Source organism: Lysobacter sp. M15 (assembly GCF_022662515.1).
Lineage (GTDB): Bacteria > Pseudomonadota > Gammaproteobacteria > Xanthomonadales > Xanthomonadaceae > JAKPBU01.
Window position 1 is genome coordinate 397,662 of the sequence record NZ_JAKPBV010000014.1, and the last position, 55,469, is coordinate 453,130.

Consider the following 55,469-nt stretch of genomic DNA (forward strand, 5'->3'; position numbering starts at 1 on the left):
GCTGCTCGCGCGAGATGGCCGGCCGCGTGCTGAAGAAGCTCCAGGTCGACGGCAAGCTGCATGCCCGCGGCAAGACGGTCGTGCTGTACGGCACACGATGACCGTCCGCCGCGCCGCGCATGAGGAGGTGGACGCGGATCTGCGCAGCGCCTCGCTCATGGATGCGGACGACGTGGCCGGGTTGCTGACCGAACTCGGCTACCCATGCGAGCGCAGCGAGGCGCTCGAGCGCATCTCCTCGATCATCGACAACGACCGCCAGGTGCTGGTGGTTGCGCGCCTGGGCGGCGTGGTCTCGGGCCTGATCGCGCTCGACTTCATGTATTACCTTCCCCTGGGCACCTATACCTGCCGCGTCACTGCACTGGTGGTCACGCCCGAGGCGCAGGGCCGCGGCCTGGGCCGCCAGCTGCTGCGCGAGGCCGAACGCCGCGCACGGGCCGGCGGCGCGGCCCGGATCGAACTCACCAGCGGTTCGCAGCGCGCCGATGCGCACGCGTTCTACAAGGCCTGCGGCTACAGCGACGGGACCTTGCGTTTCATCAAGCGGCTCGGCGACGCGTAGGGCGGGTTCGGACATCGCGAGACCGCGACGGCGGGTCAAGACCCGCCCTAGGTGGGCTCCGACAGGACTCCCACGCCCGACGACACCACCTCGCCCGCACGCCCTTCGCAGCCCCAGTTGAGGATCGGCGTGCCCGGCGGCAGGTCGCGCCGGAACGCCGCAACCGCGTCCTCCTTCGGATTGACCACCACCGGACGCCGCGCCGCCTGCAACAACGGCAGGTCCGCGCGGCTGTCCGAATAGGCGATCGCGATGTCCACGTAGCCCCGCTCGCACAGCATCCGCACCTTCTCCCGATGGTGGCAATGGCGCTTGGCGCCGACCGCACCGAATTTCGGCCCGACGAGGGTGCCGATCACCGGCACATCCTCGTGCGCGACGAAGGCCAGGATCGCGCGCGCGAGCTCCGGCGGCGCGCCGGTGGCGATCACCACCAGGTCGCCCGCGCTGCGGTGGCGGTGCAGCACCTCCAACGCGACCGGCAGCAGCCGCGAGCGGATCTCGTCGACATGCCCGGCGACGTAACGGTCGATCAGCGCGTCCAGGTCGCGGCGGCGGTGCAGGCCGACGGTCCCGACCCAGACGAAGGTCGAGATGCCCGCCCGCCGGGTCGGCAGCCAGGCGATCATCGGTCCGGCGACTGGAGCGACCAGCAGCGCAAGCAGGCGCCGCCACCAGGCGCGTTCGACCAACCAGCGGAACAGATGCCCGCCCGAATCGCCGTCGTACAGTGTGTGGTCGAAGTCGAACACCACCAGCGGCGCGCCAGGCTCGGCGGAAGGAAAGCGCGCGCTCATGGGGTGGCGAACAGCTCGGCCAGTGCGGCGCCCGGATCGGGCGCCCGCATGAACGTTTCGCCGACCAGGAACGCGTCCACGCCGGCGCCGCGCATGCGCGCGACGTCCCCGGAGGTGGCGATGCCGCTTTCGGTGACCAGCAGCCGATCGCCGGGCACGCGCGCGCGCAGCGCCAGGGTGGTGTCCAGCGACACCTCGAACGAACGCAGGTCGCGGTTGTTGACGCCCAGCAGCGGCGCCCGTCCGGCCTCCGTGTCGACCGCCAACGCACGCTCCAGTTCGTCGGCATCGTGCGCCTCGATCAGTACGTCCATGCCCAGCTGCATCGCCTGGGCTGCCAGCGCCTGCATCTGGGCGTCCTCCAGCGCGGCGACGATCAGCAGGACGCAATCGGCCCCCAGCGCGCGTGCCTCGAACACCTGGTAGGGGTCGATCACGAAATCCTTGCGCAGTACCGGCAGTGAACAGGCGGCGCGGGCCGCCTGCAGATGGCGATCGTCCCCCTGGAAAAAGTCCACGTCGGTCAGCACCGACAGGCAGGCCGCGCCGCCGGCCTGGTAGCTGCGGGCGATCGCAGCCGGGTCGAAGTCCGGGCGGATCACGCCACGCGACGGACTGGCCTTCTTGATCTCGGCGATGACCGCGGGGCGACCACGCGCGAGCTTCGCGCGCATGGCATCAGCGAAGCCGCGCGCCGGCGCTGCGGCGCGCGCACGCGCCTGCAATTCCGCCTGCGGGACCTCGCCCCGCCGCTGCTCCACTTCCTCTCGTTTGCGCTGCAGGATCCGCTGCAGGATGTCGCTCATGCGCTGGTTCCGTTCCGCTCCGGCAGCGGATCTCCCGGACGCCATTGTCGCGCACGCATGGCATCCAGCGCCGCGACCACCGCGTCGCGGGCCGCGGTCTCGTGGATCGGCAACACCACCAGGTCGCCATCGCGCATGTCCTGCAGCAGCAGGCGCGCAGCGGCGACTTCATCCAGATGGGTCTGGATGCGCTCGTCGGCGAGGCCGGCTTCGCGCAGCGCCTGGCGCATGATCGCGGCGATCTCGCCCGGCTGGCGGCCGCGCTCGTAGCCGGCGATGTCCTTCAGGATCACCCGCTCGGGCCGGTAGCCGGCGACCGTGGTGGCCACCGCGCGCAGATCGTCGTCCTCGCGGTTGCCGGCATGGCCGAGCATCACGCCCATGCGTCCCTGCCGGGCATCCGCGCCGATCGCGTGCAGCAGGCCGCGCAGTCCGTCTGGGTTGTGCGCGTAGTCGACCACCACCCGGGCCTGTCCGAACCGCCAGGCCTGCAAGCGACCCGGATTGTCGTCCGGCGAGGCGCCGAACCCGGCCAGGACCCCGACGATGGTTTGCGCAGGCACGTCCATGGCCGACGCGGCCAGCGCTGCCGCGGCGATGTTGCCGATGTTGTAGGCGGCGCGACCTTCCAGCGTCAGCGGCATGGCGGCGACGGCGCCGAGCGTCGCCCCATCGTGGGCGCCAGAGAGCCAGAGCTCCCCTGCCCGCACCCCGCAGGTCGCGCCGCCGCGCGCGCGATGCGCCGCAAGCAGCGGAAGGTCGTAATCCGCAGCGAACCATCCGATCGCGCAAGCCAGCATCGCGGACTGGCGAAGCAGGATCGGATCATCGGCATTGAGCACCAGCAATCCGTCCGACCCGATCGCGCGCGCGACCACGAGCTTGGCCGCGGCCAGGTCACCGAGATCGTGCACGCCGTATTCGCCGAAATGATCGGCGCTGATATTGGTGACCACAGCCACGTCCGCGTCGCACAGCGCCAGCCCGCGCCGCAGGATGCCGCCGCGCGCGGTTTCCAGCACCGCCGCCTGGGCTTCAGCGTGGCGCAGTGCGGTGCGCGCGCCGCCGGGTCCGGAGAAGTCGCCGCCCTCGATCAGCGCGTTGTCGAAGTACACGCCCTCGGTGCAGCTGTGCGCGGTGTGCAGGCCGTGCGCGCGCAGGATCGCCGCCAGCAGGCGCACGGTGGTGGTCTTGCCGTTGGAGCCGGTGACCAGCGCCGCCGGGATCGCATGCAGCTGCGACCATGGGACATCGTCGACCACGGGCAACGCCTGGATCGGCCAGCTGCGAGCGCCCGTGCCCGCACCGATGGACACGACATCGTCGTCGGCCAGGAACGGCAGCCCGCGCGCGGTGGCCTGTGCCCGCAGCGCCACCAGCGCCGGCCTGGCTTCGCCGGCCGCGAGCCCCTGCAGCCGCCGCAGGGCCTCGTCGCGGGGGAAGGTCGCCGCATGCGGGCGCGAGGCACCCTCGTCATCGACGACCGGCTCGGTGGCCTGCAGTCCGAGCGCGTCGTACCAGGCCCATTCGGCGACTTCGGTGGCCGCGTACAGCTGGTCGAACGGCGCGGCGAAGGCCAGCGAGGCTCCGCTCCGGTGACGCCGCACATGCACCTCGCCTGCCGGCCACCCGAGCGTATCCCGCGCGGCGGCGATGTTGTCCGCCCATCGGGCCAACGTCGCATCGTCGAAGGCCAGGCCGGGCGCGGTCTCCAGCGCCGCACCGGTCGCGTCGAAATACAGGTTGCAGCCGGTCAGCCGGCGCGAATCCACGAATGGTTCGGGCATCAGGGCTAGTCGTCCCATGCGGAGTGGGTCGCGCCGGTCCTGAGGCCGTGCAAGGCAAGGAAGAGCGAGGGCGCGTATGTCGATACGCAACCGAGCGATGACGCTGCATTGCGCGGCGTCAGGGCCGGCCCATTGGGTTGCTTTTCGATGGCCGTCATGCGGCGACGCACTGCTTGACCTGGCGGCCAGCTAGACACTGCGCCGCGCAACACCATCTTGCGGCCATTGAAAAGCAACGCGATCTGCTTCGCATGGGATGACAAGCCCTAGTCGTCGGTTTCGCGCTCGAAGCGCAGGCCGCGCTCGTCGCGGACCACGCCCTGCATGGCGGCGACCACGGCCTCGTCGGCGCTGGATTGCGGCATCGGCTGGGGCCCGGCGGCGCCCGGCGATGGGCGCGGGCTGCTGCCGTCGGACTTGAACTTGATGATCTGCTTCCACGACCGCGCCAGCGCATCGGCGAACACCAGGATCAGATCGCCCGGCAGGCCCATGCGCAGCGCCGCATCGATCGCCTGCTGTTCGTCGGGAATGATGCTGATCGCCTCGCCGGACACGTCCGCGTCCCGCAGGGCCTGGGCGATGATCCGCGGGACTTCGTCGCCGTCGCGCCCGCGCAGCGAGTCGTCGCGGCGCGCGATGTAATGGTCGAACTTGCCCGCGGCCGCCGCCGCGATCGCGCGCAGATCCTCGTCGCGGCGGTCGCCGGGCCCGGCCAGGACCACGATCCTGCGCCCGGTGACGTCGAGCCGCTGCACCAGCCCGGCCATCATCTCCACCGCGTGCGCGTTGTGGCCGTAGTCCATGACCACCTTGAACGGGTGCTCGGCGAACACGTTCATCCGCCCCGGCGCCTGGAAGAAGCTGGAATCGAAGGTGCGCAGGCCTTGGCGGATCGCATCGAGCTTGATCCCGAGCGAAAAGGCCATCGCCGCGGCGACCATCGCGTTCTGCACGTTGTGGGTGGCGCGTCCCTCGAGCGTGGCCGGGACCAGGTGGGTCCACATCAGCGGGATGTGGCTGCCCTTGTCGTATAGGGTGATCATGTGCCCGTTGACCCCGGCCTCGAGCGCACAGGCACGGCCGCCAGCGCGGATGTGCTCGCGCACCAGCGCATGCGACGGATTCATCGTCACGTAACAGATGACCTTGGCGTCGGTATAGCCGGACATCTTCAGCACGTTGTCGTCGTCGGCGTTGAGCACCGCGCATTCGCGCGCGATCTCGACCACGATGCGCTTGATCTCGGCCAGTTGTTCCAGGGTGTCGATGCCCTTGAGGCCCAGGTGGTCGGACTGCACGTTGAGCACCGCGCCCACGTCCACCTCGGGCACGCCCATGCCGGCCCGCACCAGTCCGCCGCGCGCGGTCTCGAGCACCGCCAGGTCGACGTGCGGATCGCGCAGCACCATGCGCGCCGACACCGGCCCGGTCATATCGCCCGCCACGGTGCGCTGGCCGTCGATGTAGACACCGTCCGTGGTCGTCAGCCCCGGCGCGTAGCCGGCCATCTTCGCGATATGCGCGAGCATGCGCGCCGTGGTGGTCTTGCCGTTGGTGCCAGTCACCGCCGCGATCGGCACCCGCGACGGGGTGCCGGGCGGGAACAGCATGTCGATCACCGGGCCCGCCGCGTCGCGCGGCGTGCCTTCGCTGGGCGCCACGTGCATGCGGAATCCGGGCGCGGCGTTGACCTCGCAGATCGCGCCGCCGATGTCCTTGTAGCTCTCCGCGATGTTGGGCGTGATGAAGTCCACGCCGCCCACGTCCAGGCCGATCGCGCGTACCGCTCGCACCGCCATGTCGCGGTTGTCCGGATGGATGACGTCGGTGACGTCGGTGGCGGTGCCGCCGGTGGACAGGTTGGCGGTGGAGCGCAGGTAGACGACCTCGCCATCGGCCGGGACCGAGTCGGCGTTATAGCCGGCCCGCTCCATCATCAGCTTCGCCTGTGCGTCGAGTTCCAGGCGGGTGAGCACCTTCTCGTGGCCGACGCCGCGGCGGGGATCCTGGTTCACGGCTTCGACCAGCTCGGCGATCGTGTGGCTGCCGTCGCCGACGACGTGCCCGGGCGTGCGCCGGGTCGCCGCGATCAGTTCGCCGTTGACCACCAGCAGGCGATGGTCGTCGCCTGGCTGGAAGGTTTCCACGATCACCGAACGCGAATGCTCGCGCGCGGCGTTGAACGCGTCGCGGATCTCGTCGTCGCCGCTGATGTTGATGGTGATGCCGCGTCCGTGGTTGCCGTTGTAGGGCTTGAGCACGACCGGGCCGCCGAGCTTGCGTGCGGCCTTGAGCGCATCGCTCTGGCTGGCCACCAGCTCCTGGCGCGGCACCGGCAGCCCCAGCGAGGCCAGGATCTTGTTGGTCTCCTCCTTGTCGCTGGCCAGTTCCACCGCGATGTGCGGGGTCTTGCCGGTGACCGTGGCCTGGATGCGCTGCTGGTACTTGCCGTGGCCGAACTGCACCAGCGACTGCTCGTTCAGCCGCAGCCACGGGATGCCGCGCTCTTCGGCGGCGCGCACCAGCGAAGCGGTCGACGGACCCAGCGCGCGGCGCTGCGCATAGCGGATGAAGTCGTCGCGCGCCGCATCCCAGTTCCAGTCCTCGCCCGGCGCACCGGAATCGCGCAGCTGCGCCGGCAGCAGCGAATCGATCAGCTTGATCGCCAGCTCACCGGCGGCGATGCCCTCCTCCTTCTGCGCATATTCGTAGACCACCGAATAGACGCCCGGCCGGTCGTCGGAGAGACTGCGGGTCTTGCCGAAGGTCACGTCCTCGCCGGCGACGTTCTGCAGCTCCAGCGCCACGTGTTCCATTACATGCCCGAGCCAGGTGCCTTCGCCCTCGCGCATGCGGCGGATGAAGCCGCCCGGTTCGCGATACGAGCAGCCGTGCTCGGCGAGGCCCGGCAGCGCCGCCACCAGGCCGTCGATGAAATCGTTGCCGAGCTTCGCGGTGGGCCAGTCCTCCAGCACGCCCAGGTCGAGCTCGATCCGGATCACCGGAAAGTGCGCGTACTGCGAAGGCCCGACGTAGACGTTGCGGTTGAGGATGCGCATCGAGCCCTCGCTCAGCTCTTTTCGGTCAGGAGCCTGCCGGGCGATGCCTGGCGGGTATGCAGGTTATACGTAGCGCCGGCCGTGAGGATGTGCACGGTCAGGCCGAGCAGGCAGACCGCCTCGGTCTGGCGTACCTCGGCCATGGAGGAAAACTGCAGGCCGCTGGCGTCCACCACGGTGATCCCGCCGCTGCCCTCCACTTCCATCGTGTTGTCCGGCCCGATGAAGGCCGCGGTGTCCTCGTCCAGGCCGATGCCGATGGCGAACGGATTGAACGCCAGCGCCGCGGTCAGCCGGCCCAGCCGGTCGCGCTGGCGGAAGTGCTGGTCGATGATGAAACGGTTGGTCAACCCCAGCCCCGGCGCGAGGCGCACGCTGCCCGCCCGCGGCGAGCTGCCTTCCTTGCCGAACGCGATCATGTGCTCGCTGAGGATGCTGGCACCGGCGCTGGTGCCGGCCACGTGCACGCCACTGGCATTGCGCGCGCGGATCAGCTTGGCCGCCGAGGTGCCGCCGACGATCGTGGAAATGCGCAGCTGGTTGCCGCCGGTGAAGAACACACCGGTGGCGTCCTCGAGCGCGCGCAGATATTCCTCGCGCTCGCCGTCCTCGCGCACCTGGAAATCGATCGAACGCGCGCTGCCGGCTTCCAGCCGCGCGAACAGTTCCTCGTAACGCGTGCCGGTGTCGGCCAGGCGACTGGCGGTCGGAATGACGACGATGCGCGCATCGCGGCCCCCGCACAGCTGCACGAAACGCTTCAGGATGCGGCGCCTGCTCTCCTTGTCCTCCGCACCGCCGATGGGAATGATCCAGCCCCGTTCCTCGCCTTCGGCGACCCTGCTAGGACACATGCAGCCGCAAACCCCGCTTTCGATGAGACAGGCGGGGCAACATAGCACGGGCTCCGGCTGTTCCTGGAGTCGGCCGCAGCCGCACCCGGCTCGGGCTCCGCACCTGCAAATGCTCGTGCAGGCACCTGCTCCGCGTTCGTGCCTCGCCGCGTGCCCTCACGGATTCATGCACGCTTGTCCGCGGCGCGGCGCGTGGCCGCGACGAAGGCGTCCAGGCGCGCGCGCGCGGCGCCGGAGCCGATGGCATCGCGCGCAAGGCCAATGCCGGTATCGATCGACTCCGCCACGCCGGCGACGTACAGGGCGGCGCCTGCGTTCAGGGTCACGATGTCGCGCGCCAGACCCGGCTCGTTGTCCAGCACTCCGAGCAGCATCGCCTTCGACTGCGCTGCGTCTTCCACCCGGAAGTTGCGGCTGGCGGCCATGGCGATGCCGAAGTCCTCGGGGTGGATCTCGTACTCGCGCACCGCGCCGTCGCGCAGTTCGCCGACCAGGGTGGCGGCGCCGAGCGAGATCTCGTCCATGCCGTCGCGGCCCCAGACCACCAGCGCGCGTTCGACGCCGAGTCTCTGCAGCACGCGCACCTGGATCCCGACCAGGTCCGGATGGAACACGCCCATGAGCACGCTCGGCGCGCTGGCGGGATTGGTCAGCGGACCGAGGATATTGAACAGCGTGCGTACGCCCATCTCGCGGCGGACGGGCGCGACCACCTTCATCGCAGGGTGATGCAGGGGCGCGAACATGAAACCGATGCCGCAGGCGTCGATGCACCGCGCGACCCGTGCAGGCGCGAGCTCGATGTCCGCACCGAGCGCCTCGAGCACGTCCGCGCTGCCCGACTTGGACGACACGCTGCGGTTGCCGTGCTTGGCCACGCGCGCGCCTGCGGCGGCGGCCACGAACATCGATGCGGTGGAGATATTGAAGCTGTGCGCGCCGTCGCCGCCGGTGCCGACGATATCGACCAGATGTCGGCGGTCGGCCACGACAACCGGCAGGGCCAGTTCGCGCATCACCTGGGCCGCGCCGGCGATTTCGCCCACGGTCTCCTTCTTCACCCGCAGACCGGTCAGGATCGCCGCGGTCATCACCGGCGAGACCTCGCCGCGCATGACCTGGCGCATCAGGTCCACCATCTCGTCGTGGAAGATCTCGCGATGCTCGATGGTGCGCTGCAGGGCTTCTTGCGGGGTCATGGGCATGGCGTGGGTCCGTAGGGCCGTCATCCGTCGAGGAAATTCTTCAGCAACGCATGTCCATGCTCGGTCAGGATCGATTCGGGATGGAACTGCACGCCCTGCACGGGAAATTCGCGATGGCGCAGGCCCATGATTTCCTCGACCGATCCGTCGTCGTTCTCGGTCCATGCCGTCATTTCCAGGCATGCCGGCAACGTGGCCTTGTCGACCACCAGCGAGTGGTAGCGCGTGGCCTCGTAGCGATCGGGCAGCCCCGCAAACACACCCTTGCCCTGGTGGTGGATACGCGAGGTCTTGCCGTGCATGATCCGGCCGGCGCGCACCACGTCGCCGCCATAGGCCTGGCCGATGCTCTGATGTCCCAGGCAGACGCCGAGGATCGGAACCCGTGCGCCGAGCGATTCGATCACCCCCACCGAGACGCCCGCCTCGTTGGGCGTGCAGGGTCCTGGCGAGATCACGATGCGTTCCGGCGCCAGCGCGTCGATCGCCTCCAGCGACAGTTCGTCATTGCGCACCACCTTGACCTCGGCGCCGAGCGCCTGCAGGTACTGGACGAGGTTCCAGGTGAAACTGTCGTAGTTGTCGATCATCAGCAGCATCACAGCCCCCTCGCCGCTTCGGCCACCGCACGGAACAGGGCGCGGCCCTTGTTCATGGTCTCTTCCCACTCCGCCTGCGGGTCGGAGTCGTGGACCACGCCGCCGCCGGCCTGGACGTAGAGGCGCCCGTCCTGGATGACCGCGGTGCGGATGGCGATGGCGGTGTCGGCGTCGCCGTGCCAGCCGATGTAGCCGACGGCGCCGGAATACACGTTGCGCTTGACCGGTTCGAGCTCGCGGATGATCTCCAGCGCGCGGATCTTCGGCGCACCGCTGACGGTCCCGGCGGGAAATGTCGCGCGCAGCACGTCGGCGTAGGTCAGCCCGGCTTTCAGGCGCCCCGTCACCTCGCTCACGATGTGCATGACGTGGCTGTAGCGCTCGATCACGAACTGCTCGCCCACCTCCACGCTGCCCTGCTCGGCTATCCGGCCCACGTCGTTGCGACCCAGATCGATCAGCATCAGGTGCTCGGCGCGCTCCTTGGGGTCCGCGAGCAGTTCGGCCTCCAGCGCGCTGTCCAGTTCGGGCGTGGCGCCGCGCGGACGCGTGCCGGCGATCGGACGCACGGTCACGACGCCCTCGCCGTTCGCGTTGTACTGCAGCCGGGCCAGGATTTCCGGCGACGAGCCGACCACCTGGGTCGATCCGGTGTCGATGAAATACATGTAGGGCGAGGGATTGAGCGCACGCAGCGCGCGGTACACGTCCACCGGGCGCGCCTGGAACGGCACGCTCAGGCGCTGCGACGGCACCACCTGGAAGATGTCGCCGGCGCGGATGTAGTCCTGGGCCTTGCGCACCACCTCGTGGTACTGCTCGCGGGTGAAGGATGAGCGGAAGTCGGCCTCGTCGATCGCTTCGGGCACCAGCGTTTCCGGATAGCCCGCGCCGGCATGGCGCAGGCGGTGGGTCAGCGCGTCGAGCCGGCGCGCGGCGCGCGCGTAGGCCTGCGGTTCGCGCGGATCGGCGTGCACGATCAGGTACAGCCTGCCCTTGAGGTTGTCGAACACCGCCAGCTCGTCGCTGAGCATCAACAGGATGTCGGGCGTGCCCAGCTCGTCCGGTTTGCCGCCATCGGCGAGCCGCCGCTCGATGTATTCGATGCACTCGAAGCCGAACCAGCCGACCAGCCCCCCGGTGAATCCCGGCAGGCCCTCGATCCGCGGAACCGCATGCGCCGCGCGCAGGTGCTCGACTTCGGCGAATGGATCGGCCACTTCCCTGCGTTCGACCACCTCGCCGAGTTCGCTGGTTTCCAGGGTATGACCTCGGAATGAAAACACCCGCCGCGCGGGCAGGCCGATGATCGAATAGCGGCCGAAGCGCTCGCCGCCCTCGACCGACTCGAACAGGTAGGTATACGGGCCGTCGGCCAGCTTGAGGTAGACCGACAGCGGCGTGTCGAGATCCGACAGGACCTCGCGCACCACCGGGATCAGCGTGTGGCCGTCAGCGGCGAGCTGCTGGAACTGCGCTTGGGTGAGCGGGACGTGCGACATGACGCTGGTTTTCCTTCGGGGACGGGCAGGCGGAATGCGCCTTCGGTTTGGCAACAGCGGCGTGCGGCCACCATCGCCAGCCGGTGCCGGCCCTGAGGGAATGCGGGGTCGCCTGGTGCGTCATGCAAGCTAATGTACCCAATCCACCTCTGTGGTTGTAGCCACGAAGCGCCGTGGGCCGCATCCGCCGGGGTTTGACTATCGATTTAGAAGCAGTGGGCAGTCCGGCGGCAGATGCATGCGCACGCGTCCGGGCACGCAGTCGATGCGGAAATGGCCCGATTCCACCGGTTCGCCATCCAGGTTGAGCACGATCGGTTCCACCGCGTCGATTTCCAGCCACGACAGCTGACGACGGGTGGCGATGCGATCCAAAGCGGCGTGCCTGCCGTCGGTCAACATGGTGGCGAGCGTCGCCGCCACCTCGCCTTCGAGCTCGGGCACGATCGTCACGTCCAGCAGCCCGTCGTCGATCCGCGCATCCGGGCACAGCGCCTGCCCGCCGCCCGCCTGCCGGCCGTTGCCCACGCCCAGCGCGATGAACCCGCCTTCCCATTCGAACCTGGGCCCATGGATCCGCGCCCGCAGCGGCTCGATCCGCCCGAGCTTCGACATGCCGGTCACCAGGTAGGCCAGGCCGCCAAGCAGCTTCTTCATGCCATCGGGCGTGTCCACCGTGACCTGGGTTCCGAAGCCTCCGCTGGCCAGGTTGGCGGCCCAGTGCACGGAACCATTGGCCACCAGCTTGAGCAGGTCGATCGGTCGCGCAGGTTGGGATTGGATCAGATCGAACGCATCGGCGACGGGTTCGGGGATCTGCGCGGCATCGGCGAAGTCGTTGGCCGTGCCCATCGGCACCAGGCCGAGCGTGGGCAGCGCATCGGCGCCCTCGTCGCGGTGCGCGAGCGCAGTGGCCACTGCGCTGAGCGTCCCGTCGCCTCCGGCTGCGATAACGGTGTCGATGCCGTCAGCGATCGCTTCGGCCACGTAGCGTTCGGCGTCGCCGGCTTCCCAGGTCACCTGCACGCTCAGCGCTATGGCGCGTGCACGCATCGCGGCCACCGCGGCGCGCAGTGGCTCGTCGCCTGCCGACTTGCCGTTGAGGATCAGGCGCCAGCGCTTCGGGGAGTCGCCCATGCGCGCAGGCTAGCGCAGCGGCGCGTGCGCGCAGGTGAACGCGTACGCCTGCCTATTCGCGCCGCGCTGGCAAGGCAAGTGCCGCGGAATACAACGCGCCGCAGCGCGCAATGAACCCGCCGCTGTCGCCTACACGTCACAATTCCGGCGTAGTGTTGAAGGTCATAGCCGCGCCGCGTTGGCATCGCAAGCGCATGAAAGTGACAACGCGCCGCAGCGCGCGACGGACCAGCCGCTGTCGCTAGCCCGTCACAATCCCGGCGTAGCGTGAAAGGTCATAGCCAAGGACGAAACGCGGAGACAGGATGTCTCCATCTTCACCGAGCCGATGCCGCAAGGCATCGGCTTTTTCGCGCCTCCCGTGCGCGCTGAAGCTAGCGCACCGCCGCAACCGCAGCCTTCATCCGCCTGACCACGTCCGCATAGTCGGGATGGCCGAAGATCGCCGAACCGGCGACGAAGGTGTCTGCGCCCGCCGCGGCGATCTGCGCGATGTTGTCGGGCTTGACCCCGCCATCGATCTCCAGACGGATGGGCTTGCCGCAGCTGTCGATCCTGGCGCGCACGGCGCGGAGCTTGTCCAGCGCCGACGGGATGAACGCCTGGCCGCCGAAGCCGGGATTGACCGACATCAGCAGCACCAGGTCCAGTTCCTCGAGCACGTAGTTCAGCACCTCGACCGGCGTGGCCGGATTGAGCACCAGGCCGGCCTGGCAGCCTTCGGACCTGATCAGCTGGACGGTGCGGTGCACGTGGCGGCTGGCCTCGGGATGGAAACTGATCACCGTGGCACCGGCCTTTGCGAAGTCCGGCACGATCCGGTCCACCGGCTCCACCATCAGGTGCACGTCGATCGGCGCGGTCACGCCGTGCTTGCGCAGCGCTTCGCACACCAGCGGCCCGATGGTCAGGTTGGGCACGTAATGGTTGTCCATCACGTCGAAGTGCACCCAGTCCGCGCCCGCGGCGAGCACGGCGTCGACTTCCTCACCCAGCCTGGCGAAGTCCGCCGACAGGATGGAAGGGGCGATCACGGTCGGTTGCATGGGCTCAGGAGTCCTTGCGCTTGCGCAGCTGCTGGATGCGGTCGTAGGCCGAATTGATGGCGCGCGCCTTGGTCTCCGCCTGGCGCCGCAGTTCCGGCGCGGCGCCGGCGAAGCGGTCCGGGTGGTACTGGCTCATCAGGCGCCGGTAGGCCAGGTCGATTTCCGCCTGGTTGGCCTCGGCATCCAGGCCGAGCACGCGGTAGGGGTTGTCGCGCGGGCTGCGGAACCAATCGGCGTCGAAGGCGTGGCCCACGATCAGGCCCACGAGCCCGCCGAACAGCGGGTTGCCGCGCAGCAGCAGCGCGCCAGCGATCACCCCGAGCAGCTTGCCATACCATCGTTCCATCGCCGCAGTTTACAGGCGCGGCGGCGTACACTACGACGCCCCGCGACCGATGACCCCGCGCACGTGGCGACCACCCTGCTCGAAGCCGACCTTCCCGCACTGACCCTGCGCCACCGCGGCAAGGTGCGCGATGTGTTCGACCTGGGCAACGATCTGCTCTTGATGGTCGCCACCGACCGCCTGAGCGCGTTCGACGTGGTGCTGCCCGACCCGATTCCCGGCAAAGGCGAAATGCTGTGCCAGATCAGCAACTTCTGGTTCGGCAAAACCGCGCATCTGATGCCCAACCACCTCACCGGCATCGACGTGGCCTCGGTGCTGCCAGCTGGCGTCGACCCGGCGCTGTATGCGCAGCGCTCGGTGGTGACCCGCAAGCTCAAGCCGGTGCCGGTGGAAGCCATCGCCCGCGGCTATCTCATCGGCAGCGGCTGGAAGGACTACCAGCGCACCGGCCGGGTCAGCGGCATCGCCCTGCCTGACGGCCTGCGCCAGGCCGAACAGCTGCCGCACGCGATCTTCACTCCATCCACCAAGGCGGCGGTGGGCGATCACGACGAGAACATCGACTTCGACACCATGGTGCGCAAGGTCGGCGCCGAACTGGCCGAACAGGTGCGCGACGCCACCCTGCGCCTGTACGCCTTTGCGCGCGACTACGCGGCCGGGCGCGGCATCCTGCTGGCCGACACCAAGTTCGAATTCGGTACCGATGCGCATGGGCGCCTGTACGTGATGGACGAGATGCTCACGCCGGACTCCTCACGCTACTGGCCCGCGGACCAGTATCAGGTCGGCACCAGTCCGCCCAGCTACGACAAGCAGTTCGTGCGCGATTACCTGGAGACGCTGGACTGGGACAAGCGGTGGCCGGGTCCACGCCTGCCGCCCGAGGTGATCGAACGCACCCGGGCCAAGTACGCCGAGGCGCTGGAACGCCTGGCGGGCATCTCGGTCGATTGACCGCACCCGCCGGCCTTTCCCGACGCGACTGATTTCGGGCCGCCGCAGCGGCGGACTGCACTCGCTCGCCGGTCCCTGACACCCAGTGCTTCTCACGGCCCGCCTTCGCGCATGAGAGCACTGGCACAGGCGCTATGCTGGCGTCGGCCCTTCAGCGGAGCGCCGCGATGAACACGCAATCCGATGCGACCGACCGTCCGATCGATCGCTGGTTCGCCAGTTATTCCGGCGACCATCGCAACGACACCAACCAGTGGATCCACGTCTTCGCCGTGCCTGCCATCCTGTGGAGCGTGATCGCGCTGTTGTGGTGCATTCCGGTGCCCGGCACGTGGTTCCTGCCGGGGTTCTGGGCCGCGCTGGCGATGTTCGCCGCGTGGATGTTCTATTTCCGCGCATCGCGCCGGCTGGGCTTCGGCATGCTGCTGGTGTTCGTGGCGCTGGCCTGGCTCACACGCTGGCTGCATCTGGTCTTGGGCACGCAGGGCCTGCTCGTGGCGGCCGCGGGCGTGTTCGTGCTGGCCTGGATCGCGCAGTTCGTGGGCCACAGCAAGCTGTTCGAGGGCAAGCGTCCAAGCTTCTTCACCGACCTGCGCTATCTGCTGATCGGTCCGGCCTGGATCCTGGCCAAGGCCTATCGGCGGCTTGGCCTGACTTGGTGAGTCCGCGGTGTGAACACGCCGTGGTGAGCCGGCGCCGGCCCGTTTGAACGCACCGGTGCGCGCGCACGCCCTGCCTCCGCGCGACATCGTGCTGGTGCTGCTGATCGTCGTGGCCTGGTCGGTGAACATCCTGACTTCGGCGCTCGCGCTGCGCGAGCTGCCGCCTTTCCTGTTCACCGCGTTGCGGTTCGCGTTGCTGGCCGTGCCGCTGCTCCCGTTCGTGCGCCGCCCGCCACCCGGGCAATGGCCGCGGCTGCTCGCGGTATGCCTGTGCGTGGGCGTGCTTCATTTCGGCCTCAGCTTCACCGCGCTGAAGCTGGCAGGCGACTTGTCCTCGCCCGCGATCGTGATGCAGAGCTATGTGCCGATGACCACGGTGCTGGCGTGGTGGTGGCTGGGAGAACGCTTCGGCTGGCGTACCGGCACGGCGATCGCGCTGAGCTTCGCCGGGGTGCTGGTGCTGGGGTTCGATCCGCTGGTGCTCGACCGCCCGGCATCCCTGCTGTTGATGCTCGGCGCTGCGATGTTCCTGGCGGTGGGCACGGTGCTGATGAAACCGCTGCGCGGCATCGACGTGCGCAGCCAGCAGGGATGGATGGCGCTGATCAGCCTGCTGCCGCTGCTGGCGATCAGCGCATGGTGGGAGCCTGGCGGCTTTGCCGCGCTGGCCGATGCGAGCTGGGTGGCCTGGTTCGGTGCGGCCTTCGCCGCGTACGTCGCGTCGCTGCTGGGGCACGGTCTGTACTACGTGCTGGTGCAGCGGCATCCGGTGGCGCAGGTGACGCCGTGGCTGCTGCTCTCGCCCATGCTCGCAGTGGGTCTGGGCATCGCGTTCTGGGGCGACCGACCGGGTCCGCGGCTCTGGCTCGGCGGCGCGATGGTGCTGGGCGGAGTGCTGGTGATCGCGCTGCGGGCGTTGGCCAGATCGCGCACCGCGGTACCTGCAACCGATCTGTAGGGACGTGCCTGTAGGAATGCGGGCGCGTCAGCGCGATTCGAACATGCCGCGCTGCGGATGGAACGGTCGCGGTGCGTAGCCGAAGTCGCGGCGCGCCGGCTCGATGTCGAACACCAGGTCGCTGCGCATGCGGTCCACCGCGGCCTGCCCCAGGCCGGTGGCGATGCCGCGCGACTGGGCCGTCTTCAGGGCCAGCGCGAACAGCGGCGCGGGCAATTCGATCAGCGGCGGCGGCGGCCGCAGCGTCGCCAGCACCCTTGTCACCATTTCGCGATAGGGCAACGTCTCGCCCCCGGGCAGCGCGTAGGTGTTGCCCGCGGTTGCGGGCGTCGCACTGGCACGGAAGGCGGCATCGGCGAGATCGTCGACGTGCACCGGCTGGCGCAGCCCGTTGGCCCTGCGCGGCAGCACGAATCGCCCCCATCGCTGCGCCAGCCCGGCAATGCGGGCCAGCGTGCGGTCGCGCCCCGCGCCGTACACCAGCGTGGGACGCAGCAGGGTCGCGCCTGCATCGCGTGTGCGGGCGCTGTCGAGGATGCGCGCCTCGGCCATCCGCAGGCGCAGCGCCACATCGCGTTCGTCCACATCGGCCGAATCCGCCTTGACGTCGGCGCTGGTGGAACTGAAGGCGACGACGCGCGCTGCGTCCGGCGCGGCCTTCGCGTACCAGTGCGAGAACGAATCCAGCGGGCCGCAGCTGAAGATCGCGTCCACGCCGCGTGGCAACGCGGGCAGCTGCGCGAATTCTCCCTGCAGCCAATGCAGACCGGGCTCGTCGCTGCGCGACTCGCGGCTGAGCGCGGTGACCCGCCAACCGGCGGCCTGCAGCAGGTCGAGCAGCGGCCGGCCGATCTGGCCGCTTGCGCCGAATACCAGGGCGTGCCGCACCGGTCTAGCCGCCCGTGAAATAACGCGCGTTCAGCAGCAGATGCACCGCGATGCTGGCCGCGTAGCCCAGGGCGATCGCCCAGGTCCAGCGCAGGTGGCTGAAGAATGTGTACTGGCCGTGCGCCTGCCCCATCAGCGCGACGCCGGCAGCCGAACCGATCGAGAGCAGGCTGCCGCCCACGCCGGCCGTGAGCGTGACCAGCAGCCACTGCCCGGTGTCCATCTGCGGCTGCATCTGCAGCACCGCAACCATCATCGGGATATTGTCCAGGATCGAAGACGCCAGACCGACGAGGATGTTCGCCTTGGTCGGTCCCAGATCGCCGTAGAACCACTGCGAGGCCAGCGCCAGATAGCCGCAATAGCCGAGCGCACCCACGCACATGATCACGCCGAAGAAGAACAGCAGCGTGTCCCACTCCGCGCGCGCCACCTGCTCGTAACTGTCGAAGGCATCCACATCGCCCGGTGCACCCTCACGCGCGAACTCGTCCGCCTGGAGGCCGCGCGCGACCCGGGTCAGGTGCCAGCCATAAAGCTTGAGCAGCGCCAGCCCGGTCATCATGCCCATGAATGGCTGCAGATGCAGGAAGTTGTGGAACGACACGGCCAGGAAGATGGTGACCACGAACAAACCGACGATGACCCATGCCCCGCGCTTGAGCCGGACGCTGCCTTGACTCGCGGCCGGCTGCCCGCCAGGCAGCGCGAAGTGCATCAGCGCCGCCGGCACCAGCCAGTTGACCAGCGACGGCAGGAACAGCGCGAAAAAGGTCCAGAAGCCGACGATGCCCCGCTGCCACACCATGAGCGTGGTGATATCGCCAAACGGGCTGAAGGCGCCCCCGGCGTTCGCCGCCACGACGATATTGATGCACGCCAGCGCCACGAACTTGGGACTGTCGCGGCCGACCGCGAGCACCACGGCGCACATCACCAGCGCGGTGGTGAGGTTGTCGATGATCGGCGAAAGGAAGAACGCCAGCGTGCCCGTGATCCAGAACAGCTGGCGGTAGCCGAAACCACGCCTCAGCAGCTGCAGGCGCAGGGCCTCGAACAGATTGCGTTCGCTCATCGCATTGACATAGGTCATCGCGGCGAGCAGGAACAGCAGCAGTTCGCCGAACTCGAGCAGGTACTCGCGCACGGCCTCGTGCACGCTTTCGCCATGCCCAAGACCCGTCGCGGCGATCGCCAGCAGCGCCCAGATCGCACCGGCGGCCAGCATCACCGGCTGCGACTTGCGCAGCCCGGTGAACTCCTCGGCGACCACGAACACGTAGGCCAGGGCGAAAATCGCCATCGCGGCGTAACCGGCCCAATGCGCAGTCAGATCGACGGCACCCGGCGTTGCCGCGAGGGCGAGGGCCGGGGTCAGCAGCAACAGGACGATGATCGCTGCGCGTTGCGGCATATGCGGCAATGAGGGCATCGGCACAAGCTCGAACGGAACTGCCGCGAGTTTAACCCGCGTCCTGCGCCGTTCCCTCGCGCAGCGTCGCCCGCAGCCACGCGTAACCGGCGACGGCGGCGATCACCGACGCGCACAGCACGCCGAGTACCGAGGCCTGGAACAGGTCGCCGTCGTCGGCGAAGGCCAGCGAGGCAATGAACAAGCTCATGGTGAAACCGATCCCGCACAGCAGGCCGAGCCCGATCATGGCGCGCCAGTCCATGCCGTCCGGGTACCGCGCGATGCCCAAGGCACGCGCGAGCATCGCAGCGCCGACCACGCCCGCCGGCTTGCCCAGGACCAGTCCCAGCGCGATGCCCAACGGCACCGGCGCCAGCACGTCCCGTGGCGCGAATCCGCCCAGCGCGAGTCCGGCGTTGGCGAACGCGAACACTGGCAGGATCAGGTACGCGACCCAGGGATGCAGCGCATGCTCCAGGGTCTCCAGCGGCGAATACTCGGAGGCGTCGTCGATGGCATTGCGCCGGTCGTAGTGCGGAATCATCAGCCCGGTGACGACGCCGGCGAGGGTGGCATGCACGCCCGACTTCAGCACGCACACCCAGACCACGATGCCGAGCAGCAGGTAGGGCGTGAGCGCCCGGACCCCGCGCCGGTTGAGCACGAACATGAGGGCGATCGCGGCCCCGGCCCAGGCCAGCGCGGCCATCGACATCCCGCTGGTGTAGAACACCGCGATGATGACGATCGCGGCCAGGTCGTCGACCACTGCGATCGTCGACAACAGCAGCTTCATTCCGATCGGCACGCGCGGGCCGAGCAGCGACAGGATGCCGAGGGCGAAGGCGATGTCGGTGGCCGCCGGAATCGCCCAGCCCTGCATCGCTACCGGATCGTCGCGGTTGATCCACCAGAAGATCGCGGCAGGTACCGCGACGCCGGCGACCGCGCACAGCAGCGGCAGCGCCAGCTGGTCGCGGCTGGACAGCTGACCGCTCAGCGCCTCGCGCTTGATCTCTAGCGCGACCAGCAGGAAAAAGATGGCCATCAGCCCGTCGTTGATCCACAGCAGCAGCGGCTTGGCGATCTGCAGCTCGCCGATCACCACCGCGACGGGAAGCTCGCGGAACCCGTCGTAGAACTCCTCCAGCGGCGAGTTCGCGCATACCAGCGCCAGCGCGGCGGCGGCGATCAGCAGGATGCCGCCGGCGGACTCGAGCCGGAAGAATTCCGACAGTCCGTGCTTGGCACGCTCGAGGATGCCGGGATCGGAGGTCATCGCCGCAGTATAGGCGGCGACATCAGCCCGCCGGCGAGACTCCCTGCTTCAGAACACACTTGTCTCAGGAACACCCTTCGACGTAATCGACCTCGGGGGCAAGGCCCACGCGCCATTCGGTTACGGCCGCGGCATCGGCCTTGCCGTCCGTCTCGAAGACCAGCACACCCTTGCCGCCGGCCGGATCGGTGATGCGCAGGTACTGGCCATCGGTGTATTTGTGCGGCCGTTCCTCGATGCGCCCGTCATAGCGCTTCGCGATCTCGCCCTTGGTCATGCCGACCCTGCCGCCGCCGGGCGCGGTGAACCTGTCGCTCTCGGTGCCGTAGCGCGCGAACCTGCCGTCGCCGATCATGAAATTGAACTCGGCAGGCATCTCCACCCAGGTCGGGGTCATGAAATAGCAGCTCTCGTTGCCCTCCTTGCCGAGGGTCGCCAGTCGCCCGCCCCAGGCCCGCTCCATATCGGCGGCCGCGGTACCAAAGCGGACATCGCCATAGCCGTCGAAGCGCGCCAGGTCCCGGTCGCCATCCGGACCACTGTTCTGCGCCACGCCATCGGTCGCGGTTTCCGGCTCGATCTGCATCGCTGCCGGCGCGGTGGCCGGGGGCACGTCTTCCGCCGGCTGGTCGGTTACCGGCGCCGGCTGCGGTTCGGCGGCGACGGGTGCGCGCTCGGCGGTGCAGGCGGCGAGCGAAGCCACCAGTGCGAGCATCAGGAAGGTGCGTGACATGTCGACTCCGTGTTCCTGCGGAGCCTGCAGCCTAAGCGAGTGCGGTGAATCCTTCGCGAACGCGGGTCGGGTCCTTCACTCCGGCGCAACGAACCGCTTCTGCAAGCCCGCCCAGCACGCCTGGTAGTCGCGCTGCCGGTGCGCCGCATCGAGCGCCTGCTGCGTGGGCCGGAGCGCACCGCGCGTCTCGAACATGAAGGCCATCGTGTCGCGGATGACATCCGGCTGCGACAGGTCGGCGTGGCTGGCCTTGTCGAAGGTCTGCGCATCCGGGCCGTGCCCGCTCATGCAGTTGTGCAGCGAGCAGCCGCCGGGGGCGAAGCCTTCGGCCTTGGCGTCGTACACGCCGTGCACGATGCCCATGAATTCGCTGGCCACGTTGCGGTGGAACCACGGCGGGCGGAAGCTGTGCTGCGCCACCAGCCAGCGCGGCGGAAAGATGGCGAAGTCCAGGTTGGCGGTGCCGGGCGTATCGCTGGGTGAGGTCAGCACGGTGAAGATCGACGGGTCCGGATGGTCGAAGCTGATCGAGCCGATGGTATTGAAGCTGCGCAGGTCGTATTTGTACGGAGCGTAGTTGCCATGCCAGCCGACCACGTCCAGCGGCGAATGGTCGATGGTCGTGCGCCACAGGTGGCCCTGGAACTTGGCGATGAGCTCGAAGTCGCCTTCGAGATCCTCGTATGCGGCATGCGGGGTCAGGAAATCGCGCGGATTGGCCAGGCCGTTGCTTCCGATCGGCCCCAGCTGCGGCAGCCGCATCAGGGCGCCGAAGTTTTCGCACACGTAGCCGCGCGAGGGTCCGTCGGGCAGTTCGACCCGGAAGCGGATGCCGCGCGGAATCACCGCGATTTCCTGGGGTTCGACATCCAGCACGCCCAGCTCGGTGGCGATACGCAGCCGGCCCTGCTGCGGGACGATCAGCAGTTCGCCATCGGCATCGTAAAAGTAGCGCCCGTCCATCGAGCGACTGGCGGCATACAGATGGATGCCCACACCCTGCTGACCGGCGGGCGAACCGTTGCCGGCCATCGTGTACAGACCATCGATGAAATCGACCCGCGTCTCGGGTACCGGCAACGGATCCCAGCGCAGCTGGTCGGGCGTGACCGGACCATCGCCGAAATCGTTGTGGAAAGCGCGATGCGCTGCGGGCGTTCCCGATGTGTGCTCGTCCGCATAGGGCACGAAGGTGCCGTGCATCGCTGCAGGCCGGATCCGGTACAGCCAGCTGCGCCGGTTCTCGCTGCGCGGTGCAGTGAACGCGGTGCCGGACAGCTGCTCGGCATACAGCCCGTGGGCCACCCGCTGCGGCGAGTTCTGCCCTTGCGGCAGCGTGCCCGGTAACGCTTCGGTAGCGAACTCGTTGCCGAAGCCGCTCATGTAGCTGGTGTGGGCGCCGCGCGCGTCGCGCTGCGGCATGTGGATGACGTTGTCTTCGGTGACGATGTTCATGGACTCGGCTCTAAAGCCCCTCTCCCGACGGGAGAGGGGTTGGGGAGAGGGTTCGGCGCAGCGACGACCTTCCAGATCGCGTCGAAAACGGCTTCAGTACGTGCCAGTGCATCATGATCCCAGAAGCGAAGGACACGCCAGCCCATAGGGTGCTGTCGTCGGAACTTCCTGCCATCCAGTCGCCCGGCCCGAAGATGCTGCCAAAGATTGCGCTCAGCACCGGTCGACTCATGTCGCAAGTCGCGTGCATTTGCCAGCGCACGAGTTGGCAGCGGCGGCTTGATGATCGTCACTTGACCGCAACCTCTCCCCGCCCCTCTCCCGAGGGGAGAGGGGCCAGAAACCCTACAACACGCCGCGCTTGATCTGGTCGCGTTCGATGCTCTCGAACAGCGCCTGGAAGTTGCCTTCGCCGAAGCCCTCGTTGCCCTTGCGCTGGATGATCTCGAAAAAGATCGGGCCGAACGCGTTCTGGGTGAAGATCTGCAGCAGCTTGCGCTGCTTGGTCTCCGGGTCGGCGTCGATCAGGATCTTGTTCCGGGCCAGACGCGCCACGTCCTCGCCGTGATCGGGCACGCGCTGGTCGATCACCTCGAAATACGCATCCGGCGTGTCGAGGAAGGCGATGCCCTGCTCGCGCATCTTCTCCACCGTGGCGTAGATGTCGTCGGTGAACAGCGCGATGTGCTGGATGCCCTCGCCCTTGTAGGCGTCGAGGTATTCGTTGATCTGGCTCTTCGGGTCGCTCGACTCGTTCAGCGGGATGCGGACGATGCCGTCGGGCGCGGTCATCGCCTTGGAGACCAGGCCGGTCTTGGCGCCCTTGATGTCGAAGTAGCGGATCTCGCGGAAGTTGAACAGCTTCTCGTAGTAGTCCGACCACTTCTGCATGTTGCCGAAGTACAGGTTGTGGGTGAGGTGGTCGATGAAGGTCAGGCCGAATCCCTGCGGATGCAATTCCGCACCCTGCACTGGCAGGTAGTCCTCGTACATCGATCCCCGGTCGCCGTAGCGGTCGACCAGGTAGAGCATGCAGTCGCCGATGCCGTTGACCACCGGGGCGTCGACCGCCTTGGTATCGACCCGACCCGCCGGCGCTTCGCCACCGTTCGCCAGCACCATGTCGTACACCTCGCTGGCCGGTTTGGTGAAGCGGATCGCGAAGCCGCAGGCGCTCGGCCCATGCGCCTTGGCGAAATCGCCCGCGAACGAGTCCGGATCCTCGTTGAGCAGGAAGTTCACTCCGCCCTGGCGGTATACGGTGATCGGGCGCGTCCTGTGGCGCAGGACGGCGCTGAAGCCCATGCGCCGGAAATAATCGTGCATCGCCTCGCCCTGGCCTTCGGGTGCGGCGAACTCGACGAATTCGAACCCGTCGATGCCCATCGGGTTCTCGAAGGTGGTGACCTGCATGCCCAGGTTGGGGGTGGCGGTCCGGGGTTGCGCGCTCATGACGGTCTCCTGCTGCTACGGTGTTGCCTGGCGGGCGATGCGGCCTTACGTGCGGACGGATCCGCCGGGCCATCGCCCATTCTACTTTATAGTTTCATGTGCAACCAGTTGCAAGGAGTTGATCCAGCATGACGGCCTCGAATGCGCCCGCTTCCGATTCTCCTCCCCGCGGCCCGGATCACGCCGTGCTCGCGCTCGAGCGGTTTTTGCCCTATCGCCTGTCGGTGCTCTCCAACCGCATCAGCCATGCGATCTCGGGGATCTATGGCGACCGCTTCGGCCTGAGCATTACCGAATGGCGGGTGATCGCGGTGTTGGGCCGCTTTCCGGGCCTGTCGGCGAACGAGGTCGCCGACCGCACGGCGATGGACAAGGTCGCGGTGAGCCGCGCGGTGGCCAGGCTGATCGCCGCCGGTCGGCTGGACCGCGAAACCCACGGCGACGACCGCCGCCGCTCGGTCCTGACCCTGAGCGAGGGCGGCTACCGGATCTACGACGCGGTCGCCCCCACCGCGCTGGCGTTCGAGGCTCGCCTGCTGGAGGGCTTCGACGAGGCCGACCGCGCCCTGCTCTATCGCCTGCTGGACCGCCTGGACGCCGACGAGATCCGCGCCGAAGCCGGACTCGCGGCGATGGCGATGGCCGACGCGCGGCTGTCGGCGACGAAGGGCGATGCGGCCTAGGTCGGCGCTACCGCGCCGACGCCGGCTGTCCGGACCGCGCGCGTCGGGGGCGTAACCCCGACCTACTCAATAGCGGTCGTCAAAGGCAAAGATCGGCTTGCGGTCCTTCCATTTGCCTTCGGTGAAGTCGGGGAACTCCAGCGTTCGGTAGCCCTCGGCGATCGACTGCTCGGACAGCGGCGTGATTGCGCTCCACGCGACCGCGTCGTAGATGTCGATTGGCATCGGGTCGCCGGCCTTGAGCGCCTCCACGAAGGCGTGGATCACGAACCAGTCCATGCCGCCGTGGCCGGCGCCGGCGGCCTGGTCGGCGTACTTCCTCCACAGCGGGTGGTCGTACTGGTCGTAGTACTGCTGCGCGTTCTCCCATTTGTGCGCCTCGCTGCGACCTTCGACATGGATCGACTGGTTGAGGTCCATCCACAGCCCTTCGGTGCCCTGCACGCGGAAGCCCAGCGAATACGGGCGCGGCAATGAAGTGTCGTGCTGCAGCAGGATGGTTTCGCCGTTTTCGCAGCGCAGCGTGGTGGTGACCACGTCGCCCAGCTTGAAACCGAGCTTTGCATTCGGGTGCTGCGGTCCGCCCTTGGGATGCTTGACGATGTAGTCGTGCAACCCACGCGCCTTGGTGGAGAAGGCGTTGAGATGGGTGAAGCGGTTGCCGCGATGGATGTTGGCGTACATCGCAACCGGGCCGATGCCGTGGCTGGGATACAGCTCGCCGTTGCGCTCGATCGAATGCTGCGTGCGCCATTGGGCTTCGGAGAACGCACCGGGCCCGAACTCCACGCCGCTGCCGTAAGGCTGGTCGGGATCGCCGGAGTTGAACTTCACCGCGCGCAGGTCGTGCTGGTAACCGGCCTGCAGGTGCACGAGCTCGCCGAACAGGCCGGCGCGCACCATCTGCAGCACGGCCATCACGTCGCGGCGATAGCAGACGTTTTCCATCAGCATGTAGGGGGTGCCGGTGCGCAGCTGGGTGCGCAGCACGTCCCAGTGGTCGGCCAGGGTGATGCCGGCGACGACCTCGCAGCCGACCGGGATCTTCGCTTCCATCGCCGCGATGGCCATCGGCGCATGCCACTCCCACGGCGTCACGATCAGCACGCCGTCCAGGCCCTTGTGGTCGAGCACGCGTTTCCACGCGTTGACGTCGCCGTCGCTGCCATGCACCTGCGGCTTCGGCCTGCCGGCCGACTCGATGATGGCCAGCGCGCGATCGATCATGACCTGCTGGGTGTCGCAGATGGCCACCAGGTCGACATCGTCGCGGCTCAGCAGTGGACCGAGCTGCGACTGCCCGCGCATCCCGGTCCCGATCATGGCAAGGCGCAGACGCTCGCCACGCGCTGACCGGGCCTGGCTCCACGGGAGGGCGGCACCGATACCTGCGGCAGACGCGGTGATCAGAAAATCGCGACGGTTCATGCTCGGGCTCCTGCAGGCCAGGTTGGCGAAAGCGTCGTGGTGGCTGCAACGAAAACGGCGGCCGTCAGGCCGCCGTTTCCGGCGCATCGGATCGATGCCTACTTCACGCCGTGCATCAATCGCTGGATCAGCGGCGCGATCAGGAACAGCAGCACGCCCGCGCCCATCAGCAGCCAGAACCCGAAGGTGTAGCCGGCATGGGCCGAGGCCACCGTCATCCCGGTTTCGCCGCTGACGCTGCTGGCGAAGATGCCCGAAAGGTTGTTGCCGATCCCGGTGGACAGGAACCACCCGCCCATGCCGAATCCGACCAGCTTGAGCGGCGCCAGCTTGGTCACCATCGACAGGCCGATCGGAGACAGGCACAGCTCGCCGACCGACTGGATCACGTAGACCATGAACAGCGTCCAGAACGGGATCTTGCCGAAGTCGTCGACCAGGCTCGACAGCGCGAACATCAGCAGCAGGAAGGCCAGCCCGTTGAAGATCAGCCCCAGGCCGAACTTGCGCGGGATCGACGGATTGGCACTGCCCATGCGGATCCACAGCCACGCCAGCACCGGCGCGACGGTGATGATCGCCAGCGAGTTGACCGACTGGAACCAGCCGACCGGGAAGATCCAGCCGCCGAAATCGCGATCCACGATCTTTTCGGCCAGGAAGTTGAACGAGCTGCCGGCCTGCTCGAAGAACATCCAGAACAGGATGTTGAACACGAAGATGATCAGCATCGCCAGCGCACGATCGCGCTGCACCGCGCCCTCGCGGATGCCCTCGGCCATGATCAGCACGCACAGCGCGACGAACATCGGCGTCAGCACCCACCAGTTGAGCGTGCCCGCATCGATGGTCAACAGGAAGTAGATCGCCGGGATCGCGAGCAGCGCCCCGATGAGCGTGTACAGCACGCGCAGCTTGTTCTCGTCTCCCGCCATCGGCCGGCCGATGCCCTCCAGCTGCCGGCGTCCGAACCAGAACCAGAGCAAGCTGATCAGCATGCCGATGCCGGCGGTGATGAACACCACCTTGTAGTCGGGCATCGCCTCGGTCCCGAACACGCGGGCGGCCAGCCAGCCGGTGAGGATCGGCGACAGCATCGCGCCGAGGTTGATGCCCATGTAGAAGATGGTGAAGCCCGAATCGCGGCGCGGGTCGGCCGTGGTGTAGAGCTTGCCGACCATGGTCGAGATGTTCGGCTTGAACAGACCGTTGCCGGCGATGATGGTGGCCAGGCCGAGCTTGAAGATCTCCTCGCTGGGCATCGCGATCATGAACAATCCCGCCGCCATGATCACTGCGCCGAGCAGGATCGAGCGCTGGTAACCGATCACCTTGTCGGCGACATAGCCGCCGAAGATCGCCGCCGCGTACACCAGCGCCAGGTAGGCGCCGTAGATGCTGTTGGCGGGCGCCTCTCCGGTGCCTGAGCCGGCATGGAACTCGGCCACGATGTACAGCACCAGCGCCCAGCGGATCCCGTAGAACGCGAAGCGTTCCCAGAACTCGGTCATGAACAGCATCCACAACGGACGCGGATGGCCCAGGACGGTGGCGAAGGCAGGCGGCTGGGTGCCGCCCGGTGGTGCGTGCATGCCCGGACCGGAGGGTTCGACGTTGGTGGTGGAACTCATGCGGCAGGATCCCCCGTGATCGTGTTCAGGAAACAGTGCCCGCGGCGCGGGGACGCGCGAGAATGGCCCGCGGCGACGCGGTGCGTCAAACCGTCACGGGTGTTGCAGCGCAACACGAGCGCTGTGGAATAGCGCGCCCCACGCAGCGCATCTACGCCTGGGCACCCGATCGATTTCAGCTACGGGCGGGTCTTCATGCCGTCGCCGCACTTCCTCCGCCATGCGGCGGAGCCCCAGCCAATGCCGCATCGATCATCGCGGCGAAGCCCGGATGCGCGGGCGCCAGGCGTGCGCACGCGTCCTGGCGCTGCATCCAGCGCAGCTGGACATGTTCCTCCGGCTGCCGGTTGGCCGGCTCGCCCTCCCACGCATCCACGGCGAACAGGCGCAAGCGCCAGCCGCCGTCCTGTGCCTCCAACAGCCCGAGTTCGCGCATGGCGACGGCATGCACCCCCAGTTCCTCGAGCAACTCCCTGCGCAGCGCGCCATCGGGCGTTTCGCCAGCTTCGATATGCCCGCCGAACACGTCCCACGCGCCCGGCAGCCAGGTACGGGCCGCACTGCGCCTTCCGAGCAGAACCTCGTCGCCACGCACCAGCAACGCGCCCGCGCAATCGTGCGCGAACGCGGTTGGGTTCACGCGCCGGCGTCGCGCTGCGCCGGCGCGCCGCCGTACCCGTCGTCGGGGCCGATGCTCGTGCGCACTTCGAACAGTTCGGGGAAGAAGGTCAGTTCCAGCGCCTGCTTGAGGAAGCCGACGCCCGAGGAACCGCCGGTGCCGCGCTTGAAGCCGATGATCCGCATCACCGTGCGCATGTGCCGGAAGCGCCACAGCTGGAACTGGGTTTCCAGATCGACCAGGTCCTCGCACAGCGCGTACTCGCGCCAGTAGCGGTTGGTGTCCTCGTAGATGCGCTCGAACACCCGCACCAGCTCCGGATCGAGCACATGCGGCTTCGACCAGTCGCGCTGCAGGTGGCGGTCCGGCACCGCATGGCCCCAGCGGGCGAGGTAACGCAGGAACTCGTCGTACAGGCTTGGCGCCTCGAGTTTCTCGCGCAGCGCCTGCTGGCCTTCGGGATCGTGCGCGAACACCCGCAGCATGTTGGCGTTCTTGTTGCCCATCAAGAATTCCACGCTGCGGTACTGCAGCGACTGGAACCCGGAGGACGGACCCAGGATGTGCCGGAACTCCATGTATTCCGAGGGCGTGAGCGTTTCCAGCACCGACCACTGCGCGGTGAGCTGTTCGAGCACGCGCTTGCAGCGCGCCGTGACCTTGCCGAACTGCCACACGCGGTCGTTGTGCAGGTGACCGATGGCCGCCGACAGCTCGTGCATCAGCAGTTTCAGCCACAGCTCCGAAACCTGGTGCTGGACGATGAACAGCATCTCGTCGTGGTGCGGCGGGTCCGACAGCGGCTGCTGCGCCGCCAGCAACCGGTCCAGCCGCAGGTAGCCGGCATAGGTCATCCGCCCGGACAGATCGGTGTGGATGCCGGCCTCGAGCGGGCGTTCGTTCTGGTCGATGCTCATGGCGATCAGGGTACCGCAGCTGCGTGGGGCGCAGTCATGCAACGGCAATCCGGCTCGGGCAGAATCCCGCGTCCGGCGGGCGCAGGCAGCTGCCCGTCTTCCACGAGGGGATGCTTCGAATGAATCGACTTGCACGCCGGCTTGCGCTGGCCTTCGTCCTGTCCTGCGCCGCGGCATCCGCACATGCGCAGCTCGCCATCAGCCAGGTCTATGGCGGCGGCGGCAACACCGGGGCGCCCTACAACCGCGACTTCGTCGAATTGTTCAACCGCGGCGACCAGGCGATCCCGCTGGCGGGCAAATCGCTGCAGTACACCAGCGCGACGGGCACCGGCAACTTCGGCGCGAATTCGGGATTGCTGGTCGCGTTGCCGGACGTCGCCCTGCAGCCGGGGCAGTACTACCTGGTCGGGCTTGCCAGCGGCAGCGTCGGCGAACCGCTGCCCGCGACCGATGCCAGCGGCACCATCAACATGTCCGGCAGTGCCGGGAAGGTGGTGCTGGCCGAGGGCACGACCAGCCTGGGTTGCAACGGCGGCAGTACGCCCTGCTCGGCCGAACAGAGCGCGCGGATCCTGGACCTGGTCGGGTTCGGCGGCGCCAACTACTTCGAAGGCGCCTCGCCCGCGCCGGCGCTGAGCAACAGCACGGCGGCAGTGCGCGCACAAGCCGGCTGCACCGACAGCGACCACAACGGCGTGGACTTCGCCGCCGTTGCCCCGGCCCCACGCGACACCGCAAGCCCGCTTAATCCCTGCGGCGGCAGCGGCGAACCGGCGCTGTCCATCGGCGACGTCAGCGCCTCGGAAGGCGGCGCTGGCAGCAGCACCGAATTCCTGTTCACCCTCTCGCTCAACCGGCCGGCCGGCAGCGGCGGCGTGGTGGTGACCTATGCCACCGCGGACGGCACCGCCACGGCGGGTTCCGACTACACCGCCGAAGCGGACACCGCGATCATTGCCGAGGGCGCAACCTCGGTCACCATCGGCGTGGTCGTGCTCGGCGACGACGTCACCGAGGACAACGAGACCTTCTTCGTCGACATCACCGGTGCCACCGGCGCAACGGTCGCAAGGGCGCACGCCACCGGCACCATCGCCAACGACGACATCGCCACCGTCGCCATCCACGCGATCCAGGGTACGACGGACACCTCGCCGCTGGTGGGCCAGCAGGTCGCCACGCGCGGCATCGTGACCGGTCGCCGCAGCAACGGCTTCTTCGTACAGACGCCCGATGCCGAAGCCGATGCCGATCCTGCAACCTCCGAAGGCGTGTTCGTCTTCACCGGCAGCGCACCGCCGGCCGCCGCGCAGATCGGCAATGCCGTCATCGTGCAGGGCACGGTGCTCGAGTTCCTGCCGTCGGCCGATCCGGGCCAGCTCAACCTGACCGAAATCGGCAGCCCCACCGTGACCTTCGTCAGCGCGGGCAACGCCCTGCCGACGCCGGTCGTGCTGACGCCCGATTTCCCGAGCCCATCCGGGCCGCTCGACCAACTCGAGCGCGTGGAGGGCATGCGCGTCACCGCGGCCAGCTTCACCGTGGTCGCGGCCACCGCGGGCAACGTGAGCGAAGCCAATGCCACCGGCAGCAGCAACGGCCAGCTCAACCTGGTGGTCACCGGCACGCCGCGGCCGTTCCGCGAGCCGGGCATCCAGGCGCCCGATCCGGCACCGGGCGGCGGCAGCATCCCGCCGATCCCGCGCTGGGACTTCAACCCCGAACTGCTGTTCAGCGACACCGACGCACTCGGCGGCCAGCGTTACGAACTCGCCGTGGGCGCCACGCTGAGCAACTACGTCGGCCCGCTGGACTACGGCTTCCGCCGTTACAGCGTGCACCAGGATCCGACGGTGGCGACGACAATCACACAGGGTCCCGCCCCTTCGGCCGCGCGCGCGCCGACGCCGGATGAGTTCACGTTCGCCAGCTACAACCTGGAGCGCTTCTTCGACACGGTGAACGATCCCGCCGTGGATGAAGCCGTGCTGACGCCGGCCGCCTTCGCCACGCGCCTGCACAAGGCATCACTGGGAATCCGCGACTTCCTGCATGCGCCCGACATCGTGGGCGTGGTGGAGATGGAGAACCTGGCCACGCTGCAGGCGCTGGCCGCGAAGATCAATGCCGATGCGATCGCCGCGGGCCAGCCCGATCCGGCCTACGTCGCCTACCTGGAGGAGGGCAACGACGTGGGCGGCATCGACGTGGGCTTCCTGGTGAAGGCCGGCGAGGTGCGTCCAGGCGTTGCGCGCGTGCAGGTGGACCAGGTCGTCCAGCTGGGCAAGGACGTTACCTGGACCGAGCCGTCGGGCGCGGTGAGCCTGCTCAACGACCGCCCGCCGCTGCAGCTCGACGCCGTGATCCATTACGCCGATGGCCGCGCGGTGCCGCTGACCGCGGTGGTGGTGCACCAGCGCTCGCTCAATGGCGCCGACGACGATACGGCCGGCGGCGAACGCGTGCGCGCCAAACGCCAGCGCCAGGCCGACTATCTCGCCGCGCAGCTGCAGGCGATGCAGGCAGCCGATCCGGAGCGCAACATCGCGGTGGCCGGCGACTTCAACGCCTTCGAGTTCAACGATGGGCTGACCGATGCGATGGGCACCGTGACCGGCCTGCCATCCGCCGACGCAGCCACCGCAGTGACCGGTGACGGCGTCGACCTGGTCGATCCGGACCTGCTCAACCTGTACGTGCTGGAGCCGGAGGACCAGCGTTATTCGTTCGAGTTCGATGGCAATGCGCAGTCGCTCGATCACATCCTGATCAACCAGGCGCTGGGCGCAGCGGTGGGTGCGTATGCGCTCGACCACGCGCGCATCAACGCGGACTTCCCGGAGACCAATCGCAGCAATCCGGACAGCGCTTCGCGCCTGGCCGACCACGATCCGGCCATCGCCTACTTCAGCATCGCCAGCGCCGATCTGTCGGTCGACGTGGCCGCGGCGCAGGCGTCGGTGCGCGCGGGTGATGCGATGCAGTGGCAGGTGGCCGTGCACAACCACGGTGGTTCGCAGGCGTCCTATCCGGGGGTGGGCTTCGCGTTCGATGCCGTGCTGGAGGACGTAGTCGTCACCGCGCCCGCGGGCTGGTCCTGCGATGCGCCGGGCATCACCAACGGAACCACCGTCGTGGCGTGTGCCGACACTTCCCTGGGTGTTCAAGCCGAAGCGACGTTCGCTCTGCAGGCGACTGCGCCGGTCGATGCCATCGGAAGCACCGTCACGCTGGCCGCGTCGGTCGATGCCGAAAGCTACGACCCGGACAGCGTCAACAACCACGACGACGCCGGCATCGCAGTGGACGCGCTCGCCGACCTGTCTGTTTCGCTCGCGGGTCCGGGCAAGAAGCTGCATTACGGCCGCACCGCGTCGTTCGCCGCCACCATTCGCAACGCCGGCCCGGATGTCGCTTGGCAACCTGTGTTGCTGCTGAGTGGCGATGCGCCATCGGCGAACGTCTCGATTGCGGCACCCGCGGGCTGGCAGTGCACGGTCGACGGCGACGGCGACGGCTTCGCCGCGCGCTGCACGTCGACCGGCTCGCTCGCGGTCGGGACCGCGCAGCGCCTGCGGTTCGACATCGCGATCCCGGCACGCCCCGACGCCACTGGCTCGTTCAGTCTCGCCGCGGAAGTGGATGCGCTGGGCGAGGATCCGGACGGCAGCGACAATACGGACACCTATATCAACCGCATCGTCGGCGTGCCCTAGGGCGCAGGTTGCCACACGGACGCGGCCTTCGGGCCGCGTTCTGCGCTTGCGGCATTGCGCAACGGTCGCGCGGGCGGCTGCGGGTATCATCGGCGCGTACCGACTGCGATGCAGGGCCCGCATGACCATCGCCGCAAGCTTCGAAATCGAATATCTGCAGTATCTGGACCAGGAAGGCAGGCCGGTGCAGGCCTTGCCCGAAGGTCTCGACGCCAAGACCTTGCTGCCGCTGTTCAAGCAGATGCTGTTCGTGCGCACTTTCGACAGCAAGGCGATCGCATTGCAACGTACCGGCAAGCTCGGCACCTACGCCTCCTGCCTGGGACATGAGGCCACCCATGTCGGCATTGGCGCCTCGACCCGCCCGGAAGACGTGTTCGCCCCCAGCTACCGCGAGTACGGCGCGCAGTTCATGCGCGGCGTGCGCCCGCGCGAGGTGCTGATGTACTGGGGCGGCGACGAGCGCGGCAGCGACTTCGCCGTGCCCAGACACGACTTCCCCTGGTGCGTGCCGATCGCGACCCAGTGCCTGCACGCGGCCGGCGCAGCGCTGGCGTTCAAGTTGCGCGGCGAACCGCGGGTGGCGGTAACGGCGTGCGGCGACGGCGGTTCGTCGAAGACCGACACCTATGCGGCGATCAACTCGGCCGGCGCCTACACCCTGCCGTTCGTGCAATGCATCATCAACAACGGCTGGGCGATCTCGGTGCCGCGCAAGGCGCAGACCGGCGCCAAGACGTTGGCGCAGAAGGGCATCGCCGGCGGCCTGCACTGCCTGCAGGTCGACGGCAACGACCTGATCGCGGTACTCGAAGGCATGCGCCGCGCGATGGATCGCGCGCGCAGCGGCCAAGGCGGCAGCGTGATCGAATTCATGACCTATCGGCTGCACGACCACACCACCGCCGACGATGCGCGCCGCTATCGCGGCGAGGAAGAAGTGAAGGCCGCATGGGCGCGCGACCCGATTCCACGCCTGCGCACCTGGCTCGGTGGGCAGAAGCTGTGGGACGACGCGCAGGAAAAGGCGTGGATCGAAGACTGCGGCCGGCGCGTCGACGAGGAGATCAACGCCTACCTGGAAAGCAAGGTGCAGCCGGTCGAGGCGATGTTCGACTATCTCTACGGCGATCCGCCACCGGATCTGCTGGCGCAGCGCGCCTCCGCGATCGCGCTGGACCGCGCTGCACGGGAGAAGCGCACATGAGAGGCTCGTTCTTCGCTGGAGACTACGAGGAACTCGTTCGTCCCCGGATCAAGTCCTGGTCAAGCTCTGAGCGTAGCGCGCAGCGCGAAGTCGAAGGACGCTTTTCAAGCGGTAACCGTACTTCGACTCCGGCGGCTGCATCGCCTACGCTCACGCTCGAGTCTGGGGAGACTTGCGCATGAACAAGCAAGCCCCCGCAACGAACACTGCAGGCCAGCCCGTGACCGCTGCCGCCATCACCCTGATCGAAGCCATCACCCAGGCGCTGGCCTACGAGATGCGCAAGGACGCCTCGGTCGTGGTGCTGGGTGAGGACGTCGGTGTCAATGGCGGCGTGTTCCGCGCCACCGCCGGCCTGCAGCAGGTGTTCGGACCCGAGCGCGTGCTCGATACGCCGCTGGACGAGACCACCATTGCCGGGTTGGCCGTGGGCATGGCCGCGATGGGCATGCGGCCGGTCGCCGAAGCGCAGTTCGACGGCTTCGTCTATCCGATGATCGATCACATCGTCTGCCACGCCGCGCGCCTGCGTTACCGCACCCGCGGCCGCCTGACTTGTCCGATGGTGCTGCGCGTGCCCTGGGGCGGCGGCATCCGCGCGCCGGAGCACCATTCCGAAGCGAACGAGTCGATCTTCACCAATGTCCCCGGCCTGCGCGTGGTGCTGCCCTCCTCGCCCGCGCGCGCCTACGGCCTGCTGCTGGCGGCGATCCGCGATCCGGACCCGGTGATCTTCTACGAACCCAAGCGCATCTACCGGCAATACAAGGAACTGGTGCCGGACGACGGCGAAGCCCTGCCGCTGGACGTGTGCTATGTGCTGCGCGATGGCAGCGACGTGACCCTGGTGACCTGGGGCGCGCAAGTCAAGGAAACCCTGGAAGCGGCCGAAGCCCTGGCGAAGGACGGCATCAGCGCCGAGGTGATCGACGTGGCCACGCTCAAGCCGCTCGATTTCGCCACCATCGCCGAATCGGTGAGCAAGACCGGGCGCTGCGTGATCGTGCACGAAGCACCCAAGACGGCCGGCTTCGGCGCCGAGATCGCCGCGCGCCTGGCCGAGGAATCGATGTACGACCTGGTCGCGCCGGTCGAGCGTGTGACCGGCTACGACACCCACATCCCGCTGTTCCGCCTGGAAATGAAGTACCTGCCGAGCGTGGACAAGATCGTCGCGGCGGCGAAGCGGGCGATGGCTGCGGGGTGACGCACGCATGATGCCGGCCGCCATCAATTTCGCCGAGCAGCTCGCGCGCATCGACGCGCCGTGGTCGCCACGCGTGGTCGCGGAACTCAACGATGGCATTCCGTTGAATCGCATGTTCAAGCTGGTGAAGATCCAGGGCGACTTCGTCCGGCACAGGCACGACGACACCGACAAGGCATTCCTGGTGCAGTCGGGTGAACTGCACATCGAATTCCGCGACGCGACGCGTACCCTGGGCGCCGGCGGGATGCTGCTCGTACCCCGCGTCGTTGAACACCGGCCGCATGCGCAGGCCGAATGCCATGTGCTGCCGATCGAGCCGCGCGGCACGTTCGACACCCGCGATGCGGGCGGCGCGATGACCGCGGCCGACGACGTATGGATCTGAGGCGCGCCCGCGTGATCGAGCAGCACCGCGCACCCGAGCGCGCCGCGATCCAGGTGCAGGCCGGCGACCGCGTGACCCTGGGCGACCGCGACACCGAATGGCCGGAATTCGTCTGGACCGCGCTCGCCAGCGGCCTGGGCGGCTGGGTCCCCTCGGCCCTGTTCGACGCCGAGCGCGGCCAGGCCAGCGCCTTGCAGGATTACGACACCAGGGAACTGGATGTCGATCACGACGAGGTGCTGACCCTGCACCGCGAACTCGCCGGATGGTGGTGGGTGGAAAATGCACGCGGCGACAGCGGATGGGTCCCGGCGCGCAAACTCGAATTGCTCGACGATTGACGTAGGCCGGGTCTTGACCCGCCTTGCCTAACCTTGAAACGACGGGTCAAGACCCGCCCTACGGAAGACCCACATGGCCGACAAGAAGACCTTCAAGCTTCCCGACCTCGGCGAAGGCCTGCCCGACGCCACCATCGTCGAATGGTTCGTCAAGGAGGGCGACACGATCCGGCTGGACGAGAACCTGGTGTCGATGGAGACCGCCAAGGCGGTGGTCGAGGTGCCTTCGCCGGTCTCGGGCAAGGTGCTCAAGCTGGCCGGCGGTCCGGGGGACGTGATCGTCACCGGCGCGATGCTGGCCGAATTCGAAATCGACCCCAAGCAGCCGCAGCGTGCCGAGGGCCAGGACACCGGCCATCACCATGGTCCATCGCATGGTGCCGGTACGCCCGCGCCGGACGACGGCGACCGGGTGGTCGCGTCCGACGAAGGCGGGGAAATCGTGCAGACCGGACAGCCCGCGCCGAAGGCGCAGGCCGAAGCCGAGCGCAGCGACAGCGGAACCGTGGTGGGCGCGATGCAATCGTCCGATGCGGTGCGCAGCGAGGCCGCGGTCGCGGTGGGCGGTGTGAAGGCCATGCCCGCGGTGCGTGCGACCGCGCGCAAGCTGGGCGTCGACATCGCCCGGGTGCGCGGCAGCGGCAGCGACGGCGTGGTGACGATGGATGATGTGAAGCGCGCCGCTTCAGGCGAAGCCGGCGCCCTGCTCCCCTCTCCCACCGGGAGAGGGGCCGGGGGTGAGGGTGCGGAGCATCGTGCTGCTGCATCCTCCTCCGAACCCTCATCCGCCCTGCGGGCACCTTCTCCCGGAGGTAGAAGGGAAAGCGAGCGCACCGCGCTGTCCGCCAGCGGCAAGCCGATGCGCACACAACCGCCCGGCGTCTCGGTCAGCGGCCAGCCCGAGCAGCTCAAGGGCGTGCGCCGCAACATGGCCAGGGTGATGGCCGACGCGCACGCCAAGGTGGTGGCCACCACGCTCAGCGACGACGCCGACATCCACGCATGGGCACCCGGCAACGACGTCACCGTGCGCCTGGTGCGTGCGATCGTCGCCGCGTGCAAGGCGGTGCCGGCGCTGAACGCCTGGTTCGACGGCGACAAACTCACCCGCACCTTGCACCCACACGTCGACATCGGCATTGCGGTGGACACCGACGACGGCCTGTTCGTGCCGGCGTTGCGCAATGCCGACGTGCTCGACGCACGCGGCGTGCGCGAAGCGGTGAATCGCCTGCGCGCGCAGGTCGGGGATCGCAGCATCCCTGCCAGCGAACTCAGCGGCTACACGATTTCGCTGTCGAATTTCGGCATGTTCGCCGGCCGCTACGCGACGCCGATCGTGGTGCCGCCTTGCGTGGCGATCGTCGCCGCCGGCCGTGGCCGCCACCAGATGACTCCGGTGATCGGCGGCTTCGAATCGCATCGCGTGATCCCGCTGTCGCTGACCTTCGACCACCGCGCCTGCACCGGTGGCGAGGCTGCGCGCTTCCTCAAGGCGATGCTGGACGATCTAGTATTGCCGATGTAGGAGCGCCACTTTGGCGCGACCGCAGCTCCGCGAGTCATGGGTCGCGCCAAAGTGGCGCTCCTACAATGGATACCCCGCCTGCCGGAGATCACCATGACCCATCGCAGCCGTCTTGCCGGTTTCATCATCGACTGCAACACCGACGACCTGGACGCCGCCGCCGATTTCTGGAGCCGCGCGCTGGGCTGCAGCATCGCCGACCGCGACGCGGGCGACGAGACCGCGCAGTACCAGATGTTCGGCGATACCCCGGGCGATCTGCACATCGAGGTGCAGAAAGTCGCGCATCCCTCGCGCGTGCATCTTGATATCGAAGCCGATGACATCGACGCCGAAGCCGACCGGCTCGAGCGGCTGGGCGCGAAGAAGATCGGCTTCGTCAAGCGCTGGTGGGTGATGGAAGCGCCGACCGGCCAGCGCTTCTGCGTGGTCCGGATGAAGCACCCGGAAAAGGGCGGCGCACCGAACGTCTGGAACGACTGATCGGCGCCGCAACGCGCTGGTTTACTCGCGCGCCCGCGCGCTGGCGTCGCGCGCGGCCTTGAACTCGGAACCTGCCTGCCACTGCGGCCATGCATGGCCGTTGGCGATTTCCTTGCCCAGTGCGAGCAGCAGCCGCGTGTCCTGGGCGTGGCCTTCGGCGTTCCAGGCCTGCGTCCAGCGGTCGCAGGGTTGGTGGTAGCAATCGGCGAAGTATTCCTTGATCAGCGCCTTGCCCTTGCTGGTGCCGCCGTCGACCAGGTCTTCGCCTGCGCCGGCCGTGATCGCCGGCACGCCGGCGCGGGCGAAGGGGAAGTGGTCGGCGCGGTAGAAGAAACCCGATTCGGGGCTGGGATCGTGCAGGTAGGCACGCCCGTGCGCCTTCGCGACGCGCTCCAGGTCGCCCTCCAGCGACACCCGGCCATTGCCCCACGAGGCGATGTCGCGCATCGGCCCGTTGGCGCTGAACATCTCCATGTTGATCACCGCCGCGGTGGTTTCCAGCGGCATCAGCGGGTGCGCGGCGTAGTGCATGGCGCCGAGCAGCCCTTTTTCCTCGGCGGTGAAGGCGATGAACAGCACGCTGCGCTGCGGACGCGGACCGGCGGCCAGCGCGCGCGCCAGCTCCAGCACCGACGCGACGCCGGTGGCGTTGTCGATCGCGCCATGGCGGATGCGGTCGCCCTGCGCGTCCGGCTCGCCGACGCCGAATGCGTCCCAGTGCGCCGAATAGATCACGCTCTCCTGCGGATACTTCGTGCCTTCCAGCTTGCCGATCACGTTGCGGCTGACCACCCGCTCGCGCTTGACCGCGAAGCGCGCCGACAAGCTCGCATCGCCCAGCGGCAGCGGCTTGAAGTCGCGGCGCTGCGCCTTGGTTTTCTCCGCGTCGAAATCCAGGCCCACGCGCTTGAACAGCGAGACCGCCAGATCGCGCTGCATCCAGCCGCGCAGATGGGTGTGGTGGCGCTGCGCATCGCTGCGTTCGATGTCGAACACCGGCGACAGCCCGGACGCGCGCACCGTCGCCCATCCATAGGCGGCGGGCGCGGTCTCGTGCACGATCAGCACGCCCAGTGCGCCCTTGCGCGCCAGCTCCTCGTACTTGTAGGTCCAGCGGCCGTAGTAGGTCATGCCGCGGCCGTCGAAATCGCCTGCACCGCTTTCGAAGTCGGGGTCGTTGACCAGCACTACCGCCACTTTGCCGCGCAGGTCGACGCCCTTGTAATCGTCCCAGCCGCGTTCGGGCGCGTCCACGCCGTAGCCGACGAACACCAGCGGCGCGCGTTCCACCTCGACCTGTTCCACCGGCTGCAGCGTCTGCAGCACCACGTCGTCGCCGTTGACCAGCGCCTGGCTCTCGCCGCCGACCGCCAATCGCGCGGTGACCGGCCCATCGACCTGCGCCCGCACCAGCGGCACCGGCTGCACCCATTCGCCGTTTTCACCGCCGGGCTGCACTCCGGCTCTGGTGAGTGCGTCGATCAGGTAGGCGACCGTCTTGTCCTCGCCCGGCGTTGCCGGCGCTCGGCCTTCGAATTCGTCCGAAGCCAGGATGCGCACGTGGCGCGACAACGCATCGGCGTCGATGCCCTGGTCGGGCGCGGCGGCCGCAACGGCGGCGGCAACGCAAAGCGCGCAAAGCGCGCCGGGTATGAGTCGTTTCATTGGTTTCCGCTGTCGAAGGCCGCAACCAGGGCAAACGCCGCGTTGGCCGAAGCGCATAGGGTTACCCCTAAGTGCAGTGCCGCGCAACGGCTGCATAGACTGCGCCTGCGCATCGCGCACGGGTCGCGACAGGGGACGCCCGAACAATCATCTAAATGGGGAGTCCGAAGATGACCACTGCGTTCCGAATCACTCCAGCCGCCTTCCTGGCGGGCGTCGTCGCCGCCGCGAGCAGCGTCTCCAGCGCGCCGGCGCTGGCCGCGCCGGCGTTCCAGCTGCCATTCCCCTGCGGCCAGGTCTGGTCCGGACAGACCCGCAGCAATCACAGCCCCGTGCGATCGATCGACTTCAACCGCACCGACGATTACGGCGATCCGGTGGTCGCCTCCGCGGCCGGCACGGTGTCCACCGTGAGGAACCTGGGCAGCACCAGTTACGGCAAGTACGTGGTGATCAACCATGGCGGCGGCTGGACCAGCTACTACGCCCATCTCAACTCGTTCTCCGTCTCCGTGGGCCAGTCCGTCGCACGCGGACGCCAGATCGGCACGGTCGGCAGTACCGGCGGTTCGACCGGACCGCATCTGCATTTCGAACAGCGCTACAACGGATCGCCGGTCTGGCCGAAGTTCAACGGCTCGACCGCCTACTACTACGGCACCCGCAACTACAGCAGCGCCAACTGCGGCAGCGGCACTGCGACCGGCACGGTCAATACCAGCGGCGCCAACCTCAACGTGCGCAGCGGACCGAGCACCAGCTATTCCGTCGTCGGCAGCCTGGCCGATGGCACCCAGGTCACGATCTATTGCCAGATCGCGGGCCAATCCATCACCGGGACCTACGGCACCAGCAATCTGTGGAACCGGATCGGCAGCGGCCGCTACATTCCCGACGCCTATACCTACACGGGCACCGATGGCCGCGTCGCACCCAACTGCTGACCTTCGGGAGGGCGCCTTCCAGCCGGAGGTGCCCGCCTGGCGCATCCTGTCGGCCATGACCAGACCGCACTTCCTGGCCAGCCTGCTGGTAGCCGTCGCGCTCTCGGGCACGATCGGCTACCAACTGGGCCGGCAACGGACGGACGACGCCGCTCGGGAGCGTCCAGCGCAGTCCGATGCTGCGACAGCGCAGCGCGGGTCGATCCCCAGCAGGCGCGGTGCCGGCCCCACGGTCCCGGCGGACGAAGACCTCGGCAGGCAGGTTGCGCGTGCTTCCGCCGATCCGGTCTACCTGCAGCAACTGCTCGCCCGCTACCGCGGTGAATCCGAGCCGGACCGCAAGGGTGCCTTGCTCGCCATCCTGCAGGGCGTCGCCAACCAGGACGTGCAGCGATTCGCGCTGGAGCTGGCGGGCAGCCCGGATCCGTCTACGCGCCGCGACGGACTTGCCCTGCTCTCCGCCTATTCAGTGGAGGAGGCGCCGGTGCGCGCACTGCTGCTCCGGCAGATGGGGCAGGAGCAGGATCCGGTCTTGCTCAAGACCCTGGTGGAGCTGCTCGCGCCCACCCCGCTCGCCAGCGAGGACGTCGCGCCCATGCTCGGACAGCTCGAACGCCTGCGGCATCACGCCGATCCCGGCGTACGCGCCAGCGCCGTGCTGCAATCGGCGCAGTGGGACAAGAGCGCAGGCGTCGAGGACATCCTGCAGCGCGCCCTGCTCGATCCCGAGCCGCAGGTGCGCGAGGCGGCGATCGCCGGTGTGACCTCCAGCGCCACCCGCTCAGACCGGATCAAGGATGCGTTGCTCGACATCGCGAACAATCCTCAGAGCGGGCGCGAGGAAAGGGCCGCGGCGGTGTTCGCGCTGCAGAATTTCGAACTGGACCGCGCCGAATACCAGATCTACCGCGACGCCGCGGCAGCCACGTCCGACGAAGACGGGCACTGACGTCCTGCGCACCTGGTCGCACAGCTCTCGTGCGACCCACATCCAATGTACGGCCAGGTCAGGGAACCGCCGCGCACACCGGCATGATCCGGCTTCAGGCGGATCCAGATGCCTGCGATTTCACCTGCCGCCGCCGCAACCAGCGGCCGCGCAGCCAGAACGCAAGCCCCAGCACCGCCAGGAACACGCCATACCCTACCGACGTGGCGAAGACCTGCTTCCACATGCGCCCGTAACCGGGGTCGGCGCTGGCATGCGCCCACTGCACCGACAGCACGAAGGCGATAGTCGCGCCCAGCAGCGCGGTCAGATCGAACCCGCGTCGCGTCGCGCCACGCGGCTGCCGCGGAAACAGCCAGAACAAAGCGCCAAGGATCAGGAACCAGGGCAGGAACAGGATCAGCGCCAGGTTGACCTCGACCAGCGGACTCATGCGCCGCCTGCTTTCGCCGCCGCCTTCGCGGCGTCCGCCGCATCCAGCGCATCCAGCGCTGCGCGCACCTCCGAAGCCGCGGCGTCGCCGGCCAACGACAGCTCCGTATCGGCGCCGTCGAAACCGGCACCACGCAGTGCCGCGATCTTCTGCCCGGCGTCCCGCGGGGATTCGAACCCTACGCTCTGCAGCAGCACACGCTCGCCGACGGACAGCTTGAAGTAGAACTTGCCGTCCGCCTCACGGTACTGCTTGAACATTGGCATCGTTCCGGTTTTCTCCGCCTTGCCAACCTGGGCTTCCTGCACGCCGAGATCGCGTAACCCGACCGCGTGCCGCAGCCGGGCGAGGAAGTGCGTGGCATGGCGTTCACGCAGCCGCCGCGCGCCATCGCGCAGCACCGCTTCGATGTCCGCGGGTCTGCCAATCAGGGCCTCGTAGCGTTCGCGCAGCGGCGCCAGTTCGGCGTCGATGCGTTCGAACAGTTGCTGCTTGGCGTCTGCCCAGGCGATGCCCTCGGCATAGGCGCGGCGCATGGCGTCGGTTTCGTCTGCCGATGCGAAGGCCTGGTAGATCTCGAACAGGGCCGAGCCTTCGGTGTCCTTGGCCTCGCCCGGAGAACGCGAATCGGTAACGATCGAGAAAATCAGCTTGCGCAGCTGCTCGCGCGGGGCGAACAGCGGAATGGTGTTGTCGTAGCTTTTGGACATCTTGCGGCCGTCCAGGCCTGGCAGCGTGGCCACATTTTCCTCGATCACCGCCTCGGGCAGGGTGAAATATTCCTTCCCGGCCGGTCCGCCGTAGAGGTGGTTGAAGCGCTGACCGATGTCGCGCGCCATCTCGATGTGCTGCACCTGGTCGCGGCCGACCGGTACCCGGTGCGCGTTGAACAGCAGGATGTCGGCGGCCATCAGTACCGGGTACATGAACAACCCGGCGGTTACGCCAGCATCGTCGTCCAGCGCCTCGGCGCGGTTGCGATCCACCGCCGCCTTGTACGCATGCGCGCGGTTGAGCAGCCCCTTGCCGGCCACGCAGGTCAATAGCCAGGTCAGTTCGCTGATCTCGGGGATGTCCGACTGGCGGTAGAACCACACCTGCTGGGGATCCAGGCCGCAGGCCAGCCACGCCGCAGCGATCTCCAGGGTCGAACGCTGGATCCGCGCCGGATCCTGCACCTTGATCAGGGCGTGGTAGTCGGCGAGGAAATAGAAGCTTTCCACGCCGGCGGCGTTGGCGGCCGCGATCGCCGGCCGGATCGCGCCGACGTAATTGCCCAGGTGCGGCGTGCCGGACGTGGTGATGCCGGTGAGGATGCGGGTGTTGCCGGAAGCCATGGAGATGCGCAGATGAGCGGGGCGGTAATGGTACAGGGCCCGTCCGCGGCTCCCGGCCATGCCCAACTTCGGCCGATCGATCAACCCCACTCTCCGGTACCGCCCGTTCCTTCCCTCGCCCATCGAGGAGAACGCCCATGTTCCGCAATCTGCTCCTGCTCTCGGCTGCGCTGGCATCGGCCGCGGCGTGCCTGCCGCTGCAGGCCGGCTCGCTGGTCGACATCGACCTCATCGACCGCGACAGCGGCCAGCAGCTGCCCGAATACGACCATCGCGGCCGGACCTACGTGCCCGGCGAGCCGGGCCATCGCTACGCCGTGCGCCTGCGCAACCAGACCGATGAACGGGTACTGGTGGTGCTGTCGGTGGACGGGGTCAACGCGGTCACCGGCGAAACGGCCTCGCCCTCGCAGGCCGGCTACGTGCTTTCCCCCTGGGAGAGCGCCGAGATCACCGGCTGGCGCAAATCACTCGACGACGTGGCCCAGTTCTATTTCACCGACCTGCCCGACAGCTATGCGGCGCGCACCGGTCGCCCGGACGACGTAGGCGTGATCGGGATCGCGGTGTTCCGCGAGCGCCAGCGTTACCTGCCCTATCCCATGCCGGGGCCACCCGTTGCGCGCGGCGAGCGCGAACGCGATGGCGCGCAATCCAAATCCGCACACACGCCATCGGCGGCCCGCGAGTCGGCGGCGGCGGGCGCTGCCCATGATGCGATCGCCGAGCAGCGCATCGGCACCGGTCATGGCGCGCGTGAATGGGCGCCGATCAGTCGAACCGACTTCGTGCGCGCGTCCTCGCGCCCGGCCCAGGTCACACAACTGCGCTATGACGCTGGCGAGGTGCTGGCCGCCATGGGCGTCATGCCGCGCTACGACTGGCGCTACGGCCGCGGCGACGAGCCGCGCGCCTTCCCCCATGGATTCGTCGCTGACCCTCCCGGCTGGTAACCGATTCGATGCGACGACCCACGCCGGGCGGACGAGGGCCAGGCAGGGCCGCCAGGGAAGGCGGAAAGCGAAGGGCCGGCGCAAGCCGGCCCTTCCTCTTTAGCGGGTACGGGCGCTGGCCCGCATCGTTTCAGACTGCTACTGCAGCGTATTTTCGAAATCGCGGACCTCGCGCTCGGCGCGATCGCGGTCCCATCCGTACTGCTCCTGCAGCTTGCCGGCCAGATACTTGCTGTCGCCCTCGGCCACGTCGAACACGTCGTCGGTCAGTTTTCCCCACTTCTGCTGCGCCTGACCTTTGATCTGGGTCCACTTGCCGGAAATGATGTCCTTGTTCATGCGTTTACCTCGACTACTTACGCGGCAGGGAATGCCGCTACGCGAGCATGGCAGCGACCACCTTCAATCACGGTCAAGAAGTCGTTGCAATCCCGATGCCATGCATTACGCAACGCCCAAAGCAGAACGGGTCGCCTAGGCGACCCGTTCTGCGATTCACTTTGCGGGCTTCCTGACGGAAGCCCTTCGGCGCGGCGCGCGAGGCGACGAGCGCCGTCCAGCGATGGCTCAGTCGTCGGTTGCGCCGGTGTCCTCGGCGGCATCTTCGACCTCTTCGCCGACTTTCTGTACGTCCTGGCCAGCACCTTTCACGGTGTTGCAGGCGGTCAGGGTGCCGGCGGAAAACAGGGCCAACAGCAGCAGGGCAGTCAAACGCTTCATGGAATAATCCTCATCGTTGGTCGGGCCGGGTCGGCACGCAGCTTATGGAACCGCACTGCAGCGTGAAGCCTACGTGGATGCGCCCACGCTGCGCACCCGATCCTGCCCGGACCTTGCCGAGCCCGCGATGAACCGCGCACCAGTGTTCAGGACACAGAAGGCTTGCGCAGGATGTCGAAGCGGTCAGCGCGGATCGGTTCCGCCGGTTTCCTCGGCGGCGCCTTCCACCTTCTCGCCGACCTTCTTCAGATCCTTCCCGAATCCTTCGGTGGTATTGCATCCCCCGAGCACGGCGCCGGCGAACGCCAGCAGCAGGGCCATGGCCAGTACACGCTTCATCTTGAGTCTCCGGTTTGTTGATGGCGATTCGAAAGGTGACGCTCAATCCCGCATCAGGGTCGACTTGCCGAACAGGCTTTCGACCAGGTCGACGGCGACCCGCGCGGTCTCGTTGCGATTGTCCAGCATCGGGTTGAGTTCGACGATATCCAGGGAGCCCATGCGTCCGCAGTCGGCGATCATTTCCATGACCAGCTGGGCCTCGCGATAGTTGGGGCCACCTGGCACGGTGGTGCCCACGCCGGGGGCGATCGCCGGATCCAGGAAATCGACGTCGAAGCTGACATGCAGGTGGGTGCCGGCATCCACGCCCTCCAAGGCCTCTTCCATCACCCGCTTCATCCCGACCTCGTCGATGTAGCGCATGTCGTAGATGTCGAGGTTGTATTCCTTGACCAGGCGCTTCTCGCCCAGGTCCACCGAGCGGATGCCGATCTGGCGGATCTGATCCGGACGGATCGCGGGCGCGTTTCCACCCAGATGCACCAGCGGCTCGGGCCCGATGCCGCACAGGCAGGCCACAGGCATGCCGTGGATGTTGCCGGAAGGCGTCACCTGGCTGGTGTTGAAGTCCGCATGCGCATCCAGCCACAACACCCGCAGCTGCTTGCCGGTTTCGCGGCAATGACGCGCGACGGCGGTGATCGAACCCACGCCCAGGCAGTGGTCGCCGCCGAGCAGGATCGGCAGCCGGCTGGCCTGCAGTTCGGCGCCGACCGCGTCCATGACCAGCCGGTTCCAGGCCACGACCTGTTCCAGGTGGCGATAGCCGTTCACCGGCGGCGCCCAGGGATTGCCCGGGCCGATCAGGTTGCCGCGGTCGGCCACGTCGACGCCACGCTCGGTCAGCGCTTCGCCCAAGCCTGCAATCCGCAGGGCGTCCGGGCCCATCAGGGCGCCCCGGTGGCCGGCGCCGATATCGGTCGGCGCGCCGATCAGCGAGACCGGGGGAAACGACTTCATGGCGAGGCATCCTGTTGCGGCGAGGTCTGGAATTCGAGCCCCGCGGCCTGCCACGCCTGCCAACTCCCCTGCAGCTGGCTCACCTCATGACCATGCTGGCGCAGCAGCGTTTCCGCGAGGCCGGAGCGGCGACCGGTCCGGCAATAGACGACGATCGGCCGATCGCGTCCGAGCGCATCGAGCCGCATCGCCAGCTGGTCGTGGGGAATCAGGATCGCGCCCGGAACATGGCCGGCCGCGTACTCTTCGGGGGTACGCACGTCGAGCACCAGCGGACGTTGCTCGTGGCCGCGCGCGAGCAGCGATGCCAGTTCGCCCGGAGTGACCGGGGTTCCGGCAAGCGCCGCGGGCGCAATGGCCAGCAACAGTGCGAAAGCCCGCAGCTTCGCGGATATGTGCAGCAAGACGCGACTCCGGATGGTGCCGACAGTCTGACTCGAACAGACGACCTACCGCTTACAAGGCGGTTGCTCTACCAACTGAGCTATGCCGGCGTGAAACCGCACGGCGCCGGGCGGCGCTGCGGATGCCCGCGATTCTATCCCAGCCGGGCTTACGCCCCAGTCGCGGCCGTGCATGCGCGCGTCTGTGCCCGGGTCGCGCCGATCATCGCGCGCGCCGCATCGGCGTCGAAGGACGGGCTGGTTTCGACGTCCAGCCACGTGGCGCTGCCGGCGCTGGCCGGCGCCTGAAGCTGCGCCTGGAAACCGGCAGCCTGCAGCGCGGCCTGATGGCGGCGGGCGGCTTCCTCCGCGCCGAACCGTCCAAGGGCGATGCCATTGATGGATGCGCCTTCGCCGATGACGTAATAGTCCTTGAAGCCAGCCGCGTCGATCCGTTGGGCCAACGCCTGCGCAGCGGCGCGATCGGGTTGCGGCGGCATCAATACGGTCCAGGCACCGCCGCGGCGGAGGGTCTCGCTGCGGATGCGTGCACTGCGGGCGCCTTCCGGCAGCTTCGCCTGCGCCCCGGAGGCGGTCGCCGCATCCGGGAACGGTCCGAAGCTGAAACACCGCGCAGCGGTCGCCAGCGGCTGCCCGGTTTCGTCGATGGCCGGTGCCGGCGCATCCGGCGCTGGACCTGCCGGCGGCGGTGCTGGCGTGAACGGAGGTTCGCCGGCCTGCGGAACCGCAACCTGGGCCGATGCTCCAGCGGCCGTTTCCGACACCAGCTGCAGCCGAGGCACGCCGCGGGGGTGCGGCGTCGGTGCCGGTGCAGGCGGATCGGCACGCAGCAGCCACCAGGCGGCCACGCCCAGATTGAGGATCACCAGCAATACGATCAGCGCACGCGCGAACATGCGGCCGATTCTAGGTCACCCCGATGCGTGCCCATCGCGCCAGACCTTCGAGCACCAGACCCGGTACCGGGATCGCCTGCGGCAGATGCGGCAGCAGCGCGGCCATGCCGCCGCCGTGCAGCCACAACGCCGGGGTTGCGCCGACCAGGCGCCGCGCCTCGACCAGGCTGCGTTCGACCAGCGCCAGCGCCGCGCCCTCGCAGCCGGAGGCCAGCGCATCGTCGGTATCGGCAGCGAACTCGACCAGCCGGCCGCCGGTTGCCGGCAGCTGCGCCGCGCGGGCGTGCAGTGCCTCGCGCATCAGCGCCGGCGAAGGCGCGATACGGCCACCCCGATGCAGGCCTCCTGCGTCCAGCAGGTCGATGGTGAGCGCAGTGCCCACGGCGACCAGCAGCACCCCCGTCGCATTGCGGCTATGCGCGGCGGCCAACAGCGCCAGGAAGCGATCGACGCCGAGCCGTGCCGGCTGGGCGTAGGCGATGCGCAATGGCCCGCAGTGCGCCTGGGTCCGCGCGATCTGGATCCGCCCGAAACGCCGGGCAAGCCCGTCGAGCAAGCCGACCGTTGTCGCCGCCGACGCCACGCTGGCCACATGCGCCACTGCGCCCTGGGGGAGCGCAAGTGCAGCGATATCGCCATCGACATGCGCCAGCGCCACGGTCTCGCCGATCTCGCCTCCTGACAGCACGGGCGCGAACTTGAGCCGGGTATTGCCCAGGTCGAACAGCCATTCGCCAGTCGCCTGCACCCTCACGAGGTACGCACGCTGACTTCGCCCGAATGCAGGCGCCGTTCCGTGCCCTCCATCTCCACGCGCAAGGCGCCGTCTTCGGCCACCCCCAGAGCGGTGCCTGCCCGGGCGCTGCCGTCGCCTGCCAGCACCGACACCGTGCGCCCGTACAGCGCGTCATGCCGGGCATAACCCGGCAGGAACGGCGCCAGCCCCTCGCGATCGAACAGATCCAGGGCCGGCAACAGGTACTCGAGCAGGTGCGCGACAAGGGCGCTGCGTGGTGGGACGACGCCGAGCAGGCTGGCCAGGTCGGTCCACGGCTGGTCGATGCCCCCCGCCCGTCCTGGCGGCATGTAGACATTGAGGCCCAGACCAACGACGGCGCGGGCAACTCCCGCCGGTTCGCCGCTCCCTTCCACCAGCAGTCCGCCGAGCTTGCGCCCGTCCGCGACGATGTCGTTGGGCCACTTCAATTGCACATCGGTGGCACCCAGGGCATTGAGTGCGTCCGCCACCGCCACTCCGGACGCCAGACTCAGGCCACCCAGCCGCGCGAGCCCGCCCGCGTAGCGCCGCGAGAGCGACAAGTAGATGTTCGCTGCGAGCGGCGACGACCATATGCGACCCCGGCGTCCGCGGCCGGCGGTCTGACGCTCAGCCAACAGCACTTCCGCCCCCTCTGCCGGAGGTTCGCGGCGCAGCAGCTCGGCATTGGTCGAATCCAGCGACCACGCCACTTCCAGCCGGGCCAGCGCCCCCGCAGCAGATGGGGAAAGCGCCGCGCGGATGCCGGCAACATCGAGCAGGTCCAGCGGCTGGGCGAGGGCATAACCCCGCCCTGCGACCGCGGAGATGGCAACGCCGGCCTCGCGCAGGCTCTGCACCCGCTTCCATACGGCCGCCCGAGTCACTCCGAAGCGGCCGGCGAGCGCATCGCCCGACGCCGGACCTGCGATCAGCTGCTGCAGCAGGTCGTGTTCGTTCATGCAGCCCGCCCGGGAAAGGAAACCGGATTATCCGCCAGCTCGCTTGCCGATCCGGAATTCGACCGATCGGTAGCTATTGCGCCGCAACATGCAACCTTCTGCGCCGCCGCCGCATCCAAGCTATAGTTCACGACGCCCGTCCGCTGGACGAGCCACCAGGGCCGCCGCCATGACCGACCTCTTCCGTACCCGGACCGCACGTGCGCTGCTCCTCGGCGCGTTGCTGACAGTCTCCGTCGGCGCAAGCGCCCGCGATGGACGCATGCACGGGCCCAACGGCGAAGGCGGCACCTGTCCCGACGCGACGATCGAGACCGAAGCCCCGGCACCGGTTGCTTCCAAGCGCCAGCCTATCCGGGAAAAGACCAAGTCCATGCCGATGGTACGCAGCAGCGGCGACAGTGCGGCGCGGCCGCGCTGGCATAGCGTGCTGCCGGGCATGTTCCGCTGACATCGCGCAGCTAGCGTCTGCCTGGGATGCCGCGATCGCTGCTGCGCTTTCTGCAGCGCCGCCCCGAACCGATCGATCCGAAGCTCTGGCGCGACACACAACGCCGCCTGCCGTGGCTCGCGCGACTGGATAATGCGCGGGACGTACGGCTGGGCGTACTGAGCGCGACGTTTCTGCAACGCAAGGCGATCACGCCGCTCGCCGGGCTCACGCTTTCGGACGGCGATCGCGTGCTGCTCGCCGCGCTGTGTTGCCTGCCCCTGCTCGAGTTCGGAGCGGAGGGCCTGCATGGCTGGTCGCAGGTCCTGGTATATCCGGACGCCTTTCGTGCGCACCGGAGCCATGTCGACGCCGCCGGAGTGATGCACGAATGGGAAGACGAGCTCATCGGCGAGGCCTGGGAGCAGGGTCCGCTGGTGCTGTCGTGGGCGGACGTGTGCGCCGATCTCGAAGAACCCGACGCCGGCTATTGCGTGGCGGTGCACGAGATGGCGCACAAGCTCGATGCGCTCGACGGTCTGCTCGATGGCACCCCGCCGCTGCCGCGCGACTGGCAGCGCGAATGGGCGCGCGACTTCCAGAGCGCGTATGACGATTTCGCAGCCCAGGTCGACGGCGGGCGCGAAACGGCCATCGACGCTTACGCGGCCGAGGCACCTGAGGAATTCTTCGCGGTCTGCAGCGAATACCACTTCAGCGACCCGGCCCTGCTGCACGAAACGATGCCCTCGGTCGCAACGCATCTGCGGCGCTTTTACGGACCATCCCCCTTTGGCTGACGCAGGGCGCGCCTAGGCCCGCCTTCGGTGTGTCCGGATTCCACGATGGCGGGCCCGGCCCCGCCCTACAGCCCTGGCGGCAGGACCACTTCGAAGCGCGCGCCGCCCAGTTCCTCCGACGCGCCCACGTGCAGCTCGCCGCGATAGCCGTGCACGATGTCCTGCACGATCGCCAGGCCGATGCCATGGCCCTGCACGCGCTCGTCGCCGCGCACGCCACGTTGCAATACATGTGCGATGCGTTCGGGCGGAATGCCGGGACCGTCGTCCTCGACCACGATGCGCAGGCCAGGTCGGCGGTTGGGTGCGGTCTGCCCGGTGCGCGCGGTGAACAGCACCCGTGACCTGGCCCACTTGAACGCATTCTCCAGCAGGTTACCCAGCAATTCCTGCAGGTCGCCGGGCTCGCCGTGGAAACGCGCGGCCGGGTCGACATCGAATTCGCACAGCACCCCGCGCGAGGCGTGGATCTTTTCCAGCCCCTGCACGATCTGTTCGGCGTGGCCCTCGACTTCCACCGGCGCAGCGAACAGCTTGTGCCCGCCCGACGCGGCGCGGCTGAGCTGGTAGCCGACCATGTCGTTCATGCGCCGCAGCTGGGTATCCAGGTCCTCGCGCAGCTCGGCCTCGCTCGCACCGCTGTCCAGGCGCGTGCGCAGGACCGCCAACGGAGTCTTGAGACTGTGCGCCAGGTCGGCCAGGGTGTTGCGCTGCCGGTCCAGATGCTCGCGCTCGCTCTCGATCAGGGCGTTGATGCTTTCGGTGAGCGGCTCGAGTTCGCGCGGGTGGCGCTCGCTCATGCGATAGGCCTGCCCGCGCTGCACGCGCGCCAGTTCCGACACCACGCGGCGCAGCGGCAGCAGGCTCCAGCGCAGGATCAATGCCTGCAGCAGCAGCAGGATCACCGCCGCGATGCCGAGGTAGCCCCACAGGGCCTGGCGATAGATCTGCACCTGCAGCGGCAGGTTGCCGGCGTCCTCCATCACGTAGATCGTGTAGGGGAATTCAGCCGCATCCCCGCGCGTCGCATCCACCAGCCCGATGCCATAGCGATAGACCTCACCGCTCATGCCGTTGCTGCGCGTGATCGGCAGCGCTTCGCTGAACTGTTCCTCGCGCGGCGCCAGCATCTCGCCCTGCGGCAGGGTCGGACCCTGCGCCGAATTGGAGACCCAGCGCCCGCTGGGCAGCACCACTTCGGCGTACAAGCCGGCACCGGGCCGGTCGAAGCGCGCATCGGGTGGGAGTTCGGGCGGAATCAGACTGCCGTCGCGTGCGAACTCGATGCTCTGCGCATAGGCCAGCGCGTAGCCCTTCAACCGGTCGCGAAGGCCATGGCCGGCAACGTCGATGAAGGCGCGATCCAGCGCATAGCCGGTCAGGGCGAGAAACGCCACCAGCCCCAGGCTTGCGGCCCACAGCTGGCGCGATTGCAGGGAGCGCGGCCGCCATCCGAAGCCAGGCGCGCGCGCGCTCATCATGGATGCAATTCCCGCGGGACGGCGATGCGCGCGGGATCAGCCTTCGTTGCTGCGCGGGATGGCGAAACGATAGCCACGGCCGCGCACGGTCTCGATCGGCTTGAGCGTGCTTTCCGGATCGAGCTTCTTGCGCAGGCGGCCGATGAACACCTCGAGCACGTTGGAGTCGCGATCGAAATCCTGCTGGTAGATGTGCTCGGTCAGGTCGGCCTTCGACACCAGTTCGCCAGCATGCATCATCAGATACTCGAGCACCTTGTACTCGTAGCTGGTCAGGTCGACGTTGCTGCCGTTGACGCTCACCGTCTGCGCGGCGAGATCCAGCACCACCGGTCCGCACTCAAGCGTCGGCTTGCTCCAGCCCGCCGCGCGGCGCACCAGCGCATTGATGCGCGCGAGCAGTTCCTCGACGTGGAAAGGCTTGACCAGATAGTCGTCCGCGCCCTGCTTGAGCCCGTCGACCTTGTCCTGCCAGCTCGACCGCGCGGTCAGGATCAGAACCGGAAACTGCTTGCCCTCGTCGCGCAGCGCCTTGATCAGTTCCATGCCCGACATCTTGGGCAGGCCCAGATCGATGATGCCCACGTCGAATGGAACCTCGCGCCCCATGTACAGGCCTTCTTCGCCGTCCTGCGCCGCATCCACAGCGAAGCCTTCGCGCTTGAGGCGCGCGGCCAGGGTCTCGCGCAACGGCGCTTCGTCTTCGACCAGCAGGATTCGCATACGATTCTCCGGAATTGGACCGCCCTCAGCGCGACGGGCATTGCGATGAAGCGGTCAAACGCTTCTCGTTGCGACAGCGTGATGACTCAATCGTCGTCGTCGCGTGTAGGCGGACGCCGTTCGGCGCGTCGCTCTTCGCTGCGACGCCGCTGGGGATCGTCCATGTACACGCGCACGCGACCCCGGTCGTCGAGGACCTTGACCCGGTGCATTTCGCGGCCGTCGAACGGCACGCGTTCGGCACTCAACACCTGCCCACGCGTATCCCGCTCGACCCGGCGCACGCTGTCGGAAAGCGTGTCGTGCCGGTCGCGTTGCGGCTGCGGCGGAAACTGCGGCGCCGGTGGACCGCCGCGGCCGCGACCTTGCGCCCACGCGGCGCCCATCCCCAGCATCAGCAGGGCGGTCAGCACGAGGACCAGGGCAGGCGAACGGGGCATCGGAGAACTCGGTGTTTCCACAGTAGACGACGACAGCATGGGCCAAAAGGCAGGCCCCCTGGGCCTGCGGGCCAGCATGCAGCCGGCTCCAGGTGGATGCGGATTGTCGAAAGGAAGCAGTGAATCCGTCCTTAATTTGCTGAACGGCAGCAATTCAAAGACCTGCCTATAGCGGGCAAGCGGTTGTTTTCAAAAGATTTCTGCGACGCAACACCGGAGCGAGCCGCCCGCGGCCTCGATTGCGTCCAGCGCCACGGCGCGCAACGCGAAGCCGGCGTCCGCCAGCCCCGCCTCCACCTCCTCGCCCAACGCGCCCGCCGCGCCCTCACTCATCCATGCCGCGTCTGAAGTCAGGGCGATCGCATTGCAGGCGAATGCGGCGTGGGCCGCTGGGCCAACGCGCAGCCCATGCTCGTACAGCGCACAGATCGCGTCGGCAACCGCCGGATCGGCGAAACCCGCCGGGCTCAGCAGGGCCGCGCGACCGGCCAGCACCGCGAGCACGACGTTGGTGTGGTATTCGCCCGGCGCCAGGTCGAACAGCAGGGTCGCACGCAGGCCGAACGCGGCGTGCATCAGCGCCGCGCCCTCGGCATCGCAGCGCTCCGACAAACCGCAGAAACCGATGCCGCGCAGGCGGTCGATGACCAGCGCACCGGTCAGCTCGCAAGTGTGCGGCTGCCGCGACAGGTCCACTGTTTCGTAGCCGAGCACCTGTTGGAAGAAGCCGCGGATGTCCTCGCGCCCGGCCTCCCGCTGGCGCACCGGGTGCCGCATCCGCCCAACGATCAGCCTGCCGGGCGCGGTGGCGAACACATTGTTTGGAAACAGCCCGTCGGGCGCATCGGGATCACCGGCGAATCCAACGACCGGGAGCTGGGCCGAAAGCGCACGGTGCAGCTGTCGGTGCTGCGCCATGGCACGCGCCGGCTCGAAATCGGCGGCGGAGGCCATGTAGCGATTGTCGCGCGCCGATTCCGTCGCCAGCGCAAATCCTTCCGGCGCCACCAGGAATGCGGCCCTGGCCGTCGGCGATCCGAAGTCCGTGCGCAAGGTACGGGCACGGTTCACGAAGGCATCGATATCGCGCGTCAGCATCTGTGCGCGCTCATGCCGCGGCGCACTCGCCGGATGCAGTCAGGGCGAGCGCCTGCTCCACCAGCGCCCAGCCCGCGCCCGGGCGGTGCGCGCCTTCGCTGAGCACCTGCCGGAAGGCGCGCCCGCCGCGCTCGCCCGCGAACAGCCCCAGCCAGTGGCGGCTCATGCGGTTGAGCGGCACGCCGCGCGCGAGGTGCGCCTCCACGTAGGGCCGGAGCGTGCGCAGCAGCTCGCCGCGCGTACGCAATGCTTCGCCAAACCAGGCGACATCGATCCGATGCAGCAGATAGGGATCGTGATACGCCGCGCGCCCCAGCATGGCACCGTCGGCATGCGCCAGGTGCGCAGCGGCTTCCGCCGCATCGGCGATGCCTCCATTGACCACGACCTGGAGCTGCGGACGCTCGCGCTTGAGCCGCCATGCCCAGTCGTAGCGCAGCGGTGGCACCTCGCGGTTCTCCTTCGGCGAGAGCCCCTTGAGCCATGCGTTGCGCGCATGCACCACGAACATGCCGCAACCCGCGGCGGCGACGGCATCGACGAAAGCGAGGAAGCGGCCGAAGTCGTGGTCGTCGTCGACGCCGAGCCGGCACTTGACCGTCACGGGTATCGAGACCGCAGCGATCATCGCCGCCACGCTGTCGGCCACGAGCTGCGGTTCGCGCATCAGGCAAGCCCCGAAGCGGCCGGCCTGCACGCGATCGGAGGGGCAGCCGCAGTTGAGGTTGATCTCGTCGAAGCCGTGCGCCTGCCCGATCCGTGCGGCCTGCGCCAAGAGCGCCGGCTCGCTGCCGCCCAGCTGCAGCGCGACCGGATGTTCGACTGGATCCATCGCCAGCAATCTGGTGCGGTCGCCATGGATCACCGCATTCGCGTGCACCATTTCCGTGTACAGGCGCGCATGCGGAGCCAGCAGCCGGTGGAACACGCGGCAGTGACTGTCGGTCCAGTCCATCATCGGGGCGACGGATAACCGCAAAGACGTATCGTGCAACGAGAACTCGCGCATTCGAAGGGATGCCAACATGCGACAGGGCCTAAAAGGCGGTCATCAGGCGTCGGCCACGCTCGATGAGCGATCGCAGCAGTGGTGTCTGGATTCTGACCGGTACGGCGCTAGGTTATACCCAACCCCGTCGGGGAACCCGATCCATGCGCGCAGATCCCGCCGCGCGTGAAGCCGTATCGTTCAATGCAGATGCAGGTTCGGCAGATGATGCGGTCGATCGGGCGTCGGCGCGCATCTTAAAACGGTCTCCTTGCAACGGCCGCCATCGCGCCCGCTCTCACGGCGTTCCGCTGGCGGTCACAGTGCAGGTCAATGCGAAGCTCGCCTGCCCGCCCGCTGGCAGGGTGGGAATCGCTATGCCGGAAGACGATTGCAAGTCCACCACGGTCGGCGTCGCGGGACACACCGCGCCACCGCTGGCGCTGCAGGTCAGCGGCCCGGCGCTGCAGTCCAGCCCGGCCACGGCGGGATCGCGCAGCACCGCTCCGTCCCCAGCCGCGGGACCAGC

At 68.2% G+C, this 55,469-nt stretch carries 57 protein-coding genes and 1 tRNA gene (2 of these 58 cut by a window edge); 18 read left to right on the plus strand and 40 right to left on the minus strand.

Annotated features, from left to right (window positions below):
- Together crp and MC380_RS15945 are read left to right on the plus strand one after the other, a co-directional pair.
- Positions 1-101: the end of a cAMP-activated global transcriptional regulator CRP gene (gene crp, locus MC380_RS15940; protein ID WP_242102675.1), read on the plus strand. Its footprint begins 589 nt before the window's first position; the window shows 101 of its 690 coding nt (coding positions 590-690); its start codon lies off the left edge, out of view; it ends in the stop codon at positions 99-101.
- Positions 98-565 carry a GNAT family N-acetyltransferase gene (locus tag MC380_RS15945; protein WP_242102674.1) on the plus strand — a complete coding sequence of 156 codons (468 nt, stop codon included), beginning with the start codon at positions 98-100 and terminating at the stop codon, positions 563-565. Before crp ends, MC380_RS15945 begins: the two co-directional genes overlap by 4 nt.
- A gap of 47 nt (positions 566-612) precedes the next feature.
- Here the strand turns inward: MC380_RS15945 and MC380_RS15950 are convergent, their stop codons facing one another.
- From MC380_RS15950 to MC380_RS16000, 11 genes are all read right to left on the minus strand, one after another.
- On the minus strand, positions 613-1,362 hold the full coding sequence (locus MC380_RS15950) for a haloacid dehalogenase-like hydrolase (protein ID WP_242102673.1): 750 nt from the start codon (positions 1,360-1,362) through the stop codon (positions 613-615).
- Complete coding sequence (trpC, locus tag MC380_RS15955; protein WP_242165860.1) at positions 1,359-2,168, minus strand: indole-3-glycerol phosphate synthase TrpC; 810 nt, start codon at positions 2,166-2,168, stop codon at positions 1,359-1,361. The genes MC380_RS15950 and trpC overlap by 4 nt, the downstream gene beginning before the upstream one ends.
- Entirely contained in the window at positions 2,165-3,955 is a 1,791-nt protein-coding gene (locus MC380_RS15960) for a Mur ligase family protein (protein ID WP_242165862.1), read from the minus strand. The genes trpC and MC380_RS15960 overlap by 4 nt, the downstream gene beginning before the upstream one ends.
- Positions 3,956-4,221: 266 nt before the next feature.
- Positions 4,222-7,017: a cyanophycin synthetase gene (cphA, locus tag MC380_RS15965; RefSeq protein ID WP_242102670.1), complete on the minus strand. Its 2,796-nt coding sequence runs from the start codon at positions 7,015-7,017 to the stop codon at positions 4,222-4,224.
- An 11-nt stretch (positions 7,018-7,028) separates the two neighbouring features.
- Positions 7,029-7,871, minus strand: a complete 843-nt coding sequence (locus tag MC380_RS15970) for a cyanophycinase (RefSeq protein ID WP_242102669.1) — start codon at positions 7,869-7,871, stop codon at positions 7,029-7,031.
- A 164-nt stretch (positions 7,872-8,035) separates the two neighbouring features.
- The gene (gene trpD, locus MC380_RS15975; protein ID WP_242165864.1) at positions 8,036-9,076 is read right to left on the minus strand and encodes an anthranilate phosphoribosyltransferase; all 1,041 of its coding nucleotides are present in this window, start codon (positions 9,074-9,076) and stop codon (positions 8,036-8,038) included.
- Between the two features lie 20 nt (positions 9,077-9,096).
- Positions 9,097-9,675, minus strand: a complete 579-nt coding sequence (locus MC380_RS15980) for an aminodeoxychorismate/anthranilate synthase component II (RefSeq protein ID WP_242165866.1) — start codon at positions 9,673-9,675, stop codon at positions 9,097-9,099.
- A complete protein-coding gene (gene trpE / locus MC380_RS15985; RefSeq protein WP_242165868.1) occupies positions 9,675-11,177 on the minus strand; it encodes an anthranilate synthase component I in 1,503 nt (500 codons plus the stop codon). The genes MC380_RS15980 and trpE overlap by 1 nt, the downstream gene beginning before the upstream one ends.
- 198 nt (positions 11,178-11,375) lie before the next feature.
- On the minus strand, positions 11,376-12,314 hold the full coding sequence (yegS, locus tag MC380_RS15990) for a lipid kinase YegS (RefSeq protein WP_242165869.1): 939 nt from the start codon (positions 12,312-12,314) through the stop codon (positions 11,376-11,378).
- Between the two features lie 374 nt (positions 12,315-12,688).
- Positions 12,689-13,360 carry a ribulose-phosphate 3-epimerase gene (gene rpe, locus MC380_RS15995; RefSeq protein WP_242102664.1) on the minus strand — a complete coding sequence of 224 codons (672 nt, stop codon included), beginning with the start codon at positions 13,358-13,360 and terminating at the stop codon, positions 12,689-12,691.
- Positions 13,361-13,364: 4 nt separating this feature from the next.
- Positions 13,365-13,706 carry a DnaJ domain-containing protein gene (locus MC380_RS16000; RefSeq protein ID WP_242102663.1) on the minus strand — a complete coding sequence of 114 codons (342 nt, stop codon included), beginning with the start codon at positions 13,704-13,706 and terminating at the stop codon, positions 13,365-13,367.
- A 63-nt stretch (positions 13,707-13,769) separates the two neighbouring features.
- Between MC380_RS16000 and MC380_RS16005 the strand changes: the two genes are divergently transcribed.
- From MC380_RS16005 to MC380_RS16015, 3 genes are all read left to right on the plus strand, one after another.
- Positions 13,770-14,666 carry a phosphoribosylaminoimidazolesuccinocarboxamide synthase gene (locus MC380_RS16005; RefSeq protein ID WP_242102662.1) on the plus strand — a complete coding sequence of 299 codons (897 nt, stop codon included), beginning with the start codon at positions 13,770-13,772 and terminating at the stop codon, positions 14,664-14,666.
- A 167-nt stretch (positions 14,667-14,833) separates the two neighbouring features.
- The gene (locus tag MC380_RS16010) at positions 14,834-15,328 is read left to right on the plus strand and encodes an Mpo1-like protein (RefSeq protein ID WP_242165872.1); all 495 of its coding nucleotides are present in this window, start codon (positions 14,834-14,836) and stop codon (positions 15,326-15,328) included.
- A gap of 43 nt (positions 15,329-15,371) precedes the next feature.
- Complete coding sequence (locus MC380_RS16015; protein WP_242165874.1) at positions 15,372-16,286, plus strand: DMT family transporter; 915 nt, start codon at positions 15,372-15,374, stop codon at positions 16,284-16,286.
- A gap of 27 nt (positions 16,287-16,313) precedes the next feature.
- Here MC380_RS16015 and MC380_RS16020 read toward each other — a convergent pair whose 3' ends face one another.
- From MC380_RS16020 to hppD, 7 genes are all read right to left on the minus strand, one after another.
- Entirely contained in the window at positions 16,314-17,174 is an 861-nt protein-coding gene (locus tag MC380_RS16020; protein ID WP_242165876.1) for an NAD-dependent epimerase/dehydratase family protein, read from the minus strand.
- Between the two features lie 4 nt (positions 17,175-17,178).
- Entirely contained in the window at positions 17,179-18,588 is a 1,410-nt protein-coding gene (gene nhaD / locus MC380_RS16025; RefSeq protein WP_242165878.1) for a sodium:proton antiporter NhaD, read from the minus strand.
- A gap of 49 nt (positions 18,589-18,637) precedes the next feature.
- Positions 18,638-19,867: a Na+/H+ antiporter NhaA gene (gene nhaA / locus MC380_RS16030; protein ID WP_242102658.1), complete on the minus strand. Its 1,230-nt coding sequence runs from the start codon at positions 19,865-19,867 to the stop codon at positions 18,638-18,640.
- 64 nt (positions 19,868-19,931) lie between these two features.
- Positions 19,932-20,600, minus strand: a complete 669-nt coding sequence (locus MC380_RS16035) for a lectin (RefSeq protein ID WP_242165879.1) — start codon at positions 20,598-20,600, stop codon at positions 19,932-19,934.
- A gap of 75 nt (positions 20,601-20,675) precedes the next feature.
- Complete coding sequence (hmgA, locus tag MC380_RS16040) at positions 20,676-22,022, minus strand: homogentisate 1,2-dioxygenase (protein WP_242165956.1); 1,347 nt, start codon at positions 22,020-22,022, stop codon at positions 20,676-20,678.
- Positions 22,023-22,051: 29 nt separating this feature from the next.
- Complete coding sequence (locus tag MC380_RS16045; protein WP_242165883.1) at positions 22,052-22,348, minus strand: DUF559 domain-containing protein; 297 nt, start codon at positions 22,346-22,348, stop codon at positions 22,052-22,054.
- Between the two features lie 52 nt (positions 22,349-22,400).
- Entirely contained in the window at positions 22,401-23,507 is a 1,107-nt protein-coding gene (gene hppD, locus MC380_RS16050; RefSeq protein ID WP_242102656.1) for a 4-hydroxyphenylpyruvate dioxygenase, read from the minus strand.
- Between the two features lie 128 nt (positions 23,508-23,635).
- On the opposite strand from hppD, the gene MC380_RS16055 reads away from it, so the two are divergent.
- Complete coding sequence (locus MC380_RS16055) at positions 23,636-24,190, plus strand: MarR family winged helix-turn-helix transcriptional regulator (RefSeq protein WP_242102655.1); 555 nt, start codon at positions 23,636-23,638, stop codon at positions 24,188-24,190.
- A gap of 66 nt (positions 24,191-24,256) precedes the next feature.
- On the opposite strand, the gene MC380_RS16060 is transcribed toward MC380_RS16055, so the two are convergent.
- The 4 genes from MC380_RS16060 to MC380_RS16075 all read right to left on the minus strand — a co-directional run bounded on the left by MC380_RS16060 (position 24,257) and on the right by MC380_RS16075 (position 28,785).
- Complete coding sequence (locus MC380_RS16060; RefSeq protein ID WP_242165885.1) at positions 24,257-25,618, minus strand: Gfo/Idh/MocA family oxidoreductase; 1,362 nt, start codon at positions 25,616-25,618, stop codon at positions 24,257-24,259.
- A gap of 98 nt (positions 25,619-25,716) precedes the next feature.
- Positions 25,717-27,210: an oligopeptide:H+ symporter gene (locus MC380_RS16065; RefSeq protein ID WP_242102976.1), complete on the minus strand. Its 1,494-nt coding sequence runs from the start codon at positions 27,208-27,210 to the stop codon at positions 25,717-25,719.
- A gap of 232 nt (positions 27,211-27,442) precedes the next feature.
- Positions 27,443-27,889: an NUDIX hydrolase gene (locus MC380_RS16070; RefSeq protein WP_242102653.1), complete on the minus strand. Its 447-nt coding sequence runs from the start codon at positions 27,887-27,889 to the stop codon at positions 27,443-27,445.
- On the minus strand, positions 27,886-28,785 hold the full coding sequence (locus MC380_RS16075; RefSeq protein ID WP_242102652.1) for a tryptophan 2,3-dioxygenase family protein: 900 nt from the start codon (positions 28,783-28,785) through the stop codon (positions 27,886-27,888). Before MC380_RS16075 ends, MC380_RS16070 begins: the two co-directional genes overlap by 4 nt.
- 119 nt (positions 28,786-28,904) lie before the next feature.
- Between MC380_RS16075 and MC380_RS16080 the strand changes: the two genes are divergently transcribed.
- From MC380_RS16080 to MC380_RS16110, 7 genes are all read left to right on the plus strand, one after another.
- Positions 28,905-32,504, plus strand: a complete 3,600-nt coding sequence (locus MC380_RS16080) for a Calx-beta domain-containing protein (RefSeq protein ID WP_242165888.1) — start codon at positions 28,905-28,907, stop codon at positions 32,502-32,504.
- Between the two features lie 121 nt (positions 32,505-32,625).
- The gene (gene pdhA / locus MC380_RS16085) at positions 32,626-33,711 is read left to right on the plus strand and encodes a pyruvate dehydrogenase (acetyl-transferring) E1 component subunit alpha (RefSeq protein WP_242165889.1); all 1,086 of its coding nucleotides are present in this window, start codon (positions 32,626-32,628) and stop codon (positions 33,709-33,711) included.
- A gap of 178 nt (positions 33,712-33,889) precedes the next feature.
- The gene (locus MC380_RS16090; protein WP_242165892.1) at positions 33,890-34,918 is read left to right on the plus strand and encodes an alpha-ketoacid dehydrogenase subunit beta; all 1,029 of its coding nucleotides are present in this window, start codon (positions 33,890-33,892) and stop codon (positions 34,916-34,918) included.
- Positions 34,919-34,925: 7 nt separating this feature from the next.
- Positions 34,926-35,306, plus strand: a complete 381-nt coding sequence (locus MC380_RS16095) for a cupin domain-containing protein (protein ID WP_242165894.1) — start codon at positions 34,926-34,928, stop codon at positions 35,304-35,306.
- Positions 35,297-35,647, plus strand: coding sequence for an SH3 domain-containing protein (locus MC380_RS16100; RefSeq protein ID WP_242165896.1), 351 nt, complete (start codon positions 35,297-35,299; stop codon positions 35,645-35,647). The genes MC380_RS16095 and MC380_RS16100 overlap by 10 nt, the downstream gene beginning before the upstream one ends.
- A 73-nt stretch (positions 35,648-35,720) precedes the next feature.
- Complete coding sequence (locus tag MC380_RS16105) at positions 35,721-37,175, plus strand: dihydrolipoamide acetyltransferase family protein (RefSeq protein WP_242165899.1); 1,455 nt, start codon at positions 35,721-35,723, stop codon at positions 37,173-37,175.
- A 93-nt stretch (positions 37,176-37,268) separates the two neighbouring features.
- On the plus strand, positions 37,269-37,658 hold the full coding sequence (locus MC380_RS16110; RefSeq protein ID WP_242102645.1) for a VOC family protein: 390 nt from the start codon (positions 37,269-37,271) through the stop codon (positions 37,656-37,658).
- 21 nt (positions 37,659-37,679) lie between these two features.
- Here MC380_RS16110 and MC380_RS16115 read toward each other — a convergent pair whose 3' ends face one another.
- Positions 37,680-39,323 (minus strand): M28 family metallopeptidase, encoded by a 1,644-nt coding sequence (locus MC380_RS16115; protein ID WP_343223594.1) that lies wholly within the window; start codon positions 39,321-39,323, stop codon positions 37,680-37,682.
- Between the two features lie 170 nt (positions 39,324-39,493).
- Here MC380_RS16115 and MC380_RS16120 point away from each other — a divergent pair, with 170 nt between their 5' ends.
- Both MC380_RS16120 and MC380_RS16125 read left to right on the plus strand, forming a co-directional pair.
- Positions 39,494-40,267, plus strand: a complete 774-nt coding sequence (locus MC380_RS16120; RefSeq protein ID WP_242165901.1) for a M23 family metallopeptidase — start codon at positions 39,494-39,496, stop codon at positions 40,265-40,267.
- Positions 40,268-40,322: 55 nt separating this feature from the next.
- On the plus strand, positions 40,323-41,216 hold the full coding sequence (locus MC380_RS16125; RefSeq protein WP_242165903.1) for a HEAT repeat domain-containing protein: 894 nt from the start codon (positions 40,323-40,325) through the stop codon (positions 41,214-41,216).
- A 94-nt stretch (positions 41,217-41,310) separates the two neighbouring features.
- Here MC380_RS16125 and MC380_RS16130 read toward each other — a convergent pair whose 3' ends face one another.
- Both MC380_RS16130 and MC380_RS16135 read right to left on the minus strand, forming a co-directional pair.
- Positions 41,311-41,649 carry a hypothetical protein gene (locus MC380_RS16130; protein ID WP_242165905.1) on the minus strand — a complete coding sequence of 113 codons (339 nt, stop codon included), beginning with the start codon at positions 41,647-41,649 and terminating at the stop codon, positions 41,311-41,313.
- Positions 41,646-43,163: a tryptophan--tRNA ligase gene (locus MC380_RS16135; protein WP_343223595.1), complete on the minus strand. Its 1,518-nt coding sequence runs from the start codon at positions 43,161-43,163 to the stop codon at positions 41,646-41,648. The genes MC380_RS16130 and MC380_RS16135 overlap by 4 nt, the downstream gene beginning before the upstream one ends.
- Here MC380_RS16135 and MC380_RS16140 point away from each other — a divergent pair.
- Entirely contained in the window at positions 43,124-43,939 is an 816-nt protein-coding gene (locus tag MC380_RS16140) for a hypothetical protein (protein WP_242165907.1), read from the plus strand. The two genes, MC380_RS16135 and MC380_RS16140, sit on opposite strands and share 40 nt — an antisense overlap.
- Before the next feature lie 138 nt (positions 43,940-44,077).
- Here MC380_RS16140 and MC380_RS16145 read toward each other — a convergent pair whose 3' ends face one another.
- The 9 genes from MC380_RS16145 to birA form a co-directional block, all read right to left on the minus strand.
- Positions 44,078-44,278 carry a CsbD family protein gene (locus MC380_RS16145; protein WP_242102638.1) on the minus strand — a complete coding sequence of 67 codons (201 nt, stop codon included), beginning with the start codon at positions 44,276-44,278 and terminating at the stop codon, positions 44,078-44,080.
- 228 nt (positions 44,279-44,506) lie between these two features.
- Entirely contained in the window at positions 44,507-44,659 is a 153-nt protein-coding gene (locus MC380_RS16150) for an entericidin A/B family lipoprotein (RefSeq protein ID WP_242102637.1), read from the minus strand.
- A 183-nt stretch (positions 44,660-44,842) separates the two neighbouring features.
- Positions 44,843-44,998 (minus strand): entericidin A/B family lipoprotein, encoded by a 156-nt coding sequence (locus tag MC380_RS16155; protein WP_242102636.1) that lies wholly within the window; start codon positions 44,996-44,998, stop codon positions 44,843-44,845.
- 42 nt (positions 44,999-45,040) lie between these two features.
- Positions 45,041-45,961, minus strand: a complete 921-nt coding sequence (gene rocF, locus MC380_RS16160; protein WP_242165909.1) for an arginase — start codon at positions 45,959-45,961, stop codon at positions 45,041-45,043.
- On the minus strand, positions 45,958-46,365 hold the full coding sequence (locus tag MC380_RS16165) for a rhodanese-like domain-containing protein (RefSeq protein WP_242102634.1): 408 nt from the start codon (positions 46,363-46,365) through the stop codon (positions 45,958-45,960). Before MC380_RS16165 ends, rocF begins: the two co-directional genes overlap by 4 nt.
- A 14-nt stretch (positions 46,366-46,379) precedes the next feature.
- Positions 46,380-46,455 (minus strand) — tRNA-Thr (locus MC380_RS16170).
- Positions 46,456-46,514: 59 nt separating this feature from the next.
- The gene (locus tag MC380_RS16175; protein ID WP_242102633.1) at positions 46,515-47,261 is read right to left on the minus strand and encodes an SPOR domain-containing protein; all 747 of its coding nucleotides are present in this window, start codon (positions 47,259-47,261) and stop codon (positions 46,515-46,517) included.
- A gap of 10 nt (positions 47,262-47,271) precedes the next feature.
- Positions 47,272-48,009: a type III pantothenate kinase gene (locus MC380_RS16180; protein WP_242165960.1), complete on the minus strand. Its 738-nt coding sequence runs from the start codon at positions 48,007-48,009 to the stop codon at positions 47,272-47,274.
- A gap of 2 nt (positions 48,010-48,011) precedes the next feature.
- On the minus strand, positions 48,012-48,980 hold the full coding sequence (birA, locus tag MC380_RS16185; protein WP_242165911.1) for a bifunctional biotin--[acetyl-CoA-carboxylase] ligase/biotin operon repressor BirA: 969 nt from the start codon (positions 48,978-48,980) through the stop codon (positions 48,012-48,014).
- Between the two features lie 169 nt (positions 48,981-49,149).
- Between birA and MC380_RS16190 the strand changes: the two genes are divergently transcribed.
- Both MC380_RS16190 and MC380_RS16195 read left to right on the plus strand, forming a co-directional pair.
- Entirely contained in the window at positions 49,150-49,431 is a 282-nt protein-coding gene (locus MC380_RS16190; protein WP_242102630.1) for a hypothetical protein, read from the plus strand.
- A 26-nt stretch (positions 49,432-49,457) separates the two neighbouring features.
- On the plus strand, positions 49,458-50,210 hold the full coding sequence (locus tag MC380_RS16195) for a M90 family metallopeptidase (RefSeq protein ID WP_242102629.1): 753 nt from the start codon (positions 49,458-49,460) through the stop codon (positions 50,208-50,210).
- Positions 50,211-50,275: 65 nt separating this feature from the next.
- On the opposite strand, the gene MC380_RS16200 is transcribed toward MC380_RS16195, so the two are convergent.
- The 6 genes from MC380_RS16200 to MC380_RS16225 form a co-directional block, all read right to left on the minus strand.
- Positions 50,276-51,646 (minus strand): ATP-binding protein, encoded by a 1,371-nt coding sequence (locus MC380_RS16200; protein WP_242102975.1) that lies wholly within the window; start codon positions 51,644-51,646, stop codon positions 50,276-50,278.
- Positions 51,647-51,727: 81 nt separating this feature from the next.
- On the minus strand, positions 51,728-52,414 hold the full coding sequence (locus tag MC380_RS16205) for a response regulator transcription factor (RefSeq protein ID WP_242102628.1): 687 nt from the start codon (positions 52,412-52,414) through the stop codon (positions 51,728-51,730).
- A gap of 86 nt (positions 52,415-52,500) precedes the next feature.
- A complete protein-coding gene (locus MC380_RS18040) occupies positions 52,501-52,854 on the minus strand; it encodes a hypothetical protein (RefSeq protein WP_343223596.1) in 354 nt (117 codons plus the stop codon).
- 189 nt (positions 52,855-53,043) lie between these two features.
- A complete protein-coding gene (locus MC380_RS16215; protein ID WP_242102627.1) occupies positions 53,044-53,952 on the minus strand; it encodes an arginine deiminase-related protein in 909 nt (302 codons plus the stop codon).
- Positions 53,953-53,962: 10 nt separating this feature from the next.
- Positions 53,963-54,961 carry a tRNA dihydrouridine(20/20a) synthase DusA gene (dusA, locus tag MC380_RS16220; RefSeq protein WP_242165962.1) on the minus strand — a complete coding sequence of 333 codons (999 nt, stop codon included), beginning with the start codon at positions 54,959-54,961 and terminating at the stop codon, positions 53,963-53,965.
- 277 nt (positions 54,962-55,238) lie between these two features.
- On the minus strand, positions 55,239-55,469 hold the 3' end of the coding sequence (locus tag MC380_RS16225) for a DUF11 domain-containing protein (protein WP_242102626.1). Its footprint extends 1,290 nt past the window's final position; 231 of the gene's 1,521 nt are visible here — the last part of the coding sequence; its start codon lies beyond the right edge, outside the window; its stop codon occupies positions 55,239-55,241.

Excerpts from the sequence above, each read along its gene's own strand:
- MC380_RS16175 (WP_242102633.1), bottom strand. The coding sequence starts at position 47,261 with ATGTTCGCGCGTGCGCTGATCGTATTGCTGGTGATCCTCAATCTGGGC.
- MC380_RS16140 (WP_242165907.1), top strand. The coding sequence starts at position 43,124 with ATGTTCCGCAATCTGCTCCTGCTCTCGGCTGCGCTGGCATCGGCCGCG.
- MC380_RS16135 (WP_343223595.1), bottom strand. The coding sequence starts at position 43,163 with ATGCCAGCGCAGCCGAGAGCAGGAGCAGATTGCGGAACATGGGCGTTC.
- MC380_RS16155 (WP_242102636.1), bottom strand. The coding sequence starts at position 44,998 with ATGAAGCGTGTACTGGCCATGGCCCTGCTGCTGGCGTTCGCCGGCGCC.
- MC380_RS16125 (WP_242165903.1), top strand. The coding sequence starts at position 40,323 with ATGACCAGACCGCACTTCCTGGCCAGCCTGCTGGTAGCCGTCGCGCTC.
- MC380_RS16190 (WP_242102630.1), top strand. The coding sequence starts at position 49,150 with ATGACCGACCTCTTCCGTACCCGGACCGCACGTGCGCTGCTCCTCGGC.
- pdhA (WP_242165889.1), top strand. The coding sequence starts at position 32,626 with ATGACCATCGCCGCAAGCTTCGAAATCGAATATCTGCAGTATCTGGAC.
- birA (WP_242165911.1), bottom strand. The coding sequence starts at position 48,980 with ATGAACGAACACGACCTGCTGCAGCAGCTGATCGCAGGTCCGGCGTCG.
- hmgA (WP_242165956.1), bottom strand. The coding sequence starts at position 22,022 with ATGCCGCAGCGCGACGCGCGCGGCGCCCACACCAGCTACATGAGCGGC.
- cphA (WP_242102670.1), bottom strand. The coding sequence starts at position 7,017 with ATGCGCATCCTCAACCGCAACGTCTACGTCGGGCCTTCGCAGTACGCG.
- MC380_RS16105 (WP_242165899.1), top strand. The coding sequence starts at position 35,721 with ATGGCCGACAAGAAGACCTTCAAGCTTCCCGACCTCGGCGAAGGCCTG.
- MC380_RS16095 (WP_242165894.1), top strand. The coding sequence starts at position 34,926 with ATGATGCCGGCCGCCATCAATTTCGCCGAGCAGCTCGCGCGCATCGAC.
- MC380_RS18040 (WP_343223596.1), bottom strand. The coding sequence starts at position 52,854 with ATGCCCCGTTCGCCTGCCCTGGTCCTCGTGCTGACCGCCCTGCTGATG.
- MC380_RS16205 (WP_242102628.1), bottom strand. The coding sequence starts at position 52,414 with ATGCGAATCCTGCTGGTCGAAGACGAAGCGCCGTTGCGCGAGACCCTG.
- MC380_RS15970 (WP_242102669.1), bottom strand. The coding sequence starts at position 7,871 with ATGTGTCCTAGCAGGGTCGCCGAAGGCGAGGAACGGGGCTGGATCATT.
- trpC (WP_242165860.1), bottom strand. The coding sequence starts at position 2,168 with ATGAGCGACATCCTGCAGCGGATCCTGCAGCGCAAACGAGAGGAAGTG.
- dusA (WP_242165962.1), bottom strand. The coding sequence starts at position 54,961 with ATGCGCGAGTTCTCGTTGCACGATACGTCTTTGCGGTTATCCGTCGCC.
- MC380_RS16055 (WP_242102655.1), top strand. The coding sequence starts at position 23,636 with ATGACGGCCTCGAATGCGCCCGCTTCCGATTCTCCTCCCCGCGGCCCG.
- MC380_RS16130 (WP_242165905.1), bottom strand. The coding sequence starts at position 41,649 with ATGAGTCCGCTGGTCGAGGTCAACCTGGCGCTGATCCTGTTCCTGCCC.
- trpD (WP_242165864.1), bottom strand. The coding sequence starts at position 9,076 with ATGCCCATGACCCCGCAAGAAGCCCTGCAGCGCACCATCGAGCATCGC.
- MC380_RS16090 (WP_242165892.1), top strand. The coding sequence starts at position 33,890 with ATGAACAAGCAAGCCCCCGCAACGAACACTGCAGGCCAGCCCGTGACC.
- MC380_RS16075 (WP_242102652.1), bottom strand. The coding sequence starts at position 28,785 with ATGAGCATCGACCAGAACGAACGCCCGCTCGAGGCCGGCATCCACACC.
- MC380_RS15945 (WP_242102674.1), top strand. The coding sequence starts at position 98 with ATGACCGTCCGCCGCGCCGCGCATGAGGAGGTGGACGCGGATCTGCGC.
- MC380_RS16195 (WP_242102629.1), top strand. The coding sequence starts at position 49,458 with ATGCCGCGATCGCTGCTGCGCTTTCTGCAGCGCCGCCCCGAACCGATC.
- MC380_RS16035 (WP_242165879.1), bottom strand. The coding sequence starts at position 20,600 with ATGTCACGCACCTTCCTGATGCTCGCACTGGTGGCTTCGCTCGCCGCC.
- yegS (WP_242165869.1), bottom strand. The coding sequence starts at position 12,314 with ATGGGCGACTCCCCGAAGCGCTGGCGCCTGATCCTCAACGGCAAGTCG.
- MC380_RS16080 (WP_242165888.1), top strand. The coding sequence starts at position 28,905 with ATGAATCGACTTGCACGCCGGCTTGCGCTGGCCTTCGTCCTGTCCTGC.
- MC380_RS16060 (WP_242165885.1), bottom strand. The coding sequence starts at position 25,618 with ATGAACCGTCGCGATTTTCTGATCACCGCGTCTGCCGCAGGTATCGGT.
- MC380_RS16000 (WP_242102663.1), bottom strand. The coding sequence starts at position 13,706 with ATGGAACGATGGTATGGCAAGCTGCTCGGGGTGATCGCTGGCGCGCTG.
- MC380_RS16120 (WP_242165901.1), top strand. The coding sequence starts at position 39,494 with ATGACCACTGCGTTCCGAATCACTCCAGCCGCCTTCCTGGCGGGCGTC.
- MC380_RS16215 (WP_242102627.1), bottom strand. The coding sequence starts at position 53,952 with ATGCTGACGCGCGATATCGATGCCTTCGTGAACCGTGCCCGTACCTTG.
- MC380_RS15950 (WP_242102673.1), bottom strand. The coding sequence starts at position 1,362 with ATGAGCGCGCGCTTTCCTTCCGCCGAGCCTGGCGCGCCGCTGGTGGTG.
- MC380_RS16115 (WP_343223594.1), bottom strand. The coding sequence starts at position 39,323 with ATGAAACGACTCATACCCGGCGCGCTTTGCGCGCTTTGCGTTGCCGCC.
- MC380_RS16110 (WP_242102645.1), top strand. The coding sequence starts at position 37,269 with ATGACCCATCGCAGCCGTCTTGCCGGTTTCATCATCGACTGCAACACC.
- MC380_RS16150 (WP_242102637.1), bottom strand. The coding sequence starts at position 44,659 with ATGAAGCGTTTGACTGCCCTGCTGCTGTTGGCCCTGTTTTCCGCCGGC.
- rpe (WP_242102664.1), bottom strand. The coding sequence starts at position 13,360 with ATGCAACCGACCGTGATCGCCCCTTCCATCCTGTCGGCGGACTTCGCC.
- nhaD (WP_242165878.1), bottom strand. The coding sequence starts at position 18,588 with ATGCCGCAACGCGCAGCGATCATCGTCCTGTTGCTGCTGACCCCGGCC.
- nhaA (WP_242102658.1), bottom strand. The coding sequence starts at position 19,867 with ATGACCTCCGATCCCGGCATCCTCGAGCGTGCCAAGCACGGACTGTCG.
- MC380_RS15960 (WP_242165862.1), bottom strand. The coding sequence starts at position 3,955 with ATGCCCGAACCATTCGTGGATTCGCGCCGGCTGACCGGCTGCAACCTG.
- MC380_RS16010 (WP_242165872.1), top strand. The coding sequence starts at position 14,834 with ATGAACACGCAATCCGATGCGACCGACCGTCCGATCGATCGCTGGTTC.
- hppD (WP_242102656.1), bottom strand. The coding sequence starts at position 23,507 with ATGAGCGCGCAACCCCGGACCGCCACCCCCAACCTGGGCATGCAGGTC.
- MC380_RS16100 (WP_242165896.1), top strand. The coding sequence starts at position 35,297 with ATGGATCTGAGGCGCGCCCGCGTGATCGAGCAGCACCGCGCACCCGAG.
- MC380_RS15980 (WP_242165866.1), bottom strand. The coding sequence starts at position 9,675 with ATGCTGCTGATGATCGACAACTACGACAGTTTCACCTGGAACCTCGTC.
- rocF (WP_242165909.1), bottom strand. The coding sequence starts at position 45,961 with ATGAAGTCGTTTCCCCCGGTCTCGCTGATCGGCGCGCCGACCGATATC.
- MC380_RS16145 (WP_242102638.1), bottom strand. The coding sequence starts at position 44,278 with ATGAACAAGGACATCATTTCCGGCAAGTGGACCCAGATCAAAGGTCAG.
- MC380_RS16065 (WP_242102976.1), bottom strand. The coding sequence starts at position 27,210 with ATGCACGCACCACCGGGCGGCACCCAGCCGCCTGCCTTCGCCACCGTC.
- trpE (WP_242165868.1), bottom strand. The coding sequence starts at position 11,177 with ATGTCGCACGTCCCGCTCACCCAAGCGCAGTTCCAGCAGCTCGCCGCT.